At 54.3% G+C, this 57671-nt stretch carries 51 protein-coding genes, 1 tRNA gene and 1 pseudogene (1 of these 53 running past the window's edge); 23 read left to right on the plus strand and 30 right to left on the minus strand.

What is annotated here, in order from left to right:
- A pseudogene (locus CJD38_RS10825) lies at window positions 1-319 on the minus strand (transposase); the annotation flags it as partial.
- Window positions 320-478: 159 nt separating this feature from the next.
- Window positions 479-1243: a YdcF family protein gene (locus CJD38_RS10830; protein WP_107940382.1), complete on the minus strand. Its 765-nt coding sequence runs from the start codon at window positions 1241-1243 to the stop codon at window positions 479-481.
- 122 nt (window positions 1244-1365) lie between these two features.
- On the opposite strand from CJD38_RS10830, the gene CJD38_RS10835 reads away from it, so the two are divergent.
- From CJD38_RS10835 to CJD38_RS10845, 3 genes are read left to right on the plus strand one after another with little or no spacing between them, the layout of a single operon-like run.
- The gene (locus tag CJD38_RS10835; protein WP_107940383.1) at window positions 1366-2172 is read left to right on the plus strand and encodes a transporter substrate-binding domain-containing protein; all 807 of its coding nucleotides are present in this window, start codon (window positions 1366-1368) and stop codon (window positions 2170-2172) included.
- Window positions 2169-3134, plus strand: a complete 966-nt coding sequence (locus CJD38_RS10840) for an amino acid ABC transporter permease (protein WP_107940384.1) — start codon at window positions 2169-2171, stop codon at window positions 3132-3134. The genes CJD38_RS10835 and CJD38_RS10840 overlap by 4 nt, the downstream gene beginning before the upstream one ends.
- Window positions 3127-3882 carry an amino acid ABC transporter ATP-binding protein gene (locus tag CJD38_RS10845; RefSeq protein ID WP_107940385.1) on the plus strand — a complete coding sequence of 252 codons (756 nt, stop codon included), beginning with the start codon at window positions 3127-3129 and terminating at the stop codon, window positions 3880-3882. Before CJD38_RS10840 ends, CJD38_RS10845 begins: the two co-directional genes overlap by 8 nt.
- Window positions 3883-3890: 8 nt before the next feature.
- On the opposite strand, the gene lexA is transcribed toward CJD38_RS10845, so the two are convergent.
- Window positions 3891-4556: a transcriptional repressor LexA gene (gene lexA / locus CJD38_RS10850; protein ID WP_107940758.1), complete on the minus strand. Its 666-nt coding sequence runs from the start codon at window positions 4554-4556 to the stop codon at window positions 3891-3893.
- Window positions 4557-4646: 90 nt separating this feature from the next.
- Between lexA and CJD38_RS10855 the strand changes: the two genes are divergently transcribed.
- Window positions 4647-4937, plus strand: a complete 291-nt coding sequence (locus CJD38_RS10855; protein WP_107940386.1) for a hypothetical protein — start codon at window positions 4647-4649, stop codon at window positions 4935-4937.
- Window positions 4938-4987: 50 nt separating this feature from the next.
- On the opposite strand, the gene nadB is transcribed toward CJD38_RS10855, so the two are convergent.
- The gene (gene nadB / locus CJD38_RS10860; protein WP_107940387.1) at window positions 4988-6580 is read right to left on the minus strand and encodes an L-aspartate oxidase; all 1593 of its coding nucleotides are present in this window, start codon (window positions 6578-6580) and stop codon (window positions 4988-4990) included.
- A gap of 126 nt (window positions 6581-6706) precedes the next feature.
- Here nadB and rpoE point away from each other — a divergent pair, with 126 nt between their 5' ends.
- The 3 genes from rpoE to CJD38_RS10875 all read left to right on the plus strand — a co-directional run bounded on the left by rpoE (window position 6707) and on the right by CJD38_RS10875 (window position 9039).
- The gene (gene rpoE / locus CJD38_RS10865; protein WP_107940388.1) at window positions 6707-7288 is read left to right on the plus strand and encodes an RNA polymerase sigma factor RpoE; all 582 of its coding nucleotides are present in this window, start codon (window positions 6707-6709) and stop codon (window positions 7286-7288) included.
- A gap of 93 nt (window positions 7289-7381) precedes the next feature.
- The gene (locus tag CJD38_RS10870; RefSeq protein WP_107940389.1) at window positions 7382-8014 is read left to right on the plus strand and encodes a sigma-E factor negative regulatory protein; all 633 of its coding nucleotides are present in this window, start codon (window positions 7382-7384) and stop codon (window positions 8012-8014) included.
- Window positions 8014-9039, plus strand: a complete 1026-nt coding sequence (locus tag CJD38_RS10875) for a MucB/RseB C-terminal domain-containing protein (RefSeq protein WP_107940390.1) — start codon at window positions 8014-8016, stop codon at window positions 9037-9039. The genes CJD38_RS10870 and CJD38_RS10875 overlap by 1 nt, the downstream gene beginning before the upstream one ends.
- A gap of 195 nt (window positions 9040-9234) precedes the next feature.
- Here CJD38_RS10875 and gspF read toward each other — a convergent pair whose 3' ends face one another.
- From gspF to gspC, 4 genes are read right to left on the minus strand one after another with little or no spacing between them, the layout of a single operon-like run.
- Window positions 9235-10455 carry a type II secretion system inner membrane protein GspF gene (gene gspF, locus CJD38_RS10880; RefSeq protein ID WP_107940391.1) on the minus strand — a complete coding sequence of 407 codons (1221 nt, stop codon included), beginning with the start codon at window positions 10453-10455 and terminating at the stop codon, window positions 9235-9237.
- A 29-nt stretch (window positions 10456-10484) separates the two neighbouring features.
- Window positions 10485-11984 carry a type II secretion system ATPase GspE gene (gene gspE, locus CJD38_RS10885; RefSeq protein WP_240783597.1) on the minus strand — a complete coding sequence of 500 codons (1500 nt, stop codon included), beginning with the start codon at window positions 11982-11984 and terminating at the stop codon, window positions 10485-10487.
- Window positions 11985-11990: 6 nt separating this feature from the next.
- Window positions 11991-14081, minus strand: a complete 2091-nt coding sequence (gspD, locus tag CJD38_RS10890; RefSeq protein ID WP_107940392.1) for a type II secretion system secretin GspD — start codon at window positions 14079-14081, stop codon at window positions 11991-11993.
- A gap of 2 nt (window positions 14082-14083) precedes the next feature.
- Complete coding sequence (gene gspC, locus CJD38_RS10895; RefSeq protein ID WP_107940393.1) at window positions 14084-14941, minus strand: type II secretion system protein GspC; 858 nt, start codon at window positions 14939-14941, stop codon at window positions 14084-14086.
- 455 nt (window positions 14942-15396) lie between these two features.
- Between gspC and clpS the strand changes: the two genes are divergently transcribed.
- Window positions 15397-15714 (plus strand): ATP-dependent Clp protease adapter ClpS, encoded by a 318-nt coding sequence (clpS, locus tag CJD38_RS10900; protein ID WP_107940394.1) that lies wholly within the window; start codon window positions 15397-15399, stop codon window positions 15712-15714.
- Entirely contained in the window at window positions 15714-17990 is a 2277-nt protein-coding gene (gene clpA, locus CJD38_RS10905; protein WP_107940395.1) for an ATP-dependent Clp protease ATP-binding subunit ClpA, read from the plus strand. The genes clpS and clpA overlap by 1 nt, the downstream gene beginning before the upstream one ends.
- A gap of 103 nt (window positions 17991-18093) precedes the next feature.
- Here clpA and infA read toward each other — a convergent pair whose 3' ends face one another.
- The 5 genes from infA to CJD38_RS10930 all read right to left on the minus strand — a co-directional run bounded on the left by infA (window position 18094) and on the right by CJD38_RS10930 (window position 21455).
- Entirely contained in the window at window positions 18094-18312 is a 219-nt protein-coding gene (infA, locus tag CJD38_RS10910; protein ID WP_107940396.1) for a translation initiation factor IF-1, read from the minus strand.
- Window positions 18313-18380: 68 nt separating this feature from the next.
- Window positions 18381-19088, minus strand: coding sequence for an arginyltransferase (locus CJD38_RS10915; protein WP_107940397.1), 708 nt, complete (start codon window positions 19086-19088; stop codon window positions 18381-18383).
- A 127-nt stretch (window positions 19089-19215) separates the two neighbouring features.
- The gene (gene aat / locus CJD38_RS10920) at window positions 19216-19956 is read right to left on the minus strand and encodes a leucyl/phenylalanyl-tRNA--protein transferase (RefSeq protein ID WP_107940398.1); all 741 of its coding nucleotides are present in this window, start codon (window positions 19954-19956) and stop codon (window positions 19216-19218) included.
- Between the two features lie 6 nt (window positions 19957-19962).
- Window positions 19963-21123: a GNAT family N-acetyltransferase gene (locus tag CJD38_RS10925; RefSeq protein ID WP_206362963.1), complete on the minus strand. Its 1161-nt coding sequence runs from the start codon at window positions 21121-21123 to the stop codon at window positions 19963-19965.
- On the minus strand, window positions 21120-21455 hold the full coding sequence (locus tag CJD38_RS10930; protein WP_107940399.1) for a hypothetical protein: 336 nt from the start codon (window positions 21453-21455) through the stop codon (window positions 21120-21122). The genes CJD38_RS10925 and CJD38_RS10930 overlap by 4 nt, the downstream gene beginning before the upstream one ends.
- Before the next feature lie 146 nt (window positions 21456-21601).
- Here CJD38_RS10930 and CJD38_RS10935 point away from each other — a divergent pair, with 146 nt between their 5' ends.
- The 4 genes from CJD38_RS10935 (at window position 21602) to serS (ending at window position 27288) form a co-directional block, all read left to right on the plus strand.
- Window positions 21602-23956 carry a DNA translocase FtsK gene (locus CJD38_RS10935; RefSeq protein WP_107940400.1) on the plus strand — a complete coding sequence of 785 codons (2355 nt, stop codon included), beginning with the start codon at window positions 21602-21604 and terminating at the stop codon, window positions 23954-23956.
- A 63-nt stretch (window positions 23957-24019) separates the two neighbouring features.
- The gene (gene lolA / locus CJD38_RS10940; protein ID WP_107940401.1) at window positions 24020-24655 is read left to right on the plus strand and encodes an outer membrane lipoprotein periplasmic chaperone LolA; all 636 of its coding nucleotides are present in this window, start codon (window positions 24020-24022) and stop codon (window positions 24653-24655) included.
- A 5-nt stretch (window positions 24656-24660) separates the two neighbouring features.
- Window positions 24661-25947 (plus strand): replication-associated recombination protein A, encoded by a 1287-nt coding sequence (locus CJD38_RS10945; RefSeq protein WP_366511331.1) that lies wholly within the window; start codon window positions 24661-24663, stop codon window positions 25945-25947.
- A gap of 72 nt (window positions 25948-26019) precedes the next feature.
- On the plus strand, window positions 26020-27288 hold the full coding sequence (serS, locus tag CJD38_RS10950; protein WP_107940403.1) for a serine--tRNA ligase: 1269 nt from the start codon (window positions 26020-26022) through the stop codon (window positions 27286-27288).
- A gap of 118 nt (window positions 27289-27406) precedes the next feature.
- Here serS and CJD38_RS10955 read toward each other — a convergent pair whose 3' ends face one another.
- From CJD38_RS10955 to cysB, 5 genes are all read right to left on the minus strand, one after another.
- Complete coding sequence (locus CJD38_RS10955) at window positions 27407-27718, minus strand: hypothetical protein (RefSeq protein ID WP_107940404.1); 312 nt, start codon at window positions 27716-27718, stop codon at window positions 27407-27409.
- Window positions 27719-27745: 27 nt separating this feature from the next.
- Window positions 27746-28507, minus strand: coding sequence for a hypothetical protein (locus CJD38_RS10960; RefSeq protein WP_107940761.1), 762 nt, complete (start codon window positions 28505-28507; stop codon window positions 27746-27748).
- 312 nt (window positions 28508-28819) lie between these two features.
- Entirely contained in the window at window positions 28820-29326 is a 507-nt protein-coding gene (locus tag CJD38_RS10965; protein WP_107940405.1) for a DUF934 domain-containing protein, read from the minus strand.
- Window positions 29323-31002: a nitrite/sulfite reductase gene (locus tag CJD38_RS10970; RefSeq protein ID WP_107940406.1), complete on the minus strand. Its 1680-nt coding sequence runs from the start codon at window positions 31000-31002 to the stop codon at window positions 29323-29325. Before CJD38_RS10970 ends, CJD38_RS10965 begins: the two co-directional genes overlap by 4 nt.
- A gap of 113 nt (window positions 31003-31115) precedes the next feature.
- Window positions 31116-32096 carry an HTH-type transcriptional regulator CysB gene (gene cysB / locus CJD38_RS10975; protein WP_107940407.1) on the minus strand — a complete coding sequence of 327 codons (981 nt, stop codon included), beginning with the start codon at window positions 32094-32096 and terminating at the stop codon, window positions 31116-31118.
- A 229-nt stretch (window positions 32097-32325) separates the two neighbouring features.
- On the opposite strand from cysB, the gene CJD38_RS10980 reads away from it, so the two are divergent.
- On the plus strand, window positions 32326-33129 hold the full coding sequence (locus tag CJD38_RS10980; protein WP_107940408.1) for a sulfite exporter TauE/SafE family protein: 804 nt from the start codon (window positions 32326-32328) through the stop codon (window positions 33127-33129).
- Window positions 33130-33165: 36 nt separating this feature from the next.
- The gene (gene cysG / locus CJD38_RS10985; RefSeq protein ID WP_107940409.1) at window positions 33166-34563 is read left to right on the plus strand and encodes a siroheme synthase CysG; all 1398 of its coding nucleotides are present in this window, start codon (window positions 33166-33168) and stop codon (window positions 34561-34563) included.
- 131 nt (window positions 34564-34694) lie between these two features.
- On the opposite strand, the gene dxs is transcribed toward cysG, so the two are convergent.
- The 3 genes from dxs to CJD38_RS11000 form a co-directional block, all read right to left on the minus strand.
- On the minus strand, window positions 34695-36584 hold the full coding sequence (dxs, locus tag CJD38_RS10990) for a 1-deoxy-D-xylulose-5-phosphate synthase (protein WP_107940410.1): 1890 nt from the start codon (window positions 36582-36584) through the stop codon (window positions 34695-34697).
- Between the two features lie 69 nt (window positions 36585-36653).
- A complete protein-coding gene (locus CJD38_RS10995; protein WP_206362964.1) occupies window positions 36654-37547 on the minus strand; it encodes a polyprenyl synthetase family protein in 894 nt (297 codons plus the stop codon).
- 2 nt (window positions 37548-37549) lie between these two features.
- A complete protein-coding gene (locus CJD38_RS11000) occupies window positions 37550-37801 on the minus strand; it encodes an exodeoxyribonuclease VII small subunit (protein ID WP_107940411.1) in 252 nt (83 codons plus the stop codon).
- 256 nt (window positions 37802-38057) lie between these two features.
- Between CJD38_RS11000 and parE the strand changes: the two genes are divergently transcribed.
- The 3 genes from parE (at window position 38058) to htpX (ending at window position 43176) form a co-directional block, all read left to right on the plus strand.
- Window positions 38058-39971, plus strand: a complete 1914-nt coding sequence (parE, locus tag CJD38_RS11005) for a DNA topoisomerase IV subunit B (protein ID WP_107940412.1) — start codon at window positions 38058-38060, stop codon at window positions 39969-39971.
- Window positions 39968-42187, plus strand: a complete 2220-nt coding sequence (gene parC / locus CJD38_RS11010; RefSeq protein WP_107940413.1) for a DNA topoisomerase IV subunit A — start codon at window positions 39968-39970, stop codon at window positions 42185-42187. The genes parE and parC overlap by 4 nt, the downstream gene beginning before the upstream one ends.
- Before the next feature lie 92 nt (window positions 42188-42279).
- Window positions 42280-43176 (plus strand): protease HtpX, encoded by an 897-nt coding sequence (gene htpX, locus CJD38_RS11015; RefSeq protein ID WP_107940414.1) that lies wholly within the window; start codon window positions 42280-42282, stop codon window positions 43174-43176.
- Between the two features lie 74 nt (window positions 43177-43250).
- Here htpX and CJD38_RS11020 read toward each other — a convergent pair whose 3' ends face one another.
- Window positions 43251-45329, minus strand: a complete 2079-nt coding sequence (locus CJD38_RS11020; protein ID WP_107940415.1) for an EAL domain-containing response regulator — start codon at window positions 45327-45329, stop codon at window positions 43251-43253.
- The gene (gene epmB, locus CJD38_RS11025) at window positions 45323-46336 is read right to left on the minus strand and encodes an EF-P beta-lysylation protein EpmB (protein ID WP_107940416.1); all 1014 of its coding nucleotides are present in this window, start codon (window positions 46334-46336) and stop codon (window positions 45323-45325) included. The genes CJD38_RS11020 and epmB overlap by 7 nt, the downstream gene beginning before the upstream one ends.
- 73 nt (window positions 46337-46409) lie before the next feature.
- Between epmB and efp the strand changes: the two genes are divergently transcribed.
- Together efp and epmA are read left to right on the plus strand one after the other, a co-directional pair.
- Window positions 46410-46979, plus strand: coding sequence for an elongation factor P (efp, locus tag CJD38_RS11030; RefSeq protein ID WP_107940763.1), 570 nt, complete (start codon window positions 46410-46412; stop codon window positions 46977-46979).
- Window positions 46980-47033: 54 nt separating this feature from the next.
- On the plus strand, window positions 47034-47966 hold the full coding sequence (gene epmA / locus CJD38_RS11035; protein WP_107940417.1) for an EF-P lysine aminoacylase EpmA: 933 nt from the start codon (window positions 47034-47036) through the stop codon (window positions 47964-47966).
- On the opposite strand, the gene CJD38_RS11040 is transcribed toward epmA, so the two are convergent.
- From CJD38_RS11040 to CJD38_RS11060, 5 genes are all read right to left on the minus strand, one after another.
- Complete coding sequence (locus CJD38_RS11040) at window positions 47963-48727, minus strand: sulfite exporter TauE/SafE family protein (RefSeq protein ID WP_107940418.1); 765 nt, start codon at window positions 48725-48727, stop codon at window positions 47963-47965. The two genes, epmA and CJD38_RS11040, sit on opposite strands and share 4 nt — an antisense overlap.
- Before the next feature lie 15 nt (window positions 48728-48742).
- A complete protein-coding gene (locus CJD38_RS11045) occupies window positions 48743-49066 on the minus strand; it encodes a hypothetical protein (protein WP_146165974.1) in 324 nt (107 codons plus the stop codon).
- Complete coding sequence (locus CJD38_RS11050) at window positions 49063-50490, minus strand: PhoH family protein (protein ID WP_107940420.1); 1428 nt, start codon at window positions 50488-50490, stop codon at window positions 49063-49065. Before CJD38_RS11050 ends, CJD38_RS11045 begins: the two co-directional genes overlap by 4 nt.
- 201 nt (window positions 50491-50691) lie before the next feature.
- On the minus strand, window positions 50692-51156 hold the full coding sequence (locus tag CJD38_RS11055) for a peroxiredoxin (protein WP_107940421.1): 465 nt from the start codon (window positions 51154-51156) through the stop codon (window positions 50692-50694).
- 16 nt (window positions 51157-51172) lie between these two features.
- Complete coding sequence (locus CJD38_RS11060; RefSeq protein WP_107940422.1) at window positions 51173-51715, minus strand: glycine cleavage system transcriptional repressor; 543 nt, start codon at window positions 51713-51715, stop codon at window positions 51173-51175.
- Window positions 51716-51868: 153 nt separating this feature from the next.
- Here CJD38_RS11060 and dapA point away from each other — a divergent pair, with 153 nt between their 5' ends.
- The 3 genes from dapA to CJD38_RS11075 all read left to right on the plus strand — a co-directional run bounded on the left by dapA (window position 51869) and on the right by CJD38_RS11075 (window position 53195).
- Window positions 51869-52750 carry a 4-hydroxy-tetrahydrodipicolinate synthase gene (gene dapA / locus CJD38_RS11065; protein ID WP_107940423.1) on the plus strand — a complete coding sequence of 294 codons (882 nt, stop codon included), beginning with the start codon at window positions 51869-51871 and terminating at the stop codon, window positions 52748-52750.
- Window positions 52747-53037 carry a hypothetical protein gene (locus CJD38_RS11070; RefSeq protein ID WP_107940424.1) on the plus strand — a complete coding sequence of 97 codons (291 nt, stop codon included), beginning with the start codon at window positions 52747-52749 and terminating at the stop codon, window positions 53035-53037. Before dapA ends, CJD38_RS11070 begins: the two co-directional genes overlap by 4 nt.
- Window positions 53038-53103: 66 nt before the next feature.
- Window positions 53104-53195 (plus strand) — tRNA-Ser (locus tag CJD38_RS11075).
- A 1036-nt stretch (window positions 53196-54231) separates the two neighbouring features.
- Here CJD38_RS11075 and CJD38_RS11080 read toward each other — a convergent pair.
- Both CJD38_RS11080 and CJD38_RS11085 read right to left on the minus strand, forming a co-directional pair.
- Entirely contained in the window at window positions 54232-57297 is a 3066-nt protein-coding gene (locus tag CJD38_RS11080; RefSeq protein ID WP_107940425.1) for an error-prone DNA polymerase, read from the minus strand.
- A protein-coding gene (locus CJD38_RS11085; protein ID WP_107940426.1) for a Y-family DNA polymerase crosses the window boundary here: on the minus strand, window positions 57294-57671 show its final stretch. It continues 957 nt past the right edge of the window; only the last 378 of its 1335 coding nucleotides appear in the window; its start codon lies off the right edge, out of view; the stop codon is at window positions 57294-57296. Before CJD38_RS11085 ends, CJD38_RS11080 begins: the two co-directional genes overlap by 4 nt.

A 57671-nucleotide genomic window follows, 5' to 3' on the forward strand; every position in this document is an offset into this window, starting at 1 on the left:
AATTCCTGACGATGCTCAAACATGAAGGCGTACTTCACCCGGACATCTTGGCAAAGTACGCGGCGGCTTTTTTTAGGATGTCGCGCTCTTCTTCGACTCGCTTTAACTCCGCTTTCAGACGCAGGTTCTCGCGTTCCAGATCCGCGCCAGCTTGAACCTGTGGCTGGCCTCGCGTTACCCCTTTTTTCTGGAGCCAGGTGTAGAAGGTTTTCTTAGTAACGCCCAACCGTCCTGCAACCTCGGTGATGCTGTAACCACGCTCCGTGACCTGCTTGATTGCTTCGGCCTTGAACTCGGCTGTGTATCTCTTTCCAGACATGGACTCTCCTCTCCAATTTCATATTTACCCTATCAGGTGTCTATGAAAGCGGGGGAAGTCCATTTGTTTTTTAGTTTTGTAGGTGAATGACGANTTTGTTTTTTAGTTTTGTAGGTGAATGACGACGCGGCCAATTGCTGGCTCACTTGTCCGCATTTTTTAAACGCGCCCCATCAAGCGATAGCTCACCAGCCCCACCCATTCCTTGGCCCCAGTCGTGAGCATGTCGAATTGTTGGTCGGGGGAGAACATGCCCCAGTGGTCATTGGAATAGCTGCGGTAATCGACGGGGTAGGGGATGGTTGTCCATCCTGCTTTTTCAAAACAACCCACCGAGCGCCGCATATGCCAGGCCGAGGTAATCAGCAGCCAGTTTTGTCCGGCTTGTGGCTTGGCTAGCTCCTTAGAGTAGACGGCGTTTTCATAGGTGTTGCGTGAATTTCTTTCAAAGATCACGCGGTCCGGTGACAGTCCCAAAGATGCGAAGAGCGCTTTCACTTCATCGGCCTCACGTATATCGGGGCGTAGTGGATTGCCGCTGCCGCCACTAATAATGAGACGCGCCTGAGGGTGGGCTCGCGCCAGCGCCACGAAAGTCGTGAGCCGTTCGGCTGCATCGTTCGTAACGGGGACGCCTGTTCTTTGTGTGGCTTCGGGGTCCAAAGCGCCGCCGAGAACGATGATGCCGTCTACGGGGCGGCCGTCCAGTTGGGCAGCTGGGAATTGTGCTTCCAGTGGACGTAGCGTCCATGCGCCGATGGGGGTGATCAGCAAGGCTGCCAAAAACAACGTCGCCATGGCGAGTAGGCCACGGCTCAGCGCTGGTCGTCTGCGATGCAGCGCCCATGCAATGGCGACGACTATAAACAACAAGCTACCGGGCGTAAGAATCGCCCAAACCAGTTTTGAAATGATGAAGCTCATCGGCGTTGCTTTTTAATGGAGCACAGAGCTGTAGCGTAACGTGACTGCGTGTTGATTTCAGATCGGCACATGATTTGCTTTAATGCGGCATATTCAATGCGCCCATCAAAACCGGAAAAAGCATGAAACGCTTGTTATTGGCGATGGCCATGTTGCTCTCTGTCTGCGCTGCGCAGGCAGCTGATTCGGACATGGCCGAGCGTTCTGCACTTAACGCCATTCTTAAGCGCGGCGAACTGCGCGTGGGGCTTGATGCTGGATACATGCCTTTTGAGATGCGCGATAAGAAAGGCGACATCATTGGTTTTGATATTGATCTGGCGCGACTGATGGCGCGCTATATGGGCGTCAAGCTCACGATCGTGAATACGCAGTGGGACGGCATTATTCCCGCGTTGCTCACCGATAAATTTGACGTGCTCATGGGCGGTATGACGATCACGCCTGAGCGAAATCTCAAAGTGAATTTCTGCGATCCCTATGTGTTGATCGGTCAGACCATTCTGCTGCGCCCCGGTTTGAAGGACACGATCAAGAGTTATCGCGATCTAAACGATCCGCGCTACACCATCAGCAGCAAACTCGGCACGACCGGTGATATCGCTGCACGTCGATATCTGCCGAAAGCAAAGCTCAAACAATACGAGTCTGAATCCGAAGGCGCGATGGAAGTACGTAGCGGCCGCGTTGATGGTTTTGTTTACGACCTGCCATTCAATGCGGTGTATGTCGCACAGAATCCGGACAAGGTGATTCATCTCAAGGAGCCTTTTACGCAAGAGGCTCTAGGTTGGGCGGTGCGTAAGGGCGATCCGGACATGCTCAATTGGCTGAATAACTTTTTGGCTCAGAGCAAACGTGATGGCACTTACGATGCGCTCTATAAAAAGTGGTTTGAAGGCACGGCCTGGCTGAAAAATCTCAAATGAGTTCGTCTGCAAAGAAACCCACTGATCGCGTCTCTTGGGTTTGGCACGGCGTTTATGCGTTGGTGATTCTGGCGATTGGGGCATCGTTGTACTTCGCGAGTAAGCGCATCGACTACAGCTGGCATTGGGAGCGTTTGCCGGAATACGTGATCAGCACTGAGGGTGAAGAAATTCGCGCATCGTTTGATGGCTTCGTCGAAATTTCAGAGGACGGAAAAACGCTGACGATGACGGAAATGAAAGGCTCTGGAAGAGAAACTTTCAGCGGTTTTTCACAAGTGCTGGTTGGGCAGGGCGATCTGGTTTTTCAGAATGACGTTCTCGCGCGTAAACCAGGAATACGTCCTGGACCTTTGCTGATTGGCTTGTGGCTAACGCTAAAAATATCTGCAATCTCCTTAGTCTTTGCTTTGCCGCTGGGACTCATCGCCGGTCTTGGCCGCGTTGCCAGAAATCCTGCAGCACGCAATCTTGCGACGACCTACGTCGAGATTATTCGCGGCACTCCATTGCTCGTGCAGATTTTCATTTTCTATTTCTTCATTGGCACGGTGTTGCAGCTTTCTGCATTCACTGCCGGTGTCGCGGCGCTTTCAGTATTCACTGGCGCTTATGTCGCCGAGATTGTGCGTGCGGGCATTGAAGGTGTTGCGCGTGGTCAGATGGAAGCGGCACGCAGCTTGGGCATGAGTTATCCGCAATCGATGCGCTATGTCATTCTGCCGCAGGCTCTACGTAAAACCCTGCCGCCACTGACAGGGCAGTTCATCAACTTGATCAAGGATTCTTCGCTGGTTTCAGTGATGGCACTGACCGATCTCACTAAAGCTGGACGTGAAGTGGTGAGTTCAACCTTCAGTCCTTTTGAAGTTTGGTTCTCTGTCGCCATTCTTTATTTATTGCTGACCGGTAGCCTCTCATTGTTAGTGCGACGCTTGGAAAAGAGATTGGCCCATGACTGATCGCAATCCAAAACTATTGATCGAAGCGAACGGCGTGAGCAAGCAATTCGCGAACGGCACGCAGGCGCTCAAGAATGTTTCATTGACGGTCGAGCGTGGCGAAGTGCTGTGCATCATCGGCCCCAGCGGTTCTGGTAAGTCGACCTTGCTACGCACCTTGAATGCGCTTGAAGAAATCAGCGAAGGCGATATTCAAGTTAACGGCCACAGCGTTCATAACCGCAAAGTCGATCTCAATCGCCTGCGCACACAGGTCGGCATGGTGTTTCAGCAGTTCAATTTATTTCCACACATGACCGCATTAGAGAACGTGATGCTGGCGCCGCTCAAAGTATTGAAGCAGCCCGAGGCAGAAGTCAGAGCGCGTGCGGAGCAACTGCTTGCCAAGGTGGGGCTGGCAGACAAAGCGCAGAGTCATCCCGCGCAATTATCTGGAGGGCAGCAGCAACGCGTTGCGATTGCGCGTGCCTTGGCGATGAAGCCGAGCATCATGTTGTTTGACGAACCTACCAGCGCACTGGATCCAGAAATGGTCGGCGAAGTTTTAGAGGTGATGAAAGCGCTGGCGCTGGAGGGCATGACCATGTGCGTTGTCACGCACGAAATGGGTTTTGCGCGCGCTGTTGCTCACCGTGTCCTGTTCATGGATCACGGCGAGATTGTTTATCAGGATGCGCCTGCTGCGTTCTTCGATGCGCCGCGCAATGAGCGGCTCAAGACTTTTCTGGGTCAGATTTTGAAGAATTAGGCCAAACGTTATCGCGGACGGCGGATCAAGCCTGCATACAGTCCGGCAATACGGAACTGTGCTGCTTCTTGCGAATCTTCATCCTGCTGCACCAAGTCGATCTCGATGGTTGTGTATTCGGGATCACTGTTCTCAGATTCCAAGCGAATCTTGTTGCCGCGGCGGAAGTAACGTTTCAAGGTAATGCCTTCACGACCCGAGCGTCGGTCGTAGATTGCCGCAGCAATGATCTGACCGTTGTCCGCATCCGGTTGGTAGTGAATGCCGACCAGATCGCCATCAAGAATGCCGACCTCTTTCATTGAATGCCCGGATACGCGATGCAGAAAGTCGGCACGCGGATGGAATAGCTCGGGATCGATGCGCACCGTCTCCTCGATATTCTCTTCCGCCATGATTGGCTGGCCTGCGGCGATGTTGCCGATCAACGGCAACTCATATTGATTCGTCAGCGGAGCGTCCTGTTCGACTAGCAAGCGGATGCCGCGGCTGTGCCGCATCAATTCGATATAGCCCTTGGCGGCGATGGCCTTGAGATGGCCTTCGGCGGCGTTGGGGGAGCTGAAACCGAATTCTGCGCAGATGTCGACGCGCGTCGGCGGCACGCCGCTGTCACGCAGGGTGCGCTGGATGAACTCGAGAATCTCGGTCTGGCGGTCGGTCAGGTTTTTCATAGTGATGGACATATTAGACAAATGTATGGACATACAGTAGTGTATGAACATACAGTATCACTAAGTCATCCTCCAGACGAGTCCTCAGACATGGAAAAGTTCAAGAGCGCCAAGGTACTTACAGTCGAACCTAGCTACGAAGCGATGCGCTTCTCAAAGCGGGTATCCAAAAAGCCGGCAGCGGTGCGCTGGCCGCATCGTCGTCGAGCGATGGCACTGGCCATTCATGACGATGTAGCAGAGGATATGGCTTCTGGCGTCTGGCCGGGTTTTGAGCAGTTCTGGAACGAACACGCGGTAAAGTCCGGTATCGTTCTATTCTGGGCCTGGTACGGTATTGCGAACTGGCACGCTATTGGCCAGATTCTGCATATAGTTTGAGTAGGCGGTCCGCTAAGGCATCGCGGCGTTTGATGGAGCGACGCGATGTTTTAGTGGGAAGCTGCCCGGCCCGGCAAGATAGTCGGCAAGGCCTCGGGCAATGTCTGCGGATAATCCAGTGTGAAGTGCAGGCCGCGACTTTCTTTGCGTAGCAACGCAGAGCGCACAATCAGATCGGCGACGGTCACCAAGTTACGCAACTCCACCAAGCCCGCATTGATGCGGTAGTTGCCGTAATACTCTTGAATTTCCTGCTTCAACAAATCAACGCGATGTTGTGCGCGCTCGAGACGCTTGTTCGTACGAACAATGCCAACGTAATCCCACATGAAGCGACGCAGCTCCAACCAGTTGTGTGAGACCACCACGTCTTCATCTGAGTCGGTAACGCGGCTGTCGTCCCAAGGGCGCAGTGCAACCGGTGCGGGCAGGGAAGGCAGGCGCTCATGTAAATCTGCTGCCGCTGCTTCGGCAAACGCCAAGCATTCCAGCAAAGAATTACTGGCGAGTCGGTTTGCGCCATGCAGACCCGTGCAAGTGACTTCACCGATGGCGTAGAGACCATCAACGTCTGTGCGCGAACGCAAATCGGTCATCACGCCGCCGCAGGTAAAATGCGCTGAAGGCACAACCGGAATTGGTTCGCGCGTGATGTTCAAACCTAGCTCAAGGCAGTGCGCGAAGATCGAGGGGAAGTGTGTGCGAATAAACGTTGCAGGCTTGTGCGTGATGTCGAGCAGCACATGCTGAATGCCCAGGCGTTTCATCTCATGGTCAATCGCGCGAGCGACAATATCGCGCGGTGCCAATTCACCGCGAGCATCAAAACGCGGCATGAAACGCTCGCCGCTCTCTGGCAATTTCAACACGGCGCCTTCACCGCGCAACGCTTCAGAGATCAAGAATGAGCGTTCATCCTTGTGATACAGCGTCGTTGGATGAAACTGCATGAACTCCATATTGGCGACGCGACAACCTGCGCGCCAAGCCATCGCAATGCCGTCGCCAGAAGCGCCATGCGGATTGCTGGAGTAGAGATAAACCTGATTGGCGCCGCCCGTGCACAAGGCAACTGCCTTGGCAGCAATGGCGGTGACCTGATCCGTTTCGATGTCGAGCAGATAAGCGCCGAGCACGCGCTTGTTGGCATGATCAACAATCAGATCAACCGCCACACAGTTTTCGCGCACGCGAATATTCGGATGTGATCCAGCCAATGAAGCCAATGTTGTTTCAACAGCACGACCAGTTGCGTCAGCGGCATGCACAACACGTCGATGGCTGTGACCGCCTTCGCGCGTCAGATGCAGATTGCGCCCGCGCTCGTCGCCTTCTTCTTGAGTGAAGACCACGCCTTGTTCGATCAGCCAGCGGATCGCGGCAGGGCCGCGTTCAACCGTGAAGCGCACCGCGCGCTCATCGCAAAGCCCAGCGCCAGCAACGAGGGTGTCGCTCACATGGTTTTCAAGGCTGTCATCAGCGTCGAGCACAGCGGAAATGCCGCCTTGTGCCCACAGCGTGCTGCCGCTGGCGAGCGAGCTTTTGGAGACGACCGTGACGACGTGGCCTTGTTGGGCAAGGCGCAGCGCCAGCGATAGGCCGGCGGCACCGCTGCCTAAAATGAGAACTTCGGGGTCACTCATGGGTCTCAGGACTGCTAAAATGGCGAATGTATTGATTCCGACGGCACAAACGCTACTCGTTTGGGCTGACTCTTTCGGACAAGTTTATCTGTTTTATGGCGGCTAAAGCCTCCCCTTTTGGCGCGAATGAGCGAAGAACAACAGCAACAGGTAGACGAACAGCTGGTCCAGCGTGCGCAGAAAGGTGATCAGCGCGCGTTTGAGCTATTGGTGCGTAAATACCAACACAAGATTATTCAATTGGTCGGCCGCCTCGTAGGCGACGCTGACGCGCAGGACGTTGCGCAAGAAACCTTCATCAAGGCTTACCGCGCACTCAACGGTTTCCAAGGTAATAGCGCTTTCTACACCTGGCTTTATCGCATTGGCATCAACACAGCGAAGAATCATTTGGTGGCACGCGGTCGTCGTCCGTCGACGCAAGATATCGACGTGCAGGATGCCGAAATGTTTGGCCACACCGAACAGATGAGCGATATCGATACGCCCGAAGCTCAGTTGCTTACTGAAGAGATCAAAACCACTGTCGAAGCGGCGATTGCCAAGCTGCCGCCTGATCTTCGTCAGGCCATTACCTTGCGCGAGCTGGAAGGCCTGTCTTACGAAGAAATTGCAGAAATGATGGATTGCCCGATCGGCACCGTCCGCTCACGTATTTTCCGTGCGCGCGAAGCGATCGATTTAGTTCTTAAACCACTGCTCAATTGATATGAATTCTCATCTCTTGGCTCTTTACATAGCGTGTGGGAACTTTCCTACTTTCTGGCGGTTTAGCTTGTATCAATCGTTGAGGTCTGCCTGATGTCATACGAAAAGCTCTCTGCACTTCTGGACGGCGAATGTAGCGCCGAGGAATTGGATCGACTGCTGGCTGACCTTGATCAGTCTCCCGCGCTCAAAGCCCAATGGAGCCGCATGTGCCTGGCACGTGAAGGCGTCGAAGGCACCCGCATCCGTAAAGGTCAGCCCTGCATCGTTGCTGGAGTGATGGCGGGTCTGGACAAAACGCCTGCTGAACTGGCCAAGCCCAATGTGGTTGAACTGCGCCGTCCACGATCGATGATCGTCAAACAGGTGGCGGGCTGGGCGGTTGCTGCATCGGTCGCTACGGTGGCCATGCTGGTTGGCGTGAACAGCGGCAACCATCAGGAGCAGGGCGCTGACTTCACGGCTTCAACCGTGCAAACCACCTTGCCGGTTACCGAGCCTGTTTCATACCCGGTTGTAGTGCCGCGCCAAGCTCGCAATCTGCAGAGCGTTGCGCTGCGCACGCCAGCTGAGCAGCAGTGGCAGGATGCCGGCGACGACCTCGATAATTATTTAATCGAACACAACACCAGCATTGCCAGTCAGGGCATGGGCATGGGCGGTACGCTGCGCGCGGCGCGCTTTGCAGCCCACTCGGCCACCTATCATCCTGAAGGTCAGCCTTGATGAGTGCTAGAGCGCTCCTTGGAGTTCTAACGCTTGTAGTTGCGCCTTCAGCCTTTGCTGATAGCGAAGCAACGGATTGGTTGGCAAAGATGAGTGATGCGTCGCGCACTGCAACGTATCAGGGTGTCGTGGTTTATCGGGGCAGCGATGTACTCGATACCTTCCGCGTCATCCACCGTAATCTCGACGGCAAGGAGTTGGAGCGTGTGACTTCGCTCAATGGCGAGACACGAGACATTCTCAAGGAGAACGACAAGGTCATCTGCCTGTTCCCGAATGATCGTCGCATGTCAGTTAATCGACCCACTCCGAAGGGTTTGTTCCCAACGATGAACCCGGCCCATCTCAAGCAGATTGGCCAGCTGTATCAGTTCAATGATCTCGGTAGTGCCCGTATAGCAGGCCGCGTTTCTCACGGCATCGCCGTGATCCCGCGCGATAAATTCCGTTACGGCTATCAGATTTGGGCAGACGCTCAAACCTTGGTCCCGCTCAAGGTCAATATGATTGGCCAGAACGGCGTCACTCTTGAACAGATGATGTTCACCGAGGTCGATTTTCCAGCTGTGATTCCGGACGTCGCGTTCCAGATGCCGATGTCCATGGATATCGGCAAACCAAACTTGCAAGCTGCGGCGCCACCACCACCGCCTTCTGCACCCGCTTTATTGCAAGCATTACCGCCACCACCATCAGCAACTGCGGCTTGGGTGCTGGACCAATTGCCACCGGGTTTCCGAGTCACGCTGCGCGAAGTGCGCGAGCTGCCGGGTATGCGTGGTTCGGTTGAACACTTGTTGGTTTCAGATGGCCTCACGGTGATTTCGGTGTTCTCTTCAGAACGTCCGCAACCGAACAAGGCACTCAACGGCGTTTCAAAAATTGGCGCAGTAAATGCCTATGGCCGCATGGTCGGCACTTTCCATATCACCGTGGTGGGTGAGGCACCGGCAGAAACGGTCAAGATGATTGGCGACAATCTCAAACAGGCAAACGTCACCAAGGCGCTCGACGGAAAGCCCTGATCTATTTCGATCACATAAAAAAGCCGGACTTAGTGCCCGGCTTTTTTATGTGCGCTGCATTTTTATTTGACTAGCTGATTGAGGTCGAAAATGGGGTGAGCATTCATGTTTGCGAAGCACTGCTTCGCATGAATGTGAACGCACGGCCATGGATGGCCGGGCAGGGGCACAGCGCCATGGATGGCTAAACCGCGCTTACTTGACGAGTTGGTTGAGATCGAAGATCGGCAGAAGAATCGCGAGCACGATCAGCAGTACAACGCCGCCCATCGTCAGAATCAGGATAGGCTCAAACACGCCCATTAATGCGGCGACTAGTGTTTCCACTTCGCGTTCTTGATTTTCGGCGGCGCGATCCAGCATGTCATCGAGCTTGCCTGATGATTCGCCACTGGAAATGAGATGCACCGTAATTGGTGGGAATAATTTGCTGGCGCCTAGAGAGCGGCTCAATGGCGCGCCTTCGCGCACTTTGGCTGCAGCTTCTTCAATCGCATCACGCATGGGCAGATTGGTGACGACTTGAGTGCCGATACGCATCGCATCAAGAATCGGCACGCCGCTGCCAAACAAGATGCCGAGCGTGCGCGTGAAGCGACCGGTGTTAGCGCCGCGGGTTAAACGACCTATCAGTGGTAAGCGCAACTGGATGGCGTGCACGCGGCGTTTAAATAGTTCGTTACGCAACATGCGGACGAATATGAAACCACCAGCGCCCATCAGGATCAGTAGATAGATACCCCAATCACGCAGAAAATCTGAGATCGCGATCAAGCCGCGCGTCAGAATCGGCAGCTCAGCATCAATGTCTTGGAATACCTGTACGACCTGCGGCACAACGTATGTGAGCAGGGCAGTGACCACGCCGATAGCAACAACGGTGAGGATGATCGGGTAGAACGCTGCCAGCATCATCTTCGACTGCATCACTTGGCGACGCTCAACATAGTCGGCCAAGCGTTCAAGAATGTGATCGAGTTTGCCCGATTGCTCACCAGCTTCGATGGTTGCGCGGAACAGCGGCGGAAATACATTCGGAAACTGATTAAGCGAATTGGCGAGTGTGTTGCCTTCAATAACGCCAGCGCGAATTCCTAGGGCAATACGCTTAATGCGCTTGGTTTCGCTTTGATCAGCAACAGCGGTTAAAGCTTCATCGAGTGGCAGACCAGAGCGACTTAGCGTTGCGAGCTGACGTGTGAACAGTGATAGCTCGGTAGCGGAGATGCCGCCACCACCACGCTGGAACAAATTGCTTTGCGCGATCTTGTTGCCTTCAGCAACTTCGGAAATCTCAAGCGGCGAGAGTCCGCGATCACGCAACAACTGACGCGCTTGGCGCGGAGTGTCGGCTTCAATCAGGCCTTTTTCTTGGCGGCCTTTGCTATTGAGTGCGGTGTATTCGTAGGCAGCCATGAGTTGGCGAGCAGCGGGTTAAGCCGCGCTCACTCCTCCATCGTCACGCGCAATACTTCGCGCAGTGTGGTTTCGCCGGAGATCACTTTGTTGCGACCAGACTGCAAAATGCCAGGGCCTTTTTCGCGAGCATAAGCTTCCATCGTTTGTTCGCTGGCGCCGTCGTGGATCATGGTTTCAAACTGACGATCGACTTCGATGATTTCATGAATGCCGCTACGGCCGAGATAACCGGTGTGGCGGCAAGCTGGGCAACCGACGGCTTTATGCAGCGTCAGTTTTTCTTTCGTGCTGACGCTGAGTTGTTCTTTTTCTGCGATGCTGGCTTCGTAGGGTTCTTTGCAGTTTTTGCAAAGCGTACGTACGAGACGTTGCGCCATCAGGCCAATCAATGACGACGACAGCTGATAGGGCTCAACGCCCATATCGCGCAAACGCGTGATCGCACCAACGGCAGTGTTGGTATGCAGCGTCGAGAGTACGAGGTGACCCGTTTGTGAAGCCTGCACAGCAATCTGTGCGGTTTCGAGGTCGCGAATTTCGCCGATCATCACCACGTCAGGATCTTGACGAAGAATTGCACGCAGCCCGCGTGCAAAAGTCATGTTCACTTTGGTATTGACCTGCGTTTGACCCACGCCGTCAATGTAGTACTCGATTGGATCTTCCACCGTCATGATGTTGCGGCTGTGGTCGTTGAGAACGCTCAGTGCCGAATACAGTGTGGTGGTTTTACCGGAACCGGTCGGGCCGGTGACCAGCATGATGCCGTAAGGCTTGTGAATGATGCGACGCAGAACTTCAACCTGATCTGCGGCGATGCCGAGTTGTTCAAGATCCAGTTTGTCAGCTTGTTTATCTAGAATACGCATCACGACGCGTTCTTGATGCTGGCCGGTTGGAATCGTTGAGACACGCACGTCGACTTTGCGACCACCGAATGCGCGGCTGATACGCCCATCTTGCGGCAAACGCTTTTCAGCAATGTCGAGCTTGGCCATTACCTTGATGCGTGAGACCAAGCGCGGGGCGAGGGCGCGAGGTGGTGCGATGATTTCTCGCAGCACACCGTCAACACGGAAGCGCACCTGAAAGCGATTTTCAAAGCTTTCAATGTGAATATCGGATGCGTTTTCTTTGATCGCTTCAACGAGCAAGCCGTTGATCAGTCGAATGACGGGTGCATCGTCATTCGACTCCAGAAGATCCTGAGTTTCGCTGAGTGCTTGAGCGAGTGAATCCAGATCGGCTTCTTCTTCGTCGAGACCATGCATGAGGCCAGCGGCAGCGCCGGTTTGGCCTTCATAAACGCGCTGGAGTAGCGCATCGAATTCTTGCGGCGTGACTTTCTGCAGGCGCAGCGGGCGGCCCACAAAGCGGCGTGCTTCTTGAATCGCTTCAATGGTGGTGCCAGGTCGCGCAACAGCGAGAACATGATCGCCACGATCTTCGCTAACGATCAGGCCATGACGTTTAGCGAAAGCAAAAGAGGGACGGCGCAGGCTTGCGTCCATATGCGTTGCAGTCATCGTGAATTACGGCTGCGCGGCATCAGGCGCTGCAGGAGCCGTTACTTCAGGCGCTGGAGCCGCTTGTACCTGAGGCGCAGCTGCAGCTGGAGTCGGTGCTGGCGCCGGCGCATCAACAACAGGTGGCATGCTCTTCAGATAATTATCGAAGCTTTCCATGACCGGACGCTGTCCGCCAATCAGCGGTACGGCGCCGCCAACGTTGGCATTAATTTGTGCTTCGCGAACGGCATCATATTTACGACGCGTGTAGTAATCGCCATCGGTCCGCTTGCGCAGGATCGAAGGGCGAATGAACAGCATCAAGTTCTGCTTGGTTTTGCTAACCGAGCGATATTGGAAAAGGCTGCCAATGAATGGAATGGAACTGAGCAGCGGCACGCCACTCTTGCTGTCCGTAATCTGATCTTGAATCAAACCACCGATCACCAAAATCTGACCGTTTTCGACGCCGACAGTATTGGTCAGCGTGCGCTTGTTGGTAATCAGGTTTGAACTTCCGGCAGTACCGCTGGCGATGCCGGAAACTTCAAGATTGAGTTTCAGCTTTACGCGATTGTCAGCGTTGATCTGCGGCGTAACGCCCAGCGTCAGGCCCACGTCTTTGCGCTCAATGGTCTGGAACGGATTAACTGAACCGTTGGATGAGTTCGAGCCCGTATTAGAAAACGAACCGCTAAGAAACGGCACTTCTTGTCCGGCAGAAAACTTTGCTTCCTGATTATCCATCGTCACCAAAGTCGGTGTGGACAATACGTTGGTGTCGCCGTCGTTCTTCAGTGCTTTGATCAGCAGCGCCAAGCTGGTGCCACCGGAGCTGAGAACGCCGCCGCCGATGTTGATGCCCTGGCCAATCAAACCGAGATATGCAGAATCACTGCCAGAGGTTACAGCGGTGCTGAGTGCAGTCAGCGTATCTGGATTGAGAATACTCGCCGCTGCAATGCGATTCTGATTGAACACGGCCCAATCGACGCCCAATTGGCTGGCTTTGTTAGCGCTGACTTCAGCAATGACTGCTTCAACCAAAATTTGCGCGCGTTCAATATCGAGTTGCGAAATGACATCGCGAATCTGACGCATCATCTTTGGTGCAGCGGTGATGACGAGCGCGTTGGAATCTTTTTCTGCCAGTACTTTGACGCCTTCAGTGCCACCGCCGCCGCTGGACGAGGAAACCGGTGCTGAAGTTGCAGCAGAACTGGCGCTGCTGCTGGATGAGCTGGTGCTGCTCTTGGAGGCTTGCTGTGCATAGCCCTGCAAGATTGGCGCAAGGCTATCTGCGCTGGCGTAGCGCAAGTAGACCACTTGCGTTGAACCGCCTTCGGTTGGCGTTGCATCCAACTTGGTAATGATCGAAAGCATTTTCTGACGATCAGATTTTTCGCCGCCAAGCAGAACGCTGTTGGTGCGTTCATCAGCAATCACGGCCGGTGCACGCGAGCCGGGGTCGGCTTGCTTGTCTTGCTGTGTCAGAGAGGTGAGGGTGCGCACCACTTCAGGGGCGCTTGCGTTGACGAGGCGTACGACTTCAATTTCGCGGTCGCCGGTTTGATCCATCTGCTTGATCAACTGCTCGATGCGCACAACATTCGCAGCGCGATCAGAGATGATCAGCATATTGCTCGATGGATACGCGGCGAGATGTCCCCACTGCGGAATCAATGGACGCAGAATCGGTACGAGCTGAGCAGCAGAAATATTTTCAACTTGATAAACGTGAGTTACGACGCCATCAATTGGCAAGCCAGAGCCGCTGGCGTTGGGCACGCCACCGTCGGTACGCGCATTGGTTTCTGGAACGATCTTGATCGCTTGTCCTGCGGGTACTGCTGCAAAACCTTGTACCTGCAATACCGCCAAGAAAGTTGCATACACGCCAGCTGGTGACATCGGGCGTGAAGACACGACCGTGACTTTGCCTTTAACGCGCGGGTCAACGATGAAATTTTTGCCGGTGACTTCACTCACCGTGGCGATCAGCGAATTGATATCCGCATCTTTCAGGTTGAGAGTGACCGCAGCGGCAGCGGGATACGCCACCGCCAGCAACATGATTGCCGCAAAGAAACTTTTAACGCGGAGCATGGATGCCATATTTAGTTGAATGAGACGTTAAGGGTTTGAGGTTGACCACCGCGGTCAATGACGATGCTGACACTGCCCGCTTTGCTCAGATCAGTGAGCATCTGCATGGCTTTCTGAGTGTCGTCTAACTGAATGCCGTTGATCGAAGTGATCAAGTCGCCAGGACGCAAGCCTGCGTTATTGAACAGCGCTTGATTCTGGCCGGGATAAACGCGATAGCCTTTCATGCGGCCACCGACATTGACGGGTTGTACGCGAATGTATTCAGCCGCTTTGTTGGGATCTGCGAGCAGCTCTTGTCGCACTTGCGACAATTGGCCGCCGCCCAGACCTTCGCTTGATGCGCCGCCGGTAAATTCAGCGCCGGGCTTATCTTTATCTAAACGCAGCGTTTCAAGCTGGCCATTACGTGACAGCACGACGCGATCGGCAAAAATAGCTTGCAGATTGACGCCATCAACAATGTCTTGGCCGATGGAATACGGTTTTTCATCGCCACTGGGTTGGCCAATCAATGCACGTGACTCTTTATCGGTTGTGCCGGCAAAAATTCCGAGCAGGGTGAGATTGAGTTGCGTGTCGGGCGCAGCGTCCAGATTTGAGGCTTGCGGTTGATAAAGCCCGAACAGTCGTGCGCTCAGAATGAGGTCGAGTTTTGGAGCGTTGCTTTGCGTATTTGCCGTGGTTTGTACGGCAGCAGGGCGCCAACGTGCGGATTCGGGTGTTGGCACTAATGACCAGATCAAACGTGCTGCCGCAATCGCGATGGCAATCAAAAGTAAAACTTGTGCGGCTGGAATGAGCCACCGGACATGGCGCTCATAGCCATGCGACAGGGTTTTTCCAAGTTGATCTGGGATTGTCAGCATGGCCGCATCATAACCGGTCTAAACCCTGAAAACAGCAATAAAAATGTGAGTTGTGCGGGGCTTATGCGCGCAAGAATTGAAGCTGTTTTATCAGTCATCCGTGCATTGCAGCCGCTAAAGTTTTGCAATTTAAGGCGGTGAATTTGAAGTGAGAGCGAATTTCATCGGCTGAAAGCAAAATCGTTGAGGATTATCAGGGTATTCACTGACTACTTTGTGACACTTAAGTTGCTTGCACTTGAGTTAAGTCGGATGAATGCTGCTTTGACGTCTGCACGATGTTATTTAAGATTATAGTCCGACAGTTATTGCAAATAAAATATAACAATATGCGATTGTCATGCAGTGCGCTAGATCGTCGGCGCGTGTAGCTTTTTGTGGCTCTTGCAAAGCGCGCGACAGGACCACATATAGATAGACGTTTCTCCGCAGACTTATTTGGCTAAACTTGAAGCATGAGTGAACATGAAAACGAACGAGGTCATGGGCTAGTTGTCGAAGAGTCCAAGCCTAAGCTGCAGCGGCCGCCGATGTGTAAGGTGGTCATGATCAATGACGATTTCACGCCAATGGATTTTGTGGTCCAAGTCTTGCAACAGTATTTTCACCACGATAGAGAGAAAGCAGTTCAGATCATGCTGCAGATTCATAGTCAGGGTAGGGCGGTTGCTGGAACCTATCCGGTAGAAATTGCTGAAACCAAAACCGCGCAGGTCAATGCTTATGCGCGCAAGCATCAACACCCGCTGCTAACAGTGATGGAGAAAGCCTAGTGCTCTCAGAAGAACTACAAAAAGCCCTCGACGCAGCATTCGTCACTGCTCGGATGGAAGGGCACGATCTGCTCACAGTTGAGCATCTGCTGTTGGCCTTGTTATCCGACGCCAATGTCTCGGAAGCGCTAAGCGCGGCCGGCATCGACATGGAAAAGCTGGAGAAAGATCTGCGCGAATACATCCGCGACAGCATCCAGTCCGTCAAAGACGGCGAGCGCCGCGAAGTGCAGCCAACGCTTTCATTCCAACGCGTTCTGCAACGCGCGATTTATCACGTGCAGGCTTCGGGCAAGAAGCAAGTCAGCACGCTCAACGTGCTGGTCGCGATGTTTGCTGAAAAAGATACGCACGCGGTTTACCTCCTGGGTGAACAGGGCGTGACGCGTCTGGATATCGTCAATTTCATTTCGCATGGCATCGCCAAGAATGGTTCGGCGCCAGAGCCAGCACAGGACAATGAAGACAAAGAAGAGGCAGGCAACGGACGTGAAGCGCAGAAGAGCGCGCTGGAACAGTTCGCCGTCAATCTCAATGAACGCGCTGCCAAAGGATTGATTGATCCGCTGATTGGTCGCGAGGCAGAAGTCGAACGCGTGATGCAGACGCTGTGCCGTCGTCGTAAGAACAACCCGCTCTTGGTGGGTGAAGCTGGCGTGGGCAAAACTGCGATTGCGGAAGGCTTGGCTTGGCTGATTGTCGAAGGCAAGGTTCCTGATCTGCTACGCGCGGGCATCGTGTATAGCCTTGATTTGGGCTCGCTTATCGCAGGCACCAAATATCGCGGCGATTTTGAAAAGCGCTTCAAAGCTGTCATGACGGAGTTGCAGCAGACGCCGGGCGCGATTGTCTTCATCGACGAAATTCACATGATCATCGGCGCTGGCGCAGCGAGCGGCGGCGTGATGGATGCATCGAATCTGCTCAAGCCATTGCTGGCTGGTGGCGAGTTGAGCTGCATCGGCTCCACGACCTATCAGGAATATCGCGGCATCTTTGAGAAGGATCGTGCGCTTGCACGTCGCTTCCAAAAGATTGACGTGCCTGAGCCTTCGGTGGAAGACACGGTCAAGATTCTTGAAGGTCTGCGTGCGCGTTTTGAAGAGCATCACTCTGTGCAGTTCACGCGCGGCGCGCTGCGCTCGGCGGTAGAGCTTTCAACCCGTCACATCACCGATCGCCATCTGCCCGATAAGGCTATCGACGTAATTGATGAAGCTGCTGCGCGTCTACGTTTGTTGCCAGAGTCCAAACGCCGCAAGACAGTGCAGGTGCGCGATATTGAAGAGACCATCGCCAAGATCGCACGCATTCCGGCGAAGAGTGTTTCCAGCAATGATCGCGACAAGCTCGCAACGCTGGAACGTGATTTGCGCTTGACCATTTTTGGTCAGAATCCTGCCATCGAACAGCTCGCGTCCAGTATCAAACTGTCGCGCTCAGGTTTGGGTAGCCCGGATAAACCGATCGGCAATTTCTTGCTGGCTGGTCCAACCGGTGTTGGCAAAACTGAAGTCACTAAACAGCTCGCACAGTTACTGGGCATCGAACTGATTCGCTTCGACATGAGCGAATACATGGAGCGTCACACGGTGAGCCGTTTGATTGGCGCGCCGCCGGGCTATGTTGGTTTTGATCAAGGCGGCTTGCTGACTGAAGCTGTGATCAAGCACCCGCATTGCGTCGTGTTGCTGGATGAAATCGAAAAAGCGCATCCCGATGTCTTCAATCTGCTGTTGCAGGTTATGGACCACGGCACGCTCACCGATAACAACGGCCGCGCTGCAGATTTCCGCAACGTGATTTTGGTGATGACGACCAATGCCGGCGCCGAAGAATCTGCGCGTCGCAACATGGGTTTGATTGATCAGAACAACATGACCGACGCACTCGAAGTGATTCGTCGCATGTTCACGCCGGAGTTCCGCAACCGTCTCGACGCCATCATCGCGTTTGCCCCGCTGGGCAAGGCGGAGATCATGCGCGTTGTCGATAAATTCCTGATGCAGCTTGAAGAGCAGTTATCAGCCAAGCAAGTTCATCTGGATATCGATGAAGAGGCCAAGGCTTGGATTGCTGAGCGTGGCTATGATGTGAAGATGGGCGCACGCCCGATGGCGCGTGTGATTCAGGAAAACATCAAGCGTCCGCTGGCGGAAGAGTTGCTGTTCGGCAAACTCGCGAATGGCGGCAATGTCACCGTGGTGGTGAAGGACGGCAAGCTCGACTTCGAAGTCGAGGCGCGCGAAAAGCCTTCGGTGCTTGAGCCGGTCTAAGGCAAAACACTAAAGCAAGGTAAACGACGAAGCCCGCATCAGCGGGCTTTGTCTTTATTAGCGGGTGGTTACAACCAGAGTAGCGCTAGGAACAACCTAGCGATTACTTATCACGGAACGTGATGCGTCCCTTGGTCAGGTCGTAAGGTGTCAGTTCAACTTTGACCTTATCGCCCGTCAGAATACGGATGTAGTTTTTGCGCATGCGGCCTGAAATGTGAGCCGTTACAACGTGTCCGTTATCCAGCTTTACGCGGAACGTCGTGTTGGGCAGGGTTTCTACAACCGTGCCCGGCATTTCAATGTGATCTTCTTTTGCCATGTGTCCCAGAGGGGTTGGAAAGCGCGGGCATTATCCACGCTCACCCCTCAAGCTTCAACCAATGGTTTCTAAGCGGGGACTGTGGCCCAGCTGTTTTCGACTAGAAGCTCCAAAGGACGGAAGTTCTTTTTGTAGTCCATTTTCCGGCTCTCTGACACCCAATAGCCTAGGTAAACATATGGAAGGCCTAGTTTCTTGGCGCCCGCAATTTGGCTCAAAACTGCATAGGTTCCGAGGCTGCGTGCAGCTTCGTCCGGATCGAAAAATGTGTAGACCGCCGAGAGCGCTGCGGGCAGGGAATCGACCACTGCAACCGCAAGAAGCCGTCCATCACTTCGAAATTCCCAGAATTGAGCGTCGCCCCAACTGCACTGCAAGAAGCTCTGAAAGGCCTCTGGATTGTCGCCATCCATACCTTCGCCAGGGTGTCGCACCTGCAAATAACGTTGGTAAAGCGTGTGATGTTCCTCGCTGAGCGTGTGCACGATCTGCAATTCCAGATCTGCGTTTCGCGTCAAGCAACGTTGTTGCGAGCGACTGGCTCGGAACGTCTCGACTGCGACTCGTGAAGGCGTGCAGAGCTGGCAGTTATTGCAATGCGGGCGATAAACATAGTCGCCGCTGCGACGAAAGCCTTGAGTAATCAGCCAGGCATAGCGTTCGCGGGTCATCTGCAATGCAGGATCGACGTACGCATTTCTCGCGCTTCGATCGGGCAGATAGCCGCAGGCGTTTTCGGTGCTGAGGTAGAGATTAAATTGGCGCGTGCTGCTCATGCGTCGATAGTAAGGCGTTCGGGGTGCAAATTCAGGGTGCGTTTAATCGCGTCAATCGTGATTAATTTAACGCTATTAAATTTATAGTTTATAAAATATAACAAATTGAATGATCGTTGCGACGTAGCTAGGGCAGATGCTCTGCGCTAGCGGGCACATCGATATCGAACTGCCAGTGTCCCGATTGACCCGGCCGTCGTACTGCAGGGGCGAGGAGTTCAAGAAATGTATTCCGTGAAATTTCTTGTGCGCCCAGACTCGCGAGATGCGCAGAACTAATCTGACAATCAATCAGCTCGTAAGACCACTGCTTGAGTTGCTGGCAGAGGTAATAGAGCGCGATTTTCGAAGCATCGTTAGCGCGCGAGAACATCGACTCGCCAAAGAATACGCGTCCAACACTGACGCCATAGAGCCCGCCGATTAACTGACCTTTGCGCCAAATTTCGATGGAATGGCTGTGTCCTTGCTCGTGCAAATCGCAATATGCCTGCTGCATATCGGAGCCCAGCCAAGTGCCGCGACTTTTACTGCGAGCGCCAGCACAGGCGTCGAGTACGTCGCTAAAAACGCGATCGAACGTGATGGCGTAATCCTTACGCGCAATGCTTTTGCCTAGGGAGCGCGACACTTTCATCTGATCCGGTTGCAGCACTGCGCGAGGATCAGGGCACCACCAGAGAATCGGTTCGTCTGGGTTGTACCAAGGAAAAATGCCTTGGCTGTAAGCGCGCAGCATGCGTGGGATGCTGAGGTCTCCACCGATGGCCAGCAGGCCATTGGGGTCGCGCATCGCTAAATGCGATGGCGGAAAATGCTGATCAGGATCTCGTGGATCCAACCAGTGCAGGCGGATTGGATTGTCCATCTCTGCTCATCCTTCGATGCGATAGGGGCTATGTTGCCTCAACTCTTCCAGTCTTGTCGCTACCATTTGCCGCTCTCTGCGCAAATAACTGGCAACGGCTTGTGACAGCCTCGGCTCACTGAGCCAGTGCATGGATTGCGTAAGCTGAGGCTCAAAGCCACGTGCCAGTTTGTGTTCGCCCTGTGCGCCTGCGTCGTAATGCTGCAAGCCTTCGCGAATGCAGTAATCGATGCCTTGGTAGTAGCAGGTTTCAAAGTGCAGGCCGTTGTAACGCTCAGCGGCGCCCCAGTGACGACCGTAGAGGGTATCGCCACCAACAATGGTGATTGCGCAGGCTACAAGGTGTTCGCCATCACGACACAAAATCATGCGCAGAGGTGTGCCCGCGCGCATGCCGTAGTCGAGAAAGAAACGCAGATTCAGATAAGGTGCTTGCCCACGTTCTTCGTAGGTATTGGCGTAGAGCGCGTAGATGTCAGCCCACAGTGATTCGGCAATCTCATCGCCTTTGATCGTTTCAAAGCGAAGGCCAGCTTCGACGATGCGACGGCGTTCGCGCTGAATCTTTTTGCGCTTGTCGGCACGTAGTCGCGCGAGGAATGCCTCGAAGTCAGTGTAGCCGTGGTTGTGCCAATGAAACTGAATATCGTTGCGTGGCAAACCGTCGACTTTTGCTGCGGTGTTTTGATCTTCTTGCTGCGCAAAAAGCAGATGCAGAGATGAAGCGCCGAGTTGAGTGGGCAGCTGCGTCAGCGCGGTCATCAGTTGCTGGCGAGTCGCTGCGTTGCTTGCACCCAGGCGAGGTCCGGACGAAGGCGTGAATGGCGTGGCACAGAGCAGCTTGGGGTAATAGTCGATGCCTGCGCGATGGCTGGCTTCGGCCCAAGACCAATCAAATACAAATTCGCCGTAAGAATGATCTTTGAGATACAGCGGTGCTGCGGCGACGATGCCTGCGTCTGTCTCTAATGTGACGTGACTTGGATGCCAGCCAGTGCGTGTGCCGACACAAGCGCTGTCTTCCAGCGCTTTGAGAAAATCGTGGCGTGTGAATGGGTAGGCGGAATCAAAAAGGGCATCCCAAGCTTGAGCCGGGATGCCCGAAATACGCTGATGCAGCCGAAGCTGCGGTGTGAGGTGCAGGGCGGCGTCTGGCGCGCCGATCAATGAAAGATCGGCGCCACGGTCGGAATATCACGCAGCGCCCACTGCACGACGGCGTCATGTTCAAAACGGGTGATTTGCTCATTTTCGCCTGGCGCTGTGGTTTCGGTCACGCGGCCTTCGGCGTCAAAGCGCACACAGGCGCCCGCAGACTGAACCTTGAGTTCACCCTTGCTGCTGGTGTCATCCAAGGTCAACTGCAAATAACGCAGGCGGCTTTCGGCGAATTCCGGCAAGGGGCTGGCGCCAGCAGCGATCAACGCCGCTTGATCCGTGCTGAATTCACGGATGCCTCCATCCTGCGTCAGAAGAAAGTGCCTAACCTGCGTGCTCATTGCGACTTCCGGTAAATGTGTAATTTTAGACATGGACTATTAGTGAAGGTTTCTGGCGATTTTTCAAGTGCCCCACCGACAAGATTCCAGCGGAGGGGCTGTTATGATTGGTAGGATGAAAACTATTCAAAAAATGGCCCAGCCTAGTGTTTAAAAGCAAGTCTCAAGCCACCGACGAAACCGCGGGTCCTAGCTGGTTAGAGCGCCTGCCCGGAGAGGCGACGTTGTTGGCCTGTACGGGCTTGGCGCTGTTTCTGCTCGGAACCCTGCTGAGCTACAACCCCAATGATCCGGGTTGGTCGTCTTCTGGCACCGGTGAGCCGGTACGCAATTTGATGGGTGCGGCGGGTGCTTGGTTTGCCGATGTACTGCTGTCGCTGTTTGGTTACGGCGCGTTTTTCCTGCCGTGGATTGCGTTGTGGACAGGTATCCGTTTCTTCCGCGGCGATGAAGATGATCATCCTCTGCCGCAATCGCTGCGCGTGCTGTGCTGGATTCTGGCGTTTGCGTGCTTGGCTTCGCTGTGCTCCATGCATGTTGGTGCGGTGCAGGATTTAGCACCGCAAGGTAGCGGTGGCATCACGGGTCAGGCCATCGCGCATCAACTGGTTTCAGTGTTAAGTGCAGTCGGCACCACGCTGCTTTTATTGACGGTATTGCTAGTGACCTTGCCGCTTGCGATGCGTTTTTCATGGATGGAGATCCTTGAGCGTATCGGCACTTGGGCGCTGCATCTGAATGAGCGTTTTAGCAAGAAAGAGCAGGGCGCGCATTCTGAATTTGAGGAAGTAGCCGAGAGCGAAAACGAAGCTGAGGTGCCTGCAAAAGGATCATCTCCCTACGTTTCTGCGTTGCGTTCAATCGAACCTGCTCTGGCTAAGACGCGCAAACGCAAAGCGCCAGCTTTAGTCGGTAGCGAAGAAGAACAGTCCGATATGTTTGCGCCACCGCCTCCACTTGAAAAGCCGGTGAAGCCAGCTAAGCCAGTGAAAGTGGACGTGCCGAAGTTTGATGGCGATCCGCTGCCTCCCTTGTCGATTCTCGATGCGGCCAAGCCTTCGGGCAAGCAGTACACCCCTGACGAACTGGAACGCTTGTCGCGTGATCTTGAGCGCCATCTGAATGACTTTGGCATCAAGGTACAGGTTGTCGAAGTAGCTCCTGGCCCGGTGATCACTCGTTTTGAATTGCAGCCAGCGCCTGGTGTGAAGGGCTCGCAGATCACCAATCTTTCAAAAGATCTCGCGCGTGCGCTATCGGTTTCTAGCGTGCGTGTTATCGAAGTGATCGAAGGCAAACCTTACGTTGGCCTTGAGATCCCGAACCAGAAGCGCGAGATGGTGATGTTGCGCGAAATTCTGGATTCGGCCGAATATAAAAATTCGAGCTCGCCGTTAACGATGGGTCTGGGCAAGGACATTGCGGGTCGTCCTGTCAGCACTGATCTCGGCAAGATGCCGCACTTGCTGGTTGCTGGTACGACGGGCGCAGGTAAGTCCGTTGCAGTGAACGCGATGATCTTGTCAATGCTCTACAAATCGACCAAGGATGAGCTGCGTTTCATTCTGGTTGATCCGAAGGTGGTTGAGCTTTCAGTTTATGAAGGCATCCCGCATTTGCTGACGCCGGTTGTGACCGACATGAAAGACGCAGCTAACGCGCTGCGTTGGTGCGTGGCGGAAATGGAACGGCGCTATCGTTTGTTGGCAGCTCACGGCGTGCGAAATCTGGCTGGTCTCAATAAGAAAATTGAAGAGGCACATGAAGCGGGCGTGCCGCTCAGAGAGGCGGTGAAAAAGGAGAAGGAGTTGTTTGATGCTCCTGTCGAACCCGATATTCTCAAGCCTATGCCGCACATCGTCGTCATCATCGACGAGTTGGCCGACTTGATGATGGTGGTCGGCAAGAAGGTTGAAGAGCTGATTGCGCGTCTCGCGCAGAAGGCGCGTGCGGTGGGTATCCACTTGATCGTTGCTACACAGCGTCCATCTGTTGACGTGATTACGGGTTTGATCAAGGCGAACGTTCCTTCGCGCGTTGCGTTCCAGGTCGCATCACGCATTGACTCACGCACCATTCTTGATGAGATGGGCGCAGAGACGCTCCTCGGTCACGGCGACATGTTGTTCCGCCCGATCGGCGCGCGACAGCTACAGCGTGTTCACGGTGCCTTTGTTGGCGACGATGAGGTGAAGAACGTCGTGGCCTATTTGAAACAGGTCGGTCCGCCGGAATACATCGAAGAGATCGTTGCCGATGAAGCGCCAGCGAATGTTGCGGGCGAGGGCGGGAACGATGCGGAATCTGATCCGCTCTACGATCAGGCCGTGCAGCTGGTCATCGAAAGTCGCAAGGCCTCTGTGTCTTGGGTGCAGCGCCGCTTAAGCGTCGGCTACAACCGCGCTGCACGTATGGTTGAGCAGATGGAGGCCACAGGTATCGTTGGCCCCAGCGGCCCCGGCGGCAATCGAGAGATTCTGGTGCCCGGAGGGCGCGAGTGAATTCAGAGTGGATTCAGGTGTCAGAGTGCACACTGACTTTTCGCTATTGCTGAGAATGTTTCGATGACCTCAAGTTCAAGAATTATTGCTTTGCTGCTGGCGCTGCTTGTTGCGCCGTCATTTGCTGCAACCACCGCGCAAGACGAGCTCAAGCGCTTTGTCGATGGCGTGCAGACGCTGCAAGCCGATTTTACGCAGATACAGGTGGATGATCGCGGCAAGCAGCTTTCGATGACGAGCGGCCATATGTGGCTGTCACGTCCGGGCAAATTCCGTTGGTCTTATCAGAAGCCTTATCAGCAGTTGATGGTTTGTGATGGCAAAAAGATTTGGTTCTACGACAACGATCTTTCGCAGGTGACGGTGCGTCCGGTTGATGCAACGCTGCGCGGTACTCCTGCGGATTTGTTGTCGCAGAAAGCGACGCTGTCAGACGGTTTCAACATCGAAGACGGTGGCATGGATGGCGGCAATCGTCTGATTCGCCTCAAGCCTAAATCGCAAGACAGTGATTTCAAAGCCATCGAACTTTGGCTTGGCGCTGGCGGCGCACCGACGCGTATGAAATTTCTCGATCAGCTCGGTGGCAACACCGACGTCAGCTTTTCGCAGATCGTCACCAATAAAAAAATCGATGACGCACAGTTTCGCTTCACACCGCCGAAGGGCGTTGAAGTGATTGATGGTGCGGCTCAGTAAATCGCGTGCAGGCCTTGCATAAACCCTTAGCGGAGCGAATGCGGCCACGATTGCTGGATGAGGTTGTAGGACAAGAGCATTTGCTTGGACAGGGTGCACCTTTGCGTGCGCTGCTTGAGGCTGGAAAAATTCCTTCAATGGTTTTTTGGGGGCCTCCTGGCGTCGGTAAAACTACACTGGCGCGTTTGGTTGCGCAGTACGTTGACGCAAACTTTTTAACGCTGTCTGCGGTGTTGGCGGGTGTTAAAGATATTCGCGAAGCGACAGCGCAGGCGCAGATGGCGCTTGAAGCCAAAGAGCCGCGCCGAACGGTTTTGTTTGTCGACGAAATTCATCGCTTTAATAAAAGTCAGCAAGACGCGTTGCTGCCATTTGTTGAAGATGGCACTTTGGCGCTGATTGGTGCGACGACAGAAAATCCATCCTTCGAATTGAATGGTGCTTTGCTTTCGCGATTGCGTGTATTTGTTCTACGTTCGCTCAGTGAAGAAGCGATTCTGACGCTGTTGCATCGTGCGCTCACCGATGCTGAAAAAGGGTTGGGCGAGCCGGAAGGTTCAATTCCGTATAGTTGGCTGACACGTATTTCACAGGCTGCAGATGGTGATGCGCGTCGTGGCTTGGTGTTGCTGGAAACAGCGGTCGAACTCTCTCGGGCTGAAGAATCGAAAGACGACAAGCTTTTAGAGAAACTCATCGGACGCGGATTCCGTCGCTTCGATAAGCAGGGCGAGAATTTCTACGATCAGATTTCGGCATTGCATAAGTCTGTGCGCGGCAGTGATCCAGATGCAGCGCTCTACTGGTTTGCGCGCATGCTCGATGGTGGTGTTGATGGCGGTTATGTCGCACGTCGCCTGACGCGCATGGCTTACGAAGATATCGGCTTGGCCGATCCACGCGCTTTGCAAATGGCCCTGAACGCTTGGGACGCCTTTGATCGCATCGGTAGCCCTGAAGGCGAACTGGCGCTGGCGCAGGTCGTTGTTTATTTGGCTGTGGCGCCCAAGAGCAATGCGGTCTACACCGCCTATAACAAGGTGCGTGCGACGGTGGAGGCCACCGGTACACTCGATGTGCCGATGCACATCCGCAATGCGCCCACAAAGCTGATGAAGGATCTGGACTATGGCAAGGGCTATCGCTATGACCATGACGAAGAAGGCGCTCACGCTGCTGGCCAGCAATTTCTCCCCGATGGCCTCCAAGGCACGGTCTTCTACGAACCGGTTGGTCGAGGGCTCGAAATCAAAATCGCCGAACGTCTGGTGCAGCTCCGCAAAAAATCCTGATCAGGGCGGGTATTGGGCCTGAGGTCTCCCGGCTACAATAGCGACCCTCAAACAAGCTTCAGGAATGCGGTAATGCTCGATCCCAAACTGCTACGTGCCCAACCAGAACAGGTTGCTGCACAACTCGCGCGTCGCGGATATCAATTTGATCTGGCCAAGTTCAATGCGCTGGAGTCCAAGCGCAAGGTTTTGCAGACCGAAACCGAGAACCTGCAGGCTGACCGCAATTCGCGCTCCAAGCTGATTGGTCAGGCTAAAGCCAAGGGACAGGATATTGCGCCGTTGATGGCGGATGTTGATCAGCTCGGCAAAACGCTGGATAGCAAGAAGGTAGAACTCGAAGCGCTGCAGATCGAGATCGACGACTTCCTGGCGCGCCTTCCCAACATTCCGCATAGCTCAGTGCCAGACGGCAAGAGCGAAGACGATAACGTCGAAGTTCGCCGCTGGGGCACGATTCGTGAAATCGCCAATCCCAAAGATCATGCTGATCTTGGCGAAGCCTTGGGTCTGATGGATTTTGCTGCCGCAGCCAAAATCACCGGCGCACGCTTCACCGTTCTGCGCGGCCAACTGTCGCGCATTCATCGCGCGCTGACGCAGTTCATGCTCGATGTGCATACGCAGGAGCATGGCTACGAAGAGCTGTATGTTCCCTTCATCGTCAACGCGGCAAGTTTGCGCGGAACGGCGCAGCTACCCAAGTTTGGCGAAGACCTGTTTACGCTCAAAGGCGAACAAGAGTGGAGTCTGATTCCTACCGCCGAAGTGCCAGTGACCAATCTTTTGCGTGATGAAATTCTTGCAGGTGAAGCATTGCCCAAGAAGTGGGTCGCGCACACGCCATGCTTCCGCTCAGAAGCAGGCTCGGCTGGCCGCGATACCAAGGGCATGATTCGTCAGCATCAATTTGAAAAAGTTGAGTTGGTGCAGGCAGTGACTCCAGATAAATCCTACGAAGCGCTGGAAGTGCTCACCGGCCACGCAGAAAAAATCTTGCAGAAGCTGGAGTTGCCGTATCGCGTAGTTGCGCTTTGCACGGGCGATATGGGTGCGAATGCAGCGAAGACTTACGACATTGAAGTCTGGCTGCCGTCACAGAACCGTTACCGCGAAATTTCTTCGTGCAGCAACTTTGAAGATTTTCAGGCGCGCCGTATGCAAGCGCGTTATCGCAATGCTGCGGGCAAGCCGGAACTGCTGCACACCTTAAACGGATCGGGTCTTGCTGTCGGACGTACCTTAGTCGCTATTCTTGAAAATTATCAGCAAGCAGATGGCAGCATCGAAGTGCCGATGATTCTTCGTAGCTATCTTGGTGGCTTGGAGAAAGTGGGTTAAACCCTTATTCTGAGGTCACAGTTTAGAAGGGAACGCTCACGTATCTGCGAGCGTTCTGCACCAACAAAAAGGCCCGCATTTGCGGGCCTTTTTGCGTAGTTCGAAAGAACCGAACGGATTACAGCAGTTTGCCGTCTTTGAAGACTTCACCGGTGAGGGTGGTGCCGCTAAATGGCTTGCCGCTTGGATCAACCAATACGCCGTTGGTATCGAAATAAAGCTCGACGCCGCCGAAGAAAATCTTGCTCAGGGTATAAGCCAAGCTGCCAGGGCCGCGGCCAGCAGCGTTAGGGTTGCTGCCGATATTGCTGTTCAGCGTGAAGTTATCGATACCCAAAGCGCCAGAGCCAAGAGTTCCGCTTGCGGCAGCAGCGCCACCGGCGTAGCTAGCAGCAAGAACCAAAAGGCCAGTCATGATGTGTTTACGCATATTCATCTCCAATCGAGTGGCCAATTATTAAAAGTGAAAACCGTAGCCGAGTGTCATGGCTACTTGAGCGTCGCTGTTATAGCGACCGGTCACATTGACGGCACCCAATGTAACGGTGAAGGGCAAGGTACGGAACGGAGCGGCTGAAATCCCGGCATTCAGGAAGCGGCCGGTGTAATCCGCAACGATAGATACTTGTGGCGTAAAGTAGAAAGCAAGAGAGCCGAAAACGCCTGCGCCGCCATTTTGGCCTATTTCTTGAAAGGCTTGGTCGCCAATGCCGACGTTTGCCACCAAGGCGTAAGGGCTAGTCGTACCAATTTTGAATGCCTTCGTCGCAACTGCGTAAAGGCTCGCTTTATTCTGATTTGATTGTTTGCCCCAACGAGCCGTGCTGTTGACGCCTACAGCAAATGCTGCGCCGCTACCCAAGTTGGTATGCAACTTGAAACCTAGAGCACCTGAATCGCCAAAGCTATCACCGCTGCTACCGGAGAGGCTGGAGACCGATACTTGCGTTTCAAGACCAACGTAACGATCTGCATCGCCGAGGCCAAATGCCACGCCAGCGCTACCGTCACCTTTCTTGCCTGAGCCGCTCAGCGTCTGGCCGAACACGCCGATACCGGCGGAGCCCCAGTCAGCACCAAAAGCGATAGGGGAACCAAACGAAGCACCTGCAAAGCTGCTGGCTGCTTGGGCGCCAGCGTTTGAGGCAACTAGAGTTTGAGCTTGCGCATCAGCACTAACGAGTGCGAACAGCCCGAGCGCAAAAAGACCTGATTTCATCTGATGCTTCATAAATTAATTCCCATCCTTTGGATTTTTCTGTGCTTGAAACTGCAGCTGAGTGTACGACCCATTACTGACACTGTAAGCGCTTGCAGACCAAAAAAACAAGCTTTCTTGCTACTTTGCAAGTAATTTTTACTCAGTAATTTGAGCGATTTTTGGGTCTGCCTTTGATCTGGCCAGCTTGCTGATCTCCGAACTGAAATAAACCAAGCCTAAACCGTTGGAAACAGGCCCCTATTGCGGGCTTATGAATTTGCCAATCGCGATGTGCTGCAAATGGCAGTTAACAGCTTTATCGCGGCACTCTTATAAGCTATTGCTTCTGCGATGCTCGCGAGGAATGACCATATCCTTATCTGTAGCTCGTTGATAAGCCGAGGCAAAATCATCAAAGGCGGTCAGGCAGACATTGGGGTCTTGGTCCGCGCGGAGCAAGAAGCTGTTAATGCCTGAACGCTGCATGCCCTGAATTTGATCGCGCACAACGGCACCGCCGACTGCCAAAATCTCGCCTTTATAAGCGTAACGATCACGCAATAAGCGTGCCTGAGAATAAGCACGACCGTCGGCAAAGCCGGGAAAGTCGAGGACGATCAGTTTGCGGTCTTCCAGTTCAGCCCAGATCGTTGTGAGGTCTGCGGTGTTGGGTAGGCGTACACCGACGTCGACGGACAGGCTGCGCAGTTGTGCGTTGTCTTTCTGCCAACGCGCGAGTGACACGACGAAGTTCCCATTCTGTGGGGCAGCAGCTTCGTCATCCAGAATGGTTACATCGTTCGGCACGATCTGGCGATTACGAATCAGCGCGCTCATGCGATGGCCTCTGCGGCAGGCGCGGTGTTGTAGATGCGTTCTTTGAATGGCTGCATGCCGATGCGGCGATAAGTTTTCAGCAGGCTCTCATCTTCGCTATGTCGATTTTCGAGATAGACGTCAACGATCTTCTCAACCACGCCAGCAATGTCTGCGCGAGAGATAGAAGGACCTGTGCGATCGCCCAAGCTCGCGTCGTTTTCAGCCGAGCCACCGATCGTTACCTGGTACCACTCTTCGCCTTTCTTATCGACGCCAAGAATGCCGATGTGACCCACAGTGTGATGGCCGCAGCCATTCATGCAGCCTGACATTTTGATTTTGATCTCACCGATATCGTGCTGATAGTCTAGATTCTCAAAGATGTCGAAAATATCCTGCGCAACCCCAATCGAGCCAGCGTTAGCGAGCGAGCAGAAATCAAGGCCCGGGCAGCAGATCAGATCAGTGAGCAGGCCAATATTTGGCGTCGCCAAACCGAGTTCGCGCAAGCGCAACCAGACGGCATAAAGGTCTTGCTGACGAACGTCGGCAAATACCAAGTTCTGTTCATGCGTTGAACGAATTTCGCCAAATGAATATTGATCAGACAATTCAGCGACAGCATCCATTTGCTCAGCAGTGATATCGCCAGGCGCAACACCAGAAGCCTTCAGCGAAACAAACGCAATGCTATAGCCCGGCTGGCGATGCTCTTTGAGATTGCGCTTGGCCCAAGCTGCAAACGCAGAGTCTTCGCGCAGGCGATCTGCATAAGTGGTATCCGCAGCAGCGTTCTTGTCGTAGGCGAATTCAGTGAAGTGCGACTTCATGCGCTCAAGATCTTGCGGCTGTAATTTGAGGTCGCCGTCTTTGATATGCGCCCACTCGGCTTCCACCATTTCGGTGAACTTGGCGAGGCCGGTTTCTTTGACCAGAATCTTGATGCGCGCTTTGTACATATTGTCGCGCCGGCCGAGGCGGTTGTAGACGCGCAACACGGCTTCGCAGTACGAAAGCAGATCGAGTTCTGGCAGGAACTCGCGAACCAAAGGCCCGATGATGGGTGTGCGGCCAAGGCCGCCGCCAACATAAACCTGATAGCCCAACTCGCCCTTGTCATTACGCACGATCTGGATGCCGATGTCATGCACGCGGATCGCTGCGCGATCAGCAGTGGTCGACGAAAACGCAATCTTGAACTTGCGTGGCAGCCAGTTGAATTCTGGATGGAAGGTGGCCCACTGACGGGTGATTTCGCAGTACGGACGCGGATCTACCAACTCATCTTTAGCAACGCCAGCCAGATGATCCGAGGTGACGTTGCGAATGCAGTTGCCGCTGGTCTGGATCGCGTGCATTTCGACGCTGGCCAGATCGGCGAGGATGTCTGGCACTTCTTCCAGCTTGGGCCAGTTGTACTGAATATTCTGGCGCGTCGTGAAGTGGCCATAACCCTTGTCGTACTTGCGGGCAATGTGCGCCAGCATGCGAACTTGTTTGGACGACAGCATGCCGTAGGGCACCGAAACACGAAGCATCGGTGCAAAGCGCTGGATGTAGAGACCGTTGCGCAAACGCAGCGCACGAAACTCGTCGTCGGGCAGCGTACCGGCAAGGAAACGTTGCGTCTGGTCGCGATACTGCGCGACGCGCTCGTTAACCAGCGTTTGGTCGTATTGGTCGTAACGATACATGGTGTTGATTTCCGCTTAAAAATTAAAGCCTCTGCTTGCCACCGGTTACGGTAGCAAGCAGACGGCGCTAGCGATGGAAGATATCGTTATAAGTTTATAACGTTCCTCTCTATTTAGGCGGTTTTTAAGGTCGCCATCAGCGCTTGGCTACGTTGCGTACGTTCACCAGAATCGGAAATGGCGGCGATTTCGTCGACCTTCTCCTGCGTCAGGTGCGCAGCAAAAATCCGCATGAATTCGTACATATAGCCGCGCAGGAACATGCCGCGACGGAATCCGATGTGGGTCGTGCTGGGCTCAAACAGGTGGTCAGCGGGTAGACGCAGCAGGTCCTTATCTGTGCGCTCGTCATAGGCCATGTTGGCGATGATTCCGATGCCAAGCCCCGCGCGAACGTAGGTTTTGATCACGTCAGCGTCGACGGCGGTCAGCACCACATCCGGCTTGAGGCCGTGTGCGGCGAAAGCCTGATCGAGTTTTGAGCGACCCGTAAAGCCAAAGGTATAGGTGACGATAGGGTGCGCCGCGACATCTTTAAGCGTCAGCTTCTTCTTTTCCGCCAGCAGATGGCCGGGCTTCACCAGCACGCAGCGGTTCCAGTGATAGGTGGGCAACATCACTAGCTGCTCAAAGTGCTCCATGGCTTCGGTCGCGATGGCGAAATCAGCCTGACCTTCAGCCGCCATTTTGGCGATCTGAGGAGGAGAACCCTGATGCAAGTGCAGGGTTACCTTGGGGAAACGCGTACGGAATTTCTGAATCACAGGCGGCAAGGCATAGCGCGCCTGCGTATGCGTAGTGGCGATAATCAGGTCGCCGCGATCAGTGTCATGAAACTCTTCCGCAATATTCTTGATGTTCTCGGCCTCAGCCAGCAGGCGCGAGGTGTACTCAAGAATGCGCTTGCCGGCCGGAGTGACCTCCGACAGGTGCTTGCCATTACGTTGGAAGATGTCGACGCCCAATTCGTCCTCAAGCAGGCGAATCTGTTTGCTCACGCCGGGCTGTGACGTGAACAGGGCCTCGGCGGCCGCGGTCACGTTAAGTCCGCGCTGGGCGACTTCATGGATGTAGTGGAGTTGACGGAGCTTCATCGCAACCTCATATGCGTTTACGTTATGTAAATCATATTCTCTTAGCACTTATTGCACCACCGGCCATAGCCACCAATGATTTTGAGACGGAGAGGTGGGCTGAGGAGAGATGCATTCTGCTTAAAAATTCAGCAAAAAACGTTCATTCCCCTTAGTTCTAAACCTTATATGGAAGGCTCAATCAGTGAGGCCTTTCTGCTAAGGTGCGCGTCCTAAATTTGGGTGGGTTATGCAAGATTTTGGGTTCTCAGTTGCGGGCTTGTTCGTCGGTATTGCCGTCGGCGCAACTGGCGTGGGTGGTGGCTCACTGATGACCCCAATTTTGATCATGTTCTACGGAATCAACCCGGCGATCGCAGTGGGTACAGACCTGCTCTATGCCTCGACCAGCAAATCTTTTGGCGTTTTGCTCCACGGGCGTAACGGCTCCTTGGATTGGCGCATCGTGCGCTGGATGGCTTTAGGTAGTGTGCCAGCAACTTTGATAACGCTGGTTTTTTTACACAATTTCCCTAAAGGCCCTGGCCTTGATGGCTTGATCAAATTGACGTTGGCGATTGCGATCATCGTCACCGCGACTTTCGCCTTGTTCCAAGATCAATTGATGCGCTTGATTAAGCGTGGCAATCAAGGTGCTGTGGTCGAACCCAGCGAACGCAAACAGTTTCAGCTGACCGTTCTATCCGGCGTTCTCATCGGCACCTTGGTCACGATCTCGTCCGTTGGTGCAGGCGTCATCGGCATGATGCTATTGCTGCTGATCTATCCCAAGCACGCGCCGATCCGACTGGTTGGTAGCGATCTGGCCCATGCCGTGATCATCACCGCGATTGCCGGTGCCGGCCATGCCAGCCTTGGCACAGTGAATTACGCGCTGCTCGGTTATCTATTGCTGGGCGCTTTGCCGGGCATTTGGATTGGCAGCAGGATTGGTTTCAATCTGCCCGAGAAACTGCTCAAGCGCGTGATCGCTGGCTTTCTCATCTTCATTGGAGGCACCATGCTGCTCAAGGCCATGACCACCGGGATTTGACTTCAAATCTCGTTTACTTAGAACATCAAATAAGACATGGAAGCTACTGATTCACTTTATTTTCCGATCTTCATGCGTTTGCGTGGTCAGCGCGTGCTGGTTGTGGGTGGCGGTGAAGTCGCCCTGCGTAAGATTCGCCTGTTACTGACTTCAGGCGCAGCGATCCAGATCGTCGCCAAAGAACTTTGCGGCGAACTGTCAGAACTCCACGGGGCCGGAAAAGTAACGTTGTTGGGCGCCGAATTTGAAGCCGCCCAAATTGAAGGTTGTCGCCTTGTGGTCGCCGCTACCGATAACCTCGACGTGAACCGAGCCGTCGCCACTGCGGCAGACGCGCGCGGTATTCCGGTCAACGTCGTCGACAATCCCGGTCTCAGCAGCTTTATTACGCCATCGATCATCAATCGTGATCCGGTGCAGATCGCCGTATCGAGCAGCGGCGCTGCGCCAGTGCTGGCGCGTCGTCTTCGCGAAAAGCTGGAGACGATGTTGCCCAAGCGTTACGGCGACGTCGCAGGCTTTATGGGGCGCATGCGTGAGCGCGTGCGCCAGATCGAACCGCAGACTGCGCGTCGCAGTATTTGGGAACAGTTTCTCGATGGCGTCGGTGCAGAGCGCATTTATGCGGGCGATGAAGCCGGCGCTGAGCGTGAACTGCTGCGCATCATTGATGGTAAGCCTGTGCGAGGCGAGGTGTACCTTGTTGGCGCAGGGCCGGGCGATCCCGATCTACTGACTTTCCGCGCTCTGCGTTTAATGCAGCAAGCTGACGTTGTCCTTTATGACCGCTTGGTTTCGCCCGCGATCATGGATCTGGTGCGTCGTGATGCCGAGCGCGTCTTCGTTGGTAAGCAGCGCAATCGCCACACCGTTCCGCAAGACGAGATCAATCAAGAGCTCGCGCGCCTCGCACTAGAAGGCAAACGCGTGCTACGTCTCAAAGGCGGCGACCCATTTATCTTTGGTCGCGGCGGCGAAGAAATCCAAACGCTTGCTGCGCAAGGCGTGCCGTTTCAAGTAGTGCCAGGCGTGACCGCTGCGAGCGGTTGCGCTGCTTATGCAGGCATTCCACTCACGCATCGCGATTACGCACAGGCCTGCGTGTTCGTCACCGGCCACGCACGTGCTGACGGCACACTCACATTGAATTGGGACATGCTCGCGCGTCGTGGTCAGACGGTTGCGATTTACATGGGTTTGAGCACGCTGCCACATCTCTGTGCGCAATTGATTGCGCATGGCTTACCAAGTGATTGGCCCGCCGCGCTGATTGAAGAAGGCACTTCACCTTCGCAGCGCGTGATCGCTGCAACGCTAGGCGATCTGCCACAACAAGTGACGGCCGCTGGAGTCAGCGGTGCCAGTATGTTGATCGTTGGTGAAGTCGTGAAGCTGCGCGAACAGCTTCGTTGGTTTGGTGAAAGCCAAGCTTAAGAAACGCTTCTCATCTTGTCATTCCCGCGTAGGCGGGAATCCAGTTGTCGACCCACTACTTACAAAGCGCTAAAACTGGATACCCGCCTTCGCGGGTATGACGGTTAATTTTGTGTAGCGCAGTCGTTTCTTTAAGAAACGTGTTTCTTGGCAATCACTGATTCGTCGAGATCTTTCGCACGCAGGCGTTTCTGAATGCTGCGCAAAATTCCCGAAGCATCCAAGCCAATCTGTGCCATCAATTCTTCGCGCGTGCCGTGTTCAATGAAGTGATCCGGCAAGCCAAGATTGAGCACAGGCACAGTCATGTGCTGCGCCATCAAGACTTCGTTCACAGCGCTACCTGCGCCGCCCATCTTGACGTTGTCTTCGATTGTCACCAGCAGATCGTTCTCGTTGGCGAGATCGTGAATCATCGCGACGTCGAGCGGCTTGACGAAGCGCATGTCGACAACTACAGCATCAATAATTTCTGCAGCTTCAAGCGCAGGCTGCACCATGCAACCGAACGCGAGAATCGCAACGCGTGGACGACGACGACCAATTGCTTCGCGTGCGATGCGTGCTTTGCCTAGCGTCAGTGGTTTGATTTCTGCGTCGAGTTCAAGGCCGCTGCCATTGCCGCGCGGATAGCGAATAGCGCTCGGGCCATCGATGTGCAAACCGGTGCTGAGCATGCGGCGACATTCGTTTTCGTCTGATGGCGCCATCACCACCATATTCGGAATGCAGCGCAGGAAAGACAGGTCAAACGTGCCGTGGTGCGTCGCGCCATCGGCGCCGACCAAGCCGCCACGATCGAGTGCGAACACGACCGGTAAATTCTGAATCGCAACGTCGTGAATCAGCTGGTCGTAACCACGCTGCAAGAACGTTGAGTAAATCGCAACAACCGGCTTGAGACCTTCACAGGCAAGGCCAGCGGCGAGGGTAACAGCGTGTTGTTCGGCAATGCCCACGTCGAAATAACGTTCAGGAAATTGCTTGGAGAATTCGACAAGGCCAGAGCCTTCGCGCATTGCCGGTGTAATAGCAACAACTTTTTCGTCTTGCGCAGCAACCTGACAAAGCCAATCACCAAACACCTGCGTGTAGCTGGGCTTGCCGCTAGATTTTTTCGAAGGGAATGCGCCAGTCACCGGATCAAATTGCGTAACGCCGTGATACTTGATCGGATCCGCTTCGGCAGGGCCAAAGCCTTTGCCTTTGGTGGTGACAACGTGCAGAAGTTGCGGACCTTTAGCGTCACGCAGGCGCGTCATCACATTCATCAGCGCGTCGAGATCATGGCCATCAACCGGGCCGTGATATTTGAAGCCAAAGGTTTCAAACAGCGCGCCCGGATTATCCAGATGCGCTTCGTTTTCGTGTTCGGTCTGCGGTGCGCGCAGATGGTGCGGCGCTTGCGCCAGCGCCAACTTCTTCATCAATCGCGCGGAGTGGTCGCGCATGGCGCCGACGTTTTCCGAGATCGACATATCGTTGTCGTTGTAAATCACCAGCATGTCGAGATTGAGATGGCCAGCGTGATTCAGCGCTTCAAACGCCATGCCTGCGGTCATGCCGCCGTCGCCAATAATTGCGACAGCGCGACGCTTCTCTTTCTTAACGCGCGCAGCGGCGGCCATGCCAGCGGCGGCAGAAATCGAAGTGCTGGAGTGACCAACGCCAAAGCTGTCGTACTCGCTTTCAGCGCGATGGCAGAACGGCGCCAAGCCACCGAGGCGACGAATCGTTTCGAGCTGCTCGCGACGACCCGTCAAAATTTTATGTGGATAGGCCTGATGGCCGACGTCCCAGACCAACCGGTCATGCGGCGTATCAAAGCAATAGTGCAGCGCCAGCGACAATTCGACCGTGCCGAGGTTGGCGGCAAAGTGCCCGCCGATGCGGCCCAGCGTTTCGATCAGGTAACGGCGCAGCTCCACGGCGAGGTGCGGAAGCTCTGCAAGAGGCAGGCGGCGCAGGTCGGTGGGTGTCTTTACGCGCCCAAGAAGGGCGTATCCGGGGATGTCGGTCATAGGGCGATTATGGCGTTAATGCACAATTATCGTGCAAATTGTGCAGTGCGGCAAAGTTGATCATGGAATCTAGTGATTACGGCTTTGGATGTGCTTGGCCAGCCAGCGCAAGGCCGCGGCGCTATCGCCAAAGACGCTAAGGGCTTTATCTGCGTCGCTAAACAACTCTGCGGCTCGTTCTTTGGCGGCAGGCAGGCCCATCACCGACGGATATGTGGATTTGAGGCTGGCGCTGTCTTTGCCGGCGGTCTTGCCCAAATCTTCGCTGCTACCTTCGATATCCAGCACATCGTCCTGAATCTGGAAGGCCAGACCAATACATTTGCCGTAGCGATCCAATGCATCTGCTTGCGCGTTATCAAGCGCAGGCGAGGCGAGACAAGCCAGTTTCAGACTGGCGCGAATTAGTGCGCCGGTTTTGTGGATATGCAGATTCTCGAGTTCTGGCAGCGACAGGTTTTTGCCTTCGGACTGCAGATCAATCGCCTGACCACCGACCATGCCGCAAGAACCCGAAGCTTCAGCAAGTGCTTCAACCATGCCGAGCTTTTGCGCAGGGCTGAGTCCGGCACCGCGTGTGAGCACGGTGAAGGCCAGAGTTTGTAGTGCATCGCCAACCAGAATCGCGGTGGCTTCGTCATAAGCCTTGTGTACGGTCGGACGGCCGCGGCGCAGATCGTCATCGTCCATCGCGGGCAGATCGTCATGCACCAGCGAATAGGCGTGGATCAATTCAACCGCGCTGGCGGGAGCATCGAGCAACTGCGCTTCAAGGCCTAGCGTTTCACCGGCGGCGTAGACCAGCAGCGCGCGCAGGCGTTTGCCGCCATCACAGGCATAACGCATGGCTTCATGCAGACGCGCCGGATAATGCGCGGCAGTGGGGAGTTCATGATCAAGGTGAGCGCGCAGGCGCTCGCGATAAGCGTCGATACGCTGCGCAAAAGGTTCCGTGTGACTCAAGCTTAGGCGTCCTGGTTATCGCTGCTGCGTTCCAGAAGGTTCTGCACCTTGAGTTCGGCTTTTTCTAGGGACTGACGGCACTGCTGCGCTAGCGCGATACCGCGCTCAAACACATGCAGGGATTCTTCAAGTCGCAAATCGCCACGTTCCATCTTCGAAACCAGCGCTTCCAACTCTTTCATCGCTTCTTCAAATTGGCCTACGGCGTCCGTGCTGGCGCTTTCCGAGCCTTTTTCATCCACCCGCTTGGGCATGATGACTCCTGAATCTGTTTGTAAATAATGTATGGAATTATAATTAATAATATATTATAACTAACTAAATCCGCAGCGAGGCCAGTTTAAGCGGCCTCAAAAAAAGCTAGCGAACCTTATTTTACGTGTAGCGGCGCGACAATAGCGCGCCTGTGCCTGCTGTCAATCTTGCGACAGGGTAGGCCATCCGTTACCTTGCCGCCGCTCTAGGCGTGCTTCCCCTTATTCACGTCTGCTTATAAATCTGACCTATCGAATGGCAACAACTAATAATTACAGCGCAGAAGCAATTGAAGTCCTCTCAGGACTAGACCCGGTGCGAAAGCGCCCGGGCATGTACACCGACACCACACGCCCGAACCATTTGGCGCAGGAAGTCATCGATAACTCAGTCGACGAAGCCTTGGCCGGTCATGCCAGCCAGATTTCTGTCGTCTTGTTTGAAGACGGCTCGCTACAAGTTTCAGACGACGGCCGCGGTATGCCGGTCGATATTCACCCGGAACATAAAGTCACCGGCGTTGAACTGATCCTGACCAAGCTGCACTCCGGTGCAAAGTTCTCGAACAAGCAGTACCAGTTCTCTGGCGGTTTGCACGGCGTGGGTGTGTCCGTCGTCAACGCGCTGTCGACGCTGTTGGAAGTGCGCGTGTGCCGCGGTGGCACCGAGTACATGATCACGTTCAAGAACGGTGAGAAGGCCAGCGAACTGAAGCCGATTGGCACCGTTCCGAAAAATCGTACGGGAACAACCGTGCGTTTTTGGCCAGACGCAAAATATTTTGACGTCTCCAAGTTCGGTATTCCACGCCTCAAGCAAGTGCTGCGCGCCAAGGCTGTGCTGTGCCCGAATCTGCGCGTCACGCTCGATGATCAGATCAACAAAGAACAGAGCGCTTGGCAGTACGAAAACGGTCTGGCGGATTATTTGAAGGATACGTTGGCCGGTGCAGAAACGGTTCCGTTAGAGCCTTTCATCGGCAAGTTCTCCGCGCCTCGCGAAGAAGCTGAATGGGCATTGCTGTGGCTCAACGGCGGCAATGATGTTGTTGCTGAGTCTTACGTCAACCTGATTCCAACAGCGCAAGGCGGTACGCACGTTAATGGTTTGCGTACGGGTTTGACCGAAGCAATTCGCGAATTCTGCGAGTTCCGCAATCTGCTGCCGCGCGGCATGAAGCTGACGCCAGAAGATGTGTGGAACGGCTGCGCTTATGTGCTCAGCGTAAAGATGCAGGACCCGCAGTTCGCTGGTCAGACTAAAGAGCGTTTGAGTTCACGCGAATCCGCAACGTTTGTTGCAGGCGTCGTGCATGACGCATTCTCGCTGTGGCTCAACCAGCATCCAGATCAAGGCGAACTCGTTGCGCAGTTGGTCATCGCAAACGCGAATGCGCGTCTCAAGCTGGCTAAACAAGTTGTCCGCAAAAAAATCACCAGCGGTCCGGCATTGCCGGGCAAGCTGGCAGATTGCGTTTCAACTGATCTCAAGCAAACCGAATTGTTTCTTGTAGAAGGTGACTCCGCAGGCGGTTCTGCCAAGCAAGCACGTGATCGTGATACGCAGGCGATCATGCCGCTGCGCGGAAAAATTCTGAATACATGGGAAGTGGATTCCAACGAAGCCTTGGGCTCGCAGGAAATTCACGACATCAGCGTTGCGATTGGCGTTGATCCGGGCAGCAGCGATTTATCTGGTCTGCGCTACGGAAAAATCTGCGTGCTGGCTGACGCTGACTCCGACGGTCTGCATATCGCCACGCTGCTCTGCGCATTGTTCCTCAAGCATTACCGCCCGCTGATCAATGCAGGCCACATCTACATCGCAATGCCTCCGTTGTTCCGTATCGACGCAGGCAAGCAGGTGTTCTACGCACTCGATGAAGCAGAGCGTGACGGCGTATTGGATCGCCTCACCGCCGAGCACAATCGCAGCAAGGTGCAAGTCACGCGCTTTAAAGGTCTCGGCGAAATGAATCCGCTGCAGTTGCGCGAAACCACGATGATGCCGGACACGCGCCGACTCGTGCAGATGACGCTGGACGACGAAGTCGAAGGCGAAATCAACGCGGCCGATAAATTGATGGACATGTTGTTGGCGAAGAAGCGCGCCAATGATCGTAAGGATTGGCTTGAGCGGAACGGTAACAAGGCGGAGATTGAAGTATGAGCGACGTAATGGAAACTGAACGCCAACCGTTACGTGTTTTTGCGGAAAAGGCTTATCTCGATTATTCAATGTACGTGGTGCTCGATCGCGCACTGCCGCACGTCACCGATGGTTTGAAACCGGTACAGCGCCGCATTGTTTATGCGATGAGCGAATTGGGTTTGTCGTCGACGTCCAAGCACAAAAAATCGGCGCGTACGGTCGGTGACGTCATTGGTAAATTCCATCCGCACGGTGATACCTCCGTGTACGAAGCGATGGTGACGATGGCGCAGCCGTTTGCGTATCGCTATCCGCTGGTGGATGGCCAAGGCAACTGGGGTTCGCAAGACGATCCCAAGTCCTTCGCTGCAATGCGTTACACCGAATCGCGTCTCGCGCCTTATGCGCAGTCGTTGCTCGCTGAGTTGGATCAAGGAACTGCGGATTGGGTGCCGAATTTCGACGGCACGATGAACGAGCCGAAGCTGTTGCCAGCGCGTATGCCGAACGTGTTGGTTAACGGCACGATGGGTATCGCAGTGGGTATGGCCACCGATATCCCGCCACATAATCTGCGCGAATTGGCGCAGGCTTGTTTGCATCTGCTCAAACATCCAAACGCGCAGATCGAAAAACTTTGCGAGTTCGTGCCAGGCCCGGATTATCCGACCGGCTGCGAAATTGTTTCCGAGCCACATGACCTGTTGAAGATTTACCAAACCGGTAACGGTCAGGTTCGTGCTCGCGCTCGTTGGGAGCGTGACGAAGACACCGGCAACATCATCATCATTGCGCTGCCGCATCAGGTGTCGCCAGCCAAAATTCTTGAGCAGATCGCTGACCAGATGCGCGCCAAGAAGCTGCCGCTGGTTGAAGATCTGCGCGACGAATCGGATCACGAAAATCCAACGCGCTTGGTCATCATCCCGCGCTCGAATCGCGTTGATGCCGAAGCTTTGATGGCGCATTTGTATGCGACCACCGATCTTGAGAAGAGCTTCCGCGTCAATCTCAACATGATTGGTTTGGATGGTCGTCCTAAGGTCAAAAACCTCAAGGAAATTCTGACCGAGTGGCTGGACTATCGTTTCGCCACCGTCACGCGTCGTCTGAATCATCGTTTGCAGAAGGTCAATGATCGTCTGCACATCTTGGATGCCTTGCTGATCGCCTTCCTCAATATTGACGAAGTGATCCGCATCATTCGTTACGAAGAAGATCCAAAAGCTGAACTGATGCGCACCTTCGCGCTGTCTGAAATTCAGACGGAAGCGATCCTCGATCTCAAGCTGCGCCACTTGCAGAAGTTGGAAGAGATCAAGATCAAAGGCGAGCAAGCTGAACTCGCGATTGAGCGCGCAACGCTTGAAGAACTGCTGGGCGACGACGACAAGCTGAAGAAATTGATCGGCGAAGAAATCAAGGAAGACGCCAAGAAGTACGGCGATATCCGTCGCTGCAATATCAACGCCAAGCCGCCCGCACAGGCGCTGGAAGCCGCCGACATTACGCCAGCAGAAGCCGTCACCGTTGTGCTGTCGAAGGCCGGTTGGATTCGTGCAGGTAAGGGTCACGAAATTGATCCACAGTCGCTCAGCTACAAAGCAGGCGATGAGTTCCTCTGCGCGGCGCTGGGCAAGACCAATCAGCTGCTCGTGCTGCTCGACAGCAAGGGTCGTTGCTACACGCTGAATGCGCGCGAGCTGCCGTCTGCACGTTCGCAGGGCGAGCCAGTCACCACCAAGCTTGATCTGCAAGATGGCGCCAGAATCATTTCGATGATGTTTGGCGACAACAGCGAACGTTACGTGCTGGGCAGTGACGAGGGCTACGGCTTCTATGTCGGCCTCGGAGAGTTGCAGGCGCGTAATCGTGCGGGCAAGGCCGTGATCACGGTGGGCAAGGACTCCAACGCATTGCTGCCTTGTTTGACGCGCGATCCAGCCAAGGACCGCTATGCGCTGGCAACAGCGGAAGGCCGCTTGCTGGTGTTCCCATTGTCTGAATTGCCAGAAATGGCCAAGGGCAAGGGCAACAAGCTCGTCACGCTCAAAGGTGAAGATCGCATCCTGGCGGCCTGCGTCGTTCCGGCTGGGTCATCGCTAACGCTGCTGTGCGGTAAGCGCAGCTTAACGCTAAAACCATCTGATTTAGAAGGATATATTGGCGCTCGTGCATCTCGTGGTGGGCATTTGCCGCGCGGTTTCCAGCGCGTCGATAGCATGAGCGTTTAAAGCCGGGCAGCGAGAAATATTTACAAAAACTTTATATTGAATTCACAGTCCAAGCCCTCACTAATCTCTAACACCCACTGAATTACGGTTATATGAAACGCATCTTTCTACTGATTGCCACCAACGTCGCCATCATGCTGGTTCTGTCCGTTGTAGCCTCCGTGCTCGGCCTTGACCGTTATCTGACGGCCAATGGCATGAACTACGGCGCGCTACTCGGCATGTCGGCAATCTTTGGTTTTGGCGGCGCTTTCATCTCACTGGCGATCTCGAAATGGATGGCCAAGAGAACGACGGGCGCCCGCGTAATCACGCAGCCGTCTAACTCGGCTGAAATGTGGTTGCTGAACACCGTGGAGCGTCAGGCTCGCGCTGCAGGCATCAACATGCCTGAAGTGGCGATCTTTGATTCGCCGGAGCCGAATGCATTTGCCACCGGTATGAGCAAGAACAGCTCGCTGGTCGCGGTCTCAACCGGTTTGATGCAGACGATGCAGCAAGACGAAGTGGAAGCGGTTCTGGGCCACGAAATCTCGCACATCGCTAACGGCGATATGGTGACGCTGACGCTGGTGCAGGGCGTGGTGAACACCTTCGTGTTCTTCCTCTCTCGCGTCATCGGCTATCTGGTCGACAGCTTCCTCAATCGCGGCAACAACCGTGACAGCGGCCCCGGCATTGGTTACATGGTGACGGTGTTTGTGATGCAGATTCTGCTGGGCTTCCTCGCCAGCATGGTGGTGGCTTGGTTCTCGCGTCAGCGCGAATTCCGTGCCGATGCAGGCGGTGCGCATCTGGCCGGCAAGCGCAAGATGATCGCTGCGCTGCAACGCCTCAAAGCTGCGCACGAACTGCCATCGACCCTGCCTAAGCAGATGACGGCGATGGGCATTCGCGAAGGTGGTGGTGTGATGGCGCTGTTTGCAACGCATCCGCCGCTGGAAGTTCGTATCAACGCGCTGCAGAACGCAGGCAGTGCGGTTCAGTAAGTCTGCGATTCAATGTTGTAATAAAAAGGGCGGCCATTGGCCGCCCTTTCTGTTTCTGATGACGTCGATGCAAACTAGCCGCGCGGATCGGCCGTTAACTGCACAACTTCCGGTTCCTGCACTTGGAAGCCTTGGATGTAGTTAACGCCCATCTGCCAGAGGCGCGCCATGACATTGGCATCTTCCACATGGCTGACGATGGTTTTCATGCTGCGCTGCTTCGCCGCTTCCATCAACTGCGACATCTTTTTGAATTGTTCTTTGTCGTTAAAGTTGCGCGTGAAGTCGGGGTGGAACTTTACGTAGTTGGCTGGGATGTGTTCCAGCATCTGCAGCGAGCCCGTGCCTACGCCAAAGTGCTCAATCGCAACATAAGCACCCATCTCGCGTAGGGACTTGGTCAGCGATTTGGCTTTGCGAATATGGTTTTGCAGGCGCAGTTCCTGGAACTCAAAGACCAGCTCATCCGCCTTCAATGGGCGAGCTTTAACGGCCTCAGCAAGCCAAGCAATAAAACCTTCTGGATCTTTAAGCGTTTCTTCAGAAACTTTGACGAATACTGAAGAACCGACATCGGCACTTTTGCGTTTCTCAATGAGTTTGAGCACGCGGTTAATGACCCAGCGATCAAGATCGCGCATGAGCCCGAATTTTTCGGCGGAGTGAATAAAGTCGCTGGCGGTTAATTCAGTGCCGCCTTCATCAACCATGCGCAACAGCACATCGTAATGTTGACGCGTATCGCCTTCGAGGCTAGCAATCGACTGATACGACAAGCGCATCCGATTCTCTTCGAGTGCCTTTTTAATTTGCTCAGCCTTTTCAGACTCGACGCGTTCTTCAACTGAATTTTGAGCGGTTGCGCCAATGATTAAGTGTTGTTTACCGCCACTGGACACGAGCTTGCGAACGGCGCGAATGGTCTCGTTGGCGATATTCAGAGCTTGCTCCGTTTCCTGATAAGGGTGAGCAGCGATGCTGACCGAGACCTGCGCTTCGTGATTCTTCGTCGCAAAAATCTGCTGTCTGGATTCGCGGCAATAGCTGTCGCAGAACTTCTCAAGCTCGGCAAGATCTTTGCGCTCAACTAACAGAGCGAGTTCGCCAGTAGAAACTCGGAATAGCTGGTCCTGCGGAGTCAGACGTGTGCGTGTCCATTCGATCAGATGCACGAAAGCTTCTTCGGCATCATGAAAGCCCAGACGCTCTTCAAAACTGTCGTGAGCGTCAACCGCAATAAATACAGCCGCGCTGCACTGCGTATGTGGCGCAGTCAGTTTTTCACCTAAGGCATCAAGGAAGGCGACACGACCAGAAGTCCCATCGCCACCTGAGTTACCTGGCTTGGTACGACGTTCCGGGCGAATAGTTAACTCAATGAAGGTTTCGCCATTAATACGATTCTGTTCAATTTGAGCAACGACAGAGGCTTTGGCACCGCCTTCTTTGAGCAGATTGAATTCGACAGGGCCTTTCTTCGCCTTGCCTTTGTTGAGCAGTTTTAGATGTTCTTTGATCTTGGCCTGCGATTCGGCGCTGACCAGATCCATCAGTGGCAGGCTGATCAGATCTTCTTCAGATGCGTAACCCAGCAACTGCGCGAATGCCGGATTAACGGTTGCCAGAATGCCTTCTTGAATTTGGGCCACGGCGTCGACGCTGCTAGCCAGCAATTCGTTATGGCGTGACTCGAAATCCTGCAGACGTGCGCGCGCGGTTTTCAGTTCGCGCAGATTTTGGTGATTGCTCAGCTCGCGCAGGCAGATCAGTTCGAGATGGCGCATGTGGCGGTCATCTTCATACGACACTTGATCGCGGGCGCCAGAGGCCAAGGCCTGCAAAGTGGCGTTGTCTGAATATTGATCAGCCAACAGCAGCACAGGCAGATCGGGATTTAATTTGGAGCAAAGCCCAACAACGTCGGGCAAGGGGGCGTGCTGAAGGCCTTGGGCGCAGAGCAGCAGATCAAAGAAGCCTTCGCTGAGCGCATCTTCGATTTCTTCAATGGTTGTGGCCCATGCAACGCGGACGGGATGGCCCGCATTGCGCATATGGCTTTCAATGCGCTTGGCCGTATTTTCAGAATCGCTGGCAACCAGAATGACGGTATTGGTCACGGTTGCGGGATTCTGGGCCGGAGGATTACCTACCATGGCAGCAGCGTCTTCGATGGGGCGCCCGCGTCCTCACGAACTAGTCGTGGGACAAGATAACCAGAGAGTCGTGAAGAAAGCGCTTGCATCAAGGCTGTAGCCTCCTCTAATGGGATTTCGAAATGAGCCGCCCCCGCGACCCGATCAAGCATGTGCAGATAGTAGGGCAATACGCCGCAATCAAACAGTTTTTTAGAGAGGTCCTCTAAAGCTGAGACGCTGTCGTTGACGCCCTTCAATAAAACGGCTTGATTTAGCAGCGTTGCACCAGCATCGCGCAGGCGTTCCAGCGCGGCGGCGACACTGCTATCCAGCTCATTAGCATGGTTGGCATGAATGACCACGGCCACTTTGAGCCGGGTGCCGCTAATCCATGACAGCAAGTGATCATCTACGCGCTCTGGCAATACGACGGGCTGACGGGTGTGGATGCGCAGGCGGCGCAGCTGCGGCAACGCATCCAGTGCTGTGACCAGCTCGGCGAGCTTGTCGTCAGACAGTGATAAGGGGTCTCCGCCAGACAGAATCACTTCTTCAATGCTGGGGTCGCTCTGCAACTGGCGCAGGGTTTCCTGCCAGTGGCCGCGCGCAGCAATGGCGTCGGAATAGGGGAAGTGGCGGCGGAAGCAATACCGGCAGTTGATAGCGCAGGCACCCGTGGCCACAACTAGGGCCCGGCCTTCATATTTGTGGATCAGGCCGCCGGGTTTGAGCTTGTGCAGGTCGCCAACGGCATCCTGCGAGAAGCCCGGGGTGTCCTCTGCTTCGCGCGCTTGCGGCCAAACCTGGAGGAACAGGGGGTCGCTGGCATCACCTTTTTTCATGCGCCCGGCAAAGCCATGCGGGACCCGTAGTGGGAAGTCTCGGAGGCGTTCTAGCTGGAGGGCGGGCAGGGCTGGATCGAGCTGCAAGAACTCCAGCAGGTCCGCGGGACGTGCAAAGGCCTTGCGCAGTTCGTGTTGCCACAGCGGGGCCTGCTGTCGCGAAAATGTCGGTTTAGGTATCATGCGCGCCGCATTGTGCCATCCAGCACAGCTCTCACAACAGTATCTATTTTCCTACAAACCAAGGCAGACCTTTATGGCGAACGTTAGCACTAATGAAATGAAGTCGGGCACCAAGGTGTTGATCGACGGCGTACCGTTCTCCGTTATCGACAACGAATATCACAAGCCGGGCAAAGGCCAGGCCACCAATTCGATCAAGATTCGCAATCTCAAAACCGGCCGCGTTCTTGAGCGCACGCTCAAGTCTGGCGACACGCTGGAAGTTGCGGACATCGAAGAAATCGAAATGCAGTACCTCTACAACGATGGCGAGTTCTGGCATTTCATGAACCCAGCTTCGTTCGAGCAGATCCAGGCTGTGAAGGCGGCTGCTGAAGAAGCGGCCAAGTGGATCAAAGGTGAAGAAACCTGCCGCGTGCTGTTGTTCAACGGTGTGGCGATTGGCGTAACTCCTCCGAACACCGTGACGCTGCTGATCACGGAAACGGATCCAGGCCTGCGTGGTGACACCTCAGGCGGTGGCGGCAAGCCAGCAACGCTGGAAACCGGCGCAATCGTTCGCGTGCCGTTGTTCGTGCAGCAGGGCGAAATGGTGAAGTGCGATACGCGCACTGGCGAGTACATGTCGCGCGCAGGAAAGTAATTTCATAGGCGTCATCCCCGCGAAGGCGGGGATCCAGTTCTGGACACATTTCAAATGACCGCACAGAACTGGCAGCCGAGCGCAACACTGGAAACACTCAAAGCGCGGGCGGAACTATTCAGTTCCGTCCGCGCTTTTTTTGTTGCGCGAAAAGTTCTTGAAGTGGATACGCCAATTCTGTCGGTACACGCCACCGTAGATCGTCACATCGAGAGTTACAGCACAGGCGATGGTTGGCTGCAGACTTCGCCTGAGTTTGCGATGAAGCGTTTACTTTGTGCAGGCAGTGGTTCGATCTATCAGATCTGCCACGTCTTCCGTCGCGAAGAATCAGGCCGTCATCACAATGCTGAATTCACGATGCTGGAGTGGTATCAGCCCGGCTATGACCATCATCGTTTGATGGGTGAAGTCGAAGAGCTTTTGCATGCAGTCGGGGTGTCTGGCGCAAGCTTTGAACGTCTCACTTATCGAGATGCCTTTTTGCGCTATGCGGGACTCGATCCATTCACTGCGACGCTTGAGCAACTACGCGGCGCGGTTAGCTTCGATAGTGATGCGGGTGCGCAAGCGGCGGAACGCGACTTCTGGCTCGATCTCATCATGTCGCACAAGGTTGGACCTCAGTTGGGTCGTGAGTCGCCTGTGTTTCTCTATGATTTCCCAGCGTCGCAGGCCGCGCTCTCGCGCATCAATGGTGATATCGCAGAACGCTTCGAATTGTTCTGGCAGGGTATTGAGTTGGCCAATGGTTTTCATGAGTTGGCTGATGCTGCCGAGCAGCGCCGTCGCTTTGAATCGGACCAAGCTTGGCGCAAGGCACAGAGTCACATCGTGCCGCCTTACGATCAGAACCTGATTGCAGCATTGGAAAGTGGTTTGCCGAATTGCGCAGGCGTGGCGCTAGGCTTGGATCGTTTGCTGATGCTGATGCAAGGCTTGCCGAATGTCGCGGCAACGATGAGCTTCTCTGGCGATCGCGCTTAACGCGCAAGAGCATCCCAGGCGAAACGCGCAATCAGCGCGCACACCACCACAATAAATAAACCACGCACAAAGCCGCTGCCTTTGCGCAGGGCTAGTCGTGTCCCGATGATTGACCCGGCGATATTGCACGCCGCCATCGGCAAAGCCATTTTGTAGAGCACGTTATCGGTGTAGACAAAATATCCGACCGCGGCGAGATTGGTTGTGGCATTCACTGCTTTGGCTGAAGCAGACGCGGCCAAAAAACTAAAACCAAATAAGCCGACAAAAGCGAAGATCAAAAAGCTGCCAGTGCCCGGACCAAAGAATCCATCATAGAAACCGAGCACACAGCCCACCACAATGCCGGTAGCGATTTCATGATTGCGCGTGAGCTTTGGTGCATGCAGCGCGCCGAGATCTTTCTTCCATAAGGTGTAAGCCAGCACCGCAATCATCAGCACAAGAATCAGCGGTCGTAGTACGTCCGGCTGCAAAGCACTCACCGTATGCGCGCCAAAAAAACTGAAAGCGAATGCTGCTGCGCATGCAGGCAGCAGTGCATGCCAGGGCATGCTGACCCGTCGTGCATATTGCGCCGTCGCAATGCTGGTGCCCCAAACGCTGGCGAACTTGTTAGTGCCGAGCAGCGTTGCTGGCGGCACCTGAGGAAGCAGTACGAAGAGCGCAGGGACTTGAATCAGTCCACCGCCACCCACCACGGCATCAATAAAGCCTGCAAGAAATGCGAAGCCACAGAGTGCGGCAAGTGTCAGCGTCATGACTTGGTTTACTGCTTACAACAATGCGCCGATTGCCGAAGGAATTGCGTAGCGTTTCCCAGCAAACAAACTATTCAGCAGCGTTGTGAGCCACGAGCGTGAGCTGCTGAATTCCAGTAGCAATACAAAGGTGCCTTCGCCGTCGCGCTTGATGTCGTAACGCTCAACCGCCACGGTCACTGGTGCTAATTCTCCATGCAGTAAGGCATGCAGACTCATGCGTGCAGTAACCGTGTCGATTTCGCAGTCCATCACTTCGCCATATTCCTTGAACTTGTCATTCAAGTAGGCCTTGAGTGCGATGGACATCGCACCGTCTTTGAGGCTTGTAAGACTCACAGAACCTCGGAGGCGTGTGCAGCCAGACGTGAACGTTCACCGCGAGCGAGAGTGACGTGACCGCCGTGTGCCCAGCCTTGGAATCGATCAACGACATTGGTGAGGCCGGAAGTGGTCTCGGACAAATATGGCGTATCGATCTGCGCGAGGTTGCCGAGGCAAACCATCTTGCTGCCCGGGCCGCAACGGGTGACCAGTGTTTTCATTTGCTTGGCGGTGAGATTCTGCGCTTCGTCGATGATGACTAAGCGATTGAGGAAGGTGCGGCCTCGCATGAAGTTGAGCGAGCGAATCTTGATGCGTTTGGCAATCAGATCATTCGCTGCTGCGCGTTCCCAATCGCCGCCGCCGCTGTTCTGCGTCAGCACTTCGAGGTTGTCCATCAGTGCGCCCATCCATGGCGTCATCTTTTCTTCTTCCGTGCCTGGCAAGAAGCCGATGTCTTCGCCAACCGGCACGGTGACGCGCGTCATGATGATCTCGCGGTAGCGGTTTTCATCGAGTGTTTGCGAGAGGCCTGCTGCAAGCGTGAGCAAGGTTTTACCTGTGCCTGCCGCGCCGAGGAGCGTGACGAAATCGATCTCAGGATCAAGCAACAAGTTGAGTGCGAAATTCTGTTCACGATTCTTGGCGTGGATGCCCCAGACCGGCGTTTTGCCGTGACGATAATCACGCACGACGCGGAGGATCGCCGTATCTTTTTCAATCGAGTGAACGCAAAGCTCTAAGCCGTGTTCGCTTTCATCCGGCATGTAGAGGAACTGATTGGCATGCCACTTTTTCACCAACGGACCTTTGATGCGATAGCTCACGCGACCATGGTTGTCGTGCCAGCTTTCCATCTTGTCGCCATGCGTCTGCCAGAAGTTGTCCGGCAGAGCGAGGTGACCGCTATACAGCAGCTTGAGATCGTCCAGCACTTGATCGTTGTGATAGTCCTCGGTCGGCACGCCGACAATCGCGGACTTGATACGCAGGTTGATGTCTTTGCTAACCAGAATCACCGGGCGACCGGAGAACTTGGTCTTGAGTGCGAGCGCGGTTTTGAGAATGTTGTTGTCGGCTTTGTTGCCGGGCAATACATCGGTGAGCGTGGCGTCTAGCGCCTGCGTTTGAAAATAAAGATGACCCGTTGCGATGCTGCCTTTGCCGCCTGCCTGATTTTGAATGGAGGGAAGTGCGAGACCTTCTGCGATTTGCTTGTGCGTTTTGTCGCGCATCAGCTGTTCAAAGAAACGGCTGACCTGTCGTGCATTACGTGAAACTTCGCTAGTACCTTTTTTTGCAGCGTCGAGTTCTTCCAACACATACATCGGAATAAACAAATCGTGCTCTTCGAAGCGGAAAATACTGGAGGGGTCGTGCATCAGCACATTGGTGTCAAGGACGAAGAGTTTGCGTTTTGTCGAGGCTTTGGCGGTCATTGAGATCTCACCCGTGAAGGGCATTCGAGCTATAGGGATTACGATTTTTTAAAAACAGTAAAACACCACACAACAACATCAGGTGACGCAAGAAGCGGGCCGCTATAAGTACAAGACCCCCTGCAGTGAACTGCAGAGGGTCGGGGGAAGTCGTGCCGCCGAATTTGGCGGTAGTGAAACCAACTTGAATCGGTTGAGAGATCAAAGGCCCTGGACCGCTCTCAGTACTTCTTCAGCGTGGCCTTTTACTTTCACGCCGCGCCAGGATTTTTTCAGCACATTCTTCTTGTCGAAGATCCAAGTGCTGCGATCAATGCCGATGTATTTTTTGCCGTACATGCTTTTTTCGACAATCACGCCGAAAGCGTCGCAGAGCTGTTGCTCGGTGTCGGCAATCAGTGGAAATGGAAACTGAAACTTCTCGATGAAGTTTTCGTGCGAACGCAGGCTGTCTTTGGAGACGCCAATAATGTCTGCGCCTGCGTCCTGGAATTCTTTATAGAGATCGCGGAAATCACGGCCTTCCTGCGTGCAGCCCGGCGTGTTGTCCTTCGGGTAAAAATAAACAACGAGTTTTCGACCTTTGTAGTCTTTGAGATTGATCTCTTTGCCGCCAGTAGCTGGCAGTTTCAAATCTGGAGCTTTGTCGCCCACTTCTAGGGTCATTCGTTTTGTATTCCGTTCAGGTCTTGATCGGGTCCATCATTCCATCGGCGTTGAGATCGTCGCACAAATCCATGAAGGCTTCGCGTAAAGCCTGCGGATGTTGGTTGACGGGCACATGCAGCACCATTTGCACGCTGCACATCTCGGCGCCGGTGTAGGTGGAGGTGTACTTCTGTGTCGAGATTTCTGCTACTTCGACATCTTGGCCGTTGAAAAATTCAAGCAGATGAACCAGCAGGTCTTGCTGCTGTGGCGCGATGACTTCGGCGCCGTAAGGGCGGAATTCTGGGTTGACCTGACGGGCTTCGCAGCGCTCAAAGCGCACTTGCAGGTCCAGCTTTTCAGCGATGCCGGGCAGGGCGGTTTCGAGTCGGCCCAACGCGCTCCAGTTGCCAGAAACCACCATATTTGCGGCGAGACGGTCGCCAATCGGGGCAATCCGGCAGTCTTCGACTTCGCAACCGCGTTCGCGGATGGCTTTAAACAGGTCCAAGGGGATATTCGGTCGTGATCTTGCGAGGACCGAGATAGACAGCAGATTTTCAGTGGAAACGGACATGGTCAGTGGATAGCGGCTTATGGGCGAAGTGTAACGCTCACGGCTGACGAAGCAAGCCGATTTTTTAGGACCCCAAAGATACCGGGAACTTGCTCGCGGCAATGCGCTCCAAAGGCTATAATCGAAACCCTCTCTGAACTCCAGAACTCCTGCATGATTAAGGGCAGCATTGTCGCCGTTGTCACTCCTATGTACCCCGATGGTGGCGTCGATTTCGACAGCCTCGCGGCACTCGTGGATTGGCATATTGCCGAAGGCACCGACGCTATTGTGGCGGTTGGCACCACCGGCGAATCCGCAACGTTAGATACCGATGAACACATTGAAGTGGTTCGTCGCGTAGTCAAGCACGCGAAAGGTCGCATCCCGATCATTGCCGGCACTGGCGCAAATTCCACAACCGAAGCTCTCGAGCTGACGCGCCTCGCCAAAGAAGTTGGCGCAGACGCTGCGTTGATGGTGACGCCGTACTACAACAAGCCACCGCAAGAAGGCTTGTATCGCCACTTCAAGGCAGTTGCTGAAGCGGTCGATTTGCCGATCATTCTGTACAACGTGCCGGGCCGTACTGGCGTCGACATGTTGCCTGCAACGGTTAAGCGCCTCTCCGAAATCCGCAACATCATTGGCATTAAAGAAGCCAAGGGTGAGCTGTCGCGCATCCAAGAGTTGCTGGATCTGGGCTTGCCGCGCGATTTCGCCCTGTACACCGGCGATGACGCTACTGCGCGTGAGTCCATGTTGATGGGCTTCCATGGCGATATTTCCGTCACCGCCAATGTTGCGCCGCGCATCATGCATGAGATGTGCGTGGCCGCACTCAAGGGCGACAAGGCACTAGCCGAGAAGCTCGACGCGCGCGTTGCTGAACTGCACAGCGTGCTGTTCCTCGAACCCAATCCGATTCCGGTGAAGTGGGCACTCAACCAAATGGGTCGTCTGCCTGCGGGCATTCGCCTACCGCTGGTGCCGATGTCTGCGCAGCCTCAGGATCAGGTGCGTAATGCCTTGCGTGTGGCGGGAGCCTTGTCTTGAAAATCCAGTTTGCTTTGACCCTCGTGTTGGCTGCCTCAGTGACCGGCTGCGCCAGCAGCGCACACTGCGTGGGCGAGCAGGAATACCAGCGCGCCTACAGCCTGCAACCGCCAGAACTGCAGGGCCTCAAAATGCCGACGTCCTCCGCTGCCTTGGTGATTCCAGCGCCAGTTGCTCAGATGGTGCCTTTCGCTTCTAAGACCAAAGACGGTTCCATAGGCGAAAAGAAGGGCATGCAATGCCTGGATGCCCCGCCAAGAATGGTCCCAACGCCGAATAAATCCTGAGCCTAGTGCTTAGACGGCTTCAACTACGGTAGAATCCGCGCCCTCCGCAGTACCAGTATGCAAAACGGAAAGATGTCCGAGTGGTTTAAGGAGCACGCCTGGAAAGCGTGTATACGGGTCAAACCGTATCGAGGGTTCGAATCCCTCTCTTTCCGCCAACAAGGTAAGCCCTTGTTTATTAAAGATAAACAGGGGTTTTTTATTGCCCGAAATTCAGCGCATTTTTGAGCAGTATTTTTTGGTTCGGCATGTGAATTTTCGCGTATTTTTCCCGCGTTTTTTCTCCGCTAACGAGACGATGCATTTTGGTTAAAAAATAGTCGCGAGAAGTTAGGACGTTGCGCGCGTTTTTTTGCTGAAGCCGTCAGTCGTTTCGTAAATTGCTAAGACCGCCAATTAGTCCGCTGTCACCGAGGTTTTTGCCTTGGTCAGCTATAAAAGCCCGCCATTGGCGGGTTTTTTGTTGGTACTCCGTATCTCAGAGCAGATTTTTCCCTTAAGTAGGGATTCAATTGTTCGGCAGTGCTCCGTTTCTGCATCGCTAGATACGGAGTCGCCGTCCATAGCCGCCCAAGACCATTGATTCGGAAGGCTATGGGTAGGAGGAAACGTGTATAGGGGATACATCCGCGCTACGGCTATGGTCTGACTGAAGTAGCAGCTATGATCGGTTGGCTTTTAATGACTATAAGATCAATAAAAAAATCAGGACTATCGATTTTGTAGCCGGAATAAGGGAAATATCCCAGCTGAGGCGAAGAGGTCCTAAGTCGGTCGAAAAAACGGGGGGATTGTGAGGCTTGTTGATTTATCGCAAGAATGCGAAAGATTGAATCTTCGGCGACCCGAATTCCCATTTTTGCGCCCGGATGAAAGGAAGTATCGAGTTCTTCTTGCGCAGCCTGAAGCGGATCTATTGACTGATAGATTGGGTCCGCGACCAATCGACGATTTGGCTTGGAAAAGTAAGTGCCTCAATTTTCTTGGCCTTGCAAACAGCACTTCAGCAGACTTGGCTTCAATGCCAGAGTATTGTTGTTCATGGAGTGCCCTATCGGCCACGCCTCATATCTAGTCATGGCATGCTACCGATTGGGTACGCAAAGTACAATATAGCGAAAAAAAAGGCTGCCAATGGCAGCCTGAAAGTGATCCCATGGGGGGAAGCAGGATGCGACTACTCGCCGGTTATTTTTAACGAAAATCCCTAGAGCCGGTCGAAAGCTGTCCAAGCCAATGACTGTAGTCGCGAACTTTTTTGGCTACGACGTGAATCACTCCTTGTTCCTTCTGCAGCTCTCCGTAAACGATCATCAACTGCGCACTTAAGATGTCTTGCCGCTGGTTCTCTTGAACGCTCTTCCACAGCACAAGATTTGAAATTCCTGTTTCGTCCTCAAGGCTGACAAACATAATGCCGGCTGCGGTTTGTGGTCGTTGGCGATGAGTGACTAAGCCTGCGATACGGACATAGCGGCCACTGGGGAGTTTGGCGAGCTCTTCGGATCGTTTTACTTTCAATGCATCAAGACGTGGTCTGAGGCGTGCTAGTGGATGGCGACCGAGTGTGAGTCCAGTGCTCCGGTAATCCGCAACAATATTTTGGGCCTCGCTCGGTGCTCGTAATGTGATGGACGCTTCAGGCATTGATGTCTCAGCCAGAAAGCCGGGCAGGTGTTCTACGCCCAGTGCAGACCAGCGTGCCAAGTGTCGATGCGCCGCTAAAGATTGCAGTGCATTGGCTTCAGCCAGTGCATTGATTGCCTTCTTTGAAAGTTGGGCGCGAGCAGCAAGCTCGTCGATGGATTTGAATGGGCCTTGCGTTCGCTCTGAAACAATCCGTTCCGCTTCCTCCTTCGGCATGCCTGATGCCATTCGGAAACCAAACCGAACTGCAGGCGATTGATCAGTCTGCAATTCGATCACGCTATCCCATTGGCTATAACGAATATCAATGGGTAGAAAGACAGCGCCATTCCGTTGAGCTTCGTTGACGAGCTGTGCAGGGGCATAGAAGCCCATCGGTTGGGCGTTTAAGAGTGCGGCACAGAACGCTGCAGGCTCGTGACATTTCAGCCAAGCTGAAACATAAGCAAGTAGTGCAAAACTGGCGGCGTGTGATTCCGGAAAACCATAAGAGCCAAAACCCAAGACTTGCTGATAAATCTGTTCTGCAAATTCTGCGGTATAGCCACGTTCCAACATGCCATTCGTTAGCTTGTCGTGAAAATGATCAAGCCCACCTCGACGCTGCCACGCTGCCATAGAGCGTCTTACATGATCGGCTTCGCCCGGCGTGAAACCTGCGGCAACAACTGCGATCTCCATCACCTGTTCCTGAAATAACGGAACGCCGAAGGTGCGCCCGAGCACTTTTTCTAATTCAGGACTCGGATAACTAATCTTGTCTTTGCCCTGACGGCGACGCAGGTACGGATGCACCATGCCGCCTTGAATAGGGCCAGGTCTAACGATCGCAACTTGCACCACCAGATCGTAATAGTGTGCAGGTTTGAGTCGCGGCAACATCGACATCTGTGCGCGAGATTCCACCTGAAAAACACCGACCGATTCTCCGCGGCACAACATGGCATAGGTTGCCGGATCCTCCGCAGGGATGTCGGCCATCGTCATGGTTTGTCCTTTGTAAGCGCCAACCATGTCTAGGCAGCGTCGTATGGCAGAGAGCATGCCCAGTGCCAGACAATCAACTTTGAGGAGGCCGAGTGTTTCCAGATCTTCCTTGTCCCATTGGATGATTGTTCGATCCGGCATCGCCGCGTTCTCGACGGGAACGAGCGTGCTGAGCGGATGATGTGAAATCACAAAGCCGCCGACATGCTGTGACAAATGACGCGGGAACCCAACAAGCTGTTCAACGAGCGCGTAGAGCTGCTGACTTAAGCGTGACTCAGGATCAAAGCCCAGTTTGAGAAGGCGATCAGGCAACACGGATTTGCGATCAAACCAGTACATGGATTTCGAAAGTGCATCGACCAGATCAAGTGGCAACCCGAGCGCTTTACCAACATCGCGTACTGCCATTTTTGTTCGATAGCAGATCACGGTGGCGGCTAGCGCTGCACGTTCGCGACCGTACTTGTTATAGATGTACTGAATAACTTCTTCGCGCCGCTGATGTTCAAAGTCGACATCGATGTCCGGCGGTTCTGCGCGTTCTTTTGAAATGAAGCGTTCAAACAGCATGCTAATGCGAGCCGGATCAACCTCTGTAATCCCCAGCGCATAACAGACGGTCGAATTGGCAGCGGAGCCACGTCCCTGACAGAGAATATTTTGTGATCTGGCGAATTGAACAATGTCCGCGACTGTCAGAAAAAAGTGCTCGTATTTCAGCTCTTCAATAAGTAAGAGTTCTTTTTCAACTAGCGCGCGAACTTTGTCGGGCACTGCCTTAGGCCATCGTCTATGCAGCCCCGCTTCGGTCAATTGTCGTAAGTGCTGTGTGACTGTGCATCCTTGAGGAACGAGCTCTTCTGGATACTCGTAGTGCAGCTCGGACATTTTGAAATGGCATTGATCAGCCACCTTCAATGTGTTGCTGATGAGTTCTGGCGGATATAGTTTTTGCAGTGTTGAGATAGGGCGCAGGTGTCGCTCGCTATTGGCAAATCCGGAACGCCCAATTGCATCGACGGTAGTCTTGAGACGAATTGCGGTGAGCGTGTCATGCAAGGGGCGACGTTCGCGCTCGTGGTAATAGACTTCGCCGGTAGCGATTAGACTTATATGGTGCCGACGTCCCAATCCACTTAATTGCGTGAGCCGATTCTCACTGTCGGATGCAAGATGATGGCTAAAGGCGATGTAGCGATCTGTCAGTGGCAGCGCTGCGAATTGTTGCAGGCTCTCCTCAGCAATCTTCTGGCCCGGCACCCATAAGCCGATGCAGCGATCGGCATTCAGGAAATCGGCATAGCCGATGATGTAACTACCTTTCTTTGCTTGACGCCGTGCACGCGTGATGAGTTCACACAGTTGTGTGTAGGCGTGAGCGTCAGGCACTAGCAGAACAATGCGTTGATCATCAGGCATTCGAAACTCGCTGCCGATGATTAATTTGAAGTCGGTCTCTTTGGCGATTTCGTGCGCGCGAACAATGCCAGAGAGTGAACACTCGTCTGTAATCGCGAGTGCTGAATATCCAAGCGCTTGAGCGCGACGTACGAGTTCGTGCGCGTGCGAAGCTCCGCGCAGAAACGAAAAATTGCTCAGACAGTGCAGTTCGGCGTAGCTCATGCCCACAGGCCTTGCAGATGCCAATGTCCTGTCGTCAGGTCTTTATATAGCCACAAGCGGGAGCCATCAGGACTATCCGCAACGTAGTAGTCGCGAGACACATCGTCGCCTTGCCACCAGCCGCCTTCAATGCGCTCTGGCTTTCCGATGATTTTCGGAAGATAAGAGAGTTGACGACTTTTTAGTAACCAGAGCGGGCGCTCCACTTCAATCGGTGGAATATCTGTTGGTGCTTGATCAGAAGCAATGCACCAGGCTTGCTCTGGACGATGATCGTCGCGCAGGCCCAGATGATGAACCGCATCATTTCCCAAGCGCGCTCTGAGTTTGTCGAGTAGCCCAGCCCAGGTTTCATTGCGACGTCGCTTGGCGTC

This window comes from Stenotrophobium rhamnosiphilum (assembly GCF_003052265.1).
Taxonomy (GTDB): domain Bacteria; phylum Pseudomonadota; class Gammaproteobacteria; order Nevskiales; family Nevskiaceae; genus Stenotrophobium; species Stenotrophobium rhamnosiphilum.

What these genes read in the sequence shown, in the direction of transcription:
- gspE (WP_240783597.1), bottom strand. Translation starts at nt 11,984, where the DNA reads ATGACTGCAACGCATATGGACGCAAGCCTGCGCCGTCCCTCTTTTGCT.
- parE (WP_107940412.1), top strand. Translation starts at nt 38,058, where the DNA reads ATGGCAACAACTAATAATTACAGCGCAGAAGCAATTGAAGTCCTCTCA.
- nadB (WP_107940387.1), bottom strand. Translation starts at nt 6,580, where the DNA reads ATGAGTGACCCCGAAGTTCTCATTTTAGGCAGCGGTGCCGCCGGCCTA.
- rpoE (WP_107940388.1), top strand. Translation starts at nt 6,707, where the DNA reads ATGAGCGAAGAACAACAGCAACAGGTAGACGAACAGCTGGTCCAGCGT.
- CJD38_RS10915 (WP_107940397.1), bottom strand. Translation starts at nt 19,088, where the DNA reads ATGAGCAGCACGCGCCAATTTAATCTCTACCTCAGCACCGAAAACGCC.
- epmA (WP_107940417.1), top strand. Translation starts at nt 47,034, where the DNA reads ATGACCGCACAGAACTGGCAGCCGAGCGCAACACTGGAAACACTCAAA.
- dxs (WP_107940410.1), bottom strand. Translation starts at nt 36,584, where the DNA reads ATGACCGACATCCCCGGATACGCCCTTCTTGGGCGCGTAAAGACACCC.
- CJD38_RS10870 (WP_107940389.1), top strand. Translation starts at nt 7,382, where the DNA reads ATGTCATACGAAAAGCTCTCTGCACTTCTGGACGGCGAATGTAGCGCC.
- CJD38_RS10845 (WP_107940385.1), top strand. Translation starts at nt 3,127, where the DNA reads ATGACTGATCGCAATCCAAAACTATTGATCGAAGCGAACGGCGTGAGC.
- cysG (WP_107940409.1), top strand. Translation starts at nt 33,166, where the DNA reads ATGGAAGCTACTGATTCACTTTATTTTCCGATCTTCATGCGTTTGCGT.
- CJD38_RS10960 (WP_107940761.1), bottom strand. Translation starts at nt 28,507, where the DNA reads ATGAAATCAGGTCTTTTTGCGCTCGGGCTGTTCGCACTCGTTAGTGCT.
- CJD38_RS10980 (WP_107940408.1), top strand. Translation starts at nt 32,326, where the DNA reads ATGCAAGATTTTGGGTTCTCAGTTGCGGGCTTGTTCGTCGGTATTGCC.
- gspF (WP_107940391.1), bottom strand. Translation starts at nt 10,455, where the DNA reads ATGGCTGCCTACGAATACACCGCACTCAATAGCAAAGGCCGCCAAGAA.
- CJD38_RS10835 (WP_107940383.1), top strand. Translation starts at nt 1,366, where the DNA reads ATGAAACGCTTGTTATTGGCGATGGCCATGTTGCTCTCTGTCTGCGCT.
- dapA (WP_107940423.1), top strand. Translation starts at nt 51,869, where the DNA reads ATGATTAAGGGCAGCATTGTCGCCGTTGTCACTCCTATGTACCCCGAT.
- efp (WP_107940763.1), top strand. Translation starts at nt 46,410, where the DNA reads ATGGCGAACGTTAGCACTAATGAAATGAAGTCGGGCACCAAGGTGTTG.
- CJD38_RS10875 (WP_107940390.1), top strand. Translation starts at nt 8,014, where the DNA reads ATGAGTGCTAGAGCGCTCCTTGGAGTTCTAACGCTTGTAGTTGCGCCT.
- CJD38_RS11020 (WP_107940415.1), bottom strand. Translation starts at nt 45,329, where the DNA reads ATGGTAGGTAATCCTCCGGCCCAGAATCCCGCAACCGTGACCAATACC.
- aat (WP_107940398.1), bottom strand. Translation starts at nt 19,956, where the DNA reads ATGGACAATCCAATCCGCCTGCACTGGTTGGATCCACGAGATCCTGAT.
- htpX (WP_107940414.1), top strand. Translation starts at nt 42,280, where the DNA reads ATGAAACGCATCTTTCTACTGATTGCCACCAACGTCGCCATCATGCTG.
- CJD38_RS10840 (WP_107940384.1), top strand. Translation starts at nt 2,169, where the DNA reads ATGAGTTCGTCTGCAAAGAAACCCACTGATCGCGTCTCTTGGGTTTGG.
- CJD38_RS11055 (WP_107940421.1), bottom strand. Translation starts at nt 51,156, where the DNA reads ATGACCCTAGAAGTGGGCGACAAAGCTCCAGATTTGAAACTGCCAGCT.
- CJD38_RS10970 (WP_107940406.1), bottom strand. Translation starts at nt 31,002, where the DNA reads ATGTATCGTTACGACCAATACGACCAAACGCTGGTTAACGAGCGCGTC.
- epmB (WP_107940416.1), bottom strand. Translation starts at nt 46,336, where the DNA reads ATGATACCTAAACCGACATTTTCGCGACAGCAGGCCCCGCTGTGGCAA.
- cysB (WP_107940407.1), bottom strand. Translation starts at nt 32,096, where the DNA reads ATGAAGCTCCGTCAACTCCACTACATCCATGAAGTCGCCCAGCGCGGA.
- lolA (WP_107940401.1), top strand. Translation starts at nt 24,020, where the DNA reads ATGACCTCAAGTTCAAGAATTATTGCTTTGCTGCTGGCGCTGCTTGTT.
- CJD38_RS10955 (WP_107940404.1), bottom strand. Translation starts at nt 27,718, where the DNA reads ATGCGTAAACACATCATGACTGGCCTTTTGGTTCTTGCTGCTAGCTAC.
- CJD38_RS10855 (WP_107940386.1), top strand. Translation starts at nt 4,647, where the DNA reads ATGGAAAAGTTCAAGAGCGCCAAGGTACTTACAGTCGAACCTAGCTAC.
- CJD38_RS11050 (WP_107940420.1), bottom strand. Translation starts at nt 50,490, where the DNA reads ATGACCGCCAAAGCCTCGACAAAACGCAAACTCTTCGTCCTTGACACC.
- CJD38_RS11040 (WP_107940418.1), bottom strand. Translation starts at nt 48,727, where the DNA reads ATGACGCTGACACTTGCCGCACTCTGTGGCTTCGCATTTCTTGCAGGC.
- gspC (WP_107940393.1), bottom strand. Translation starts at nt 14,941, where the DNA reads ATGCTGACAATCCCAGATCAACTTGGAAAAACCCTGTCGCATGGCTAT.
- CJD38_RS11080 (WP_107940425.1), bottom strand. Translation starts at nt 57,297, where the DNA reads ATGAGCTACGCCGAACTGCACTGTCTGAGCAATTTTTCGTTTCTGCGC.
- infA (WP_107940396.1), bottom strand. Translation starts at nt 18,312, where the DNA reads ATGGCAAAAGAAGATCACATTGAAATGCCGGGCACGGTTGTAGAAACC.
- clpS (WP_107940394.1), top strand. Translation starts at nt 15,397, where the DNA reads ATGAGTGAACATGAAAACGAACGAGGTCATGGGCTAGTTGTCGAAGAG.
- lexA (WP_107940758.1), bottom strand. Translation starts at nt 4,556, where the DNA reads ATGAAAAACCTGACCGACCGCCAGACCGAGATTCTCGAGTTCATCCAG.
- serS (WP_107940403.1), top strand. Translation starts at nt 26,020, where the DNA reads ATGCTCGATCCCAAACTGCTACGTGCCCAACCAGAACAGGTTGCTGCA.
- CJD38_RS11060 (WP_107940422.1), bottom strand. Translation starts at nt 51,715, where the DNA reads ATGTCCGTTTCCACTGAAAATCTGCTGTCTATCTCGGTCCTCGCAAGA.
- CJD38_RS10830 (WP_107940382.1), bottom strand. Translation starts at nt 1,243, where the DNA reads ATGAGCTTCATCATTTCAAAACTGGTTTGGGCGATTCTTACGCCCGGT.
- CJD38_RS10930 (WP_107940399.1), bottom strand. Translation starts at nt 21,455, where the DNA reads ATGAGCACGCAGGTTAGGCACTTTCTTCTGACGCAGGATGGAGGCATC.
- gspD (WP_107940392.1), bottom strand. Translation starts at nt 14,081, where the DNA reads ATGGCATCCATGCTCCGCGTTAAAAGTTTCTTTGCGGCAATCATGTTG.
- parC (WP_107940413.1), top strand. Translation starts at nt 39,968, where the DNA reads ATGAGCGACGTAATGGAAACTGAACGCCAACCGTTACGTGTTTTTGCG.
- CJD38_RS11000 (WP_107940411.1), bottom strand. Translation starts at nt 37,801, where the DNA reads ATGCCCAAGCGGGTGGATGAAAAAGGCTCGGAAAGCGCCAGCACGGAC.
- CJD38_RS10965 (WP_107940405.1), bottom strand. Translation starts at nt 29,326, where the DNA reads ATGAGCGCGCTGATTCGTAATCGCCAGATCGTGCCGAACGATGTAACC.